General features: G+C 61.3%; 57 protein-coding genes (2 of these 57 running past the window's edge). 22 read left to right on the top strand and 35 right to left on the bottom strand.

The genetic code is table 11. The annotated features are described in order from the left end of the window. Positions 1 to 2,308 carry the 5' portion of a preprotein translocase subunit SecA gene (gene secA, locus AB4M76_RS14195; protein WP_368442604.1) on the bottom strand. Its footprint begins 395 nt before the window's first position, so the window shows 2,308 of its 2,703 coding nt (coding positions 1-2,308); it begins with the start codon at positions 2,306 to 2,308; its stop codon lies beyond the left edge, outside the window. A 173-nt stretch (positions 2,309 to 2,481) separates the two neighbouring features. On the opposite strand from secA, the gene AB4M76_RS14190 reads away from it, so the two are divergent. From AB4M76_RS14190 to AB4M76_RS14170, 5 genes are all read left to right on the top strand, one after another. Continuing rightward, complete coding sequence (locus AB4M76_RS14190; protein WP_368442603.1) at positions 2,482 to 3,330, top strand: peptidylprolyl isomerase; 849 nt, start codon at positions 2,482 to 2,484, stop codon at positions 3,328 to 3,330. A gap of 3 nt (positions 3,331 to 3,333) precedes the next feature. Next, on the top strand, positions 3,334 to 4,566 hold the full coding sequence (argJ, locus tag AB4M76_RS14185) for a bifunctional glutamate N-acetyltransferase/amino-acid acetyltransferase ArgJ (protein ID WP_368442602.1): 1,233 nt from the start codon (positions 3,334 to 3,336) through the stop codon (positions 4,564 to 4,566). Positions 4,567 to 4,569: 3 nt separating this feature from the next. Then, positions 4,570 to 4,968: a (deoxy)nucleoside triphosphate pyrophosphohydrolase gene (locus AB4M76_RS14180; protein ID WP_368442601.1), complete on the top strand. Its 399-nt coding sequence runs from the start codon at positions 4,570 to 4,572 to the stop codon at positions 4,966 to 4,968. Between the two features lie 333 nt (positions 4,969 to 5,301). Then, positions 5,302 to 6,219 carry a diacylglycerol kinase family protein gene (locus AB4M76_RS14175; RefSeq protein WP_368442600.1) on the top strand — a complete coding sequence of 306 codons (918 nt, stop codon included), beginning with the start codon at positions 5,302 to 5,304 and terminating at the stop codon, positions 6,217 to 6,219. Continuing rightward, complete coding sequence (locus tag AB4M76_RS14170; protein ID WP_368442599.1) at positions 6,216 to 7,022, top strand: metallophosphoesterase; 807 nt, start codon at positions 6,216 to 6,218, stop codon at positions 7,020 to 7,022. Before AB4M76_RS14175 ends, AB4M76_RS14170 begins: the two co-directional genes overlap by 4 nt. A gap of 9 nt (positions 7,023 to 7,031) precedes the next feature. On the opposite strand, the gene infB is transcribed toward AB4M76_RS14170, so the two are convergent. The 6 genes from infB to pip all read right to left on the bottom strand — a co-directional run bounded on the left by infB (position 7,032) and on the right by pip (position 14,337). Further along, a complete protein-coding gene (infB, locus tag AB4M76_RS14165) occupies positions 7,032 to 9,497 on the bottom strand; it encodes a translation initiation factor IF-2 (protein WP_368442598.1) in 2,466 nt (821 codons plus the stop codon). A gap of 9 nt (positions 9,498 to 9,506) precedes the next feature. After that, entirely contained in the window at positions 9,507 to 10,127 is a 621-nt protein-coding gene (locus AB4M76_RS14160; protein WP_368442597.1) for an RNA-binding protein, read from the bottom strand. 20 nt (positions 10,128 to 10,147) lie between these two features. Then, positions 10,148 to 11,776, bottom strand: coding sequence for a transcription termination factor NusA (gene nusA / locus AB4M76_RS14155; protein WP_368442595.1), 1,629 nt, complete (start codon positions 11,774 to 11,776; stop codon positions 10,148 to 10,150). Next, complete coding sequence (gene rimP / locus AB4M76_RS14150; RefSeq protein WP_368442594.1) at positions 11,776 to 12,354, bottom strand: ribosome maturation factor RimP; 579 nt, start codon at positions 12,352 to 12,354, stop codon at positions 11,776 to 11,778. The genes nusA and rimP overlap by 1 nt, the downstream gene beginning before the upstream one ends. A 151-nt stretch (positions 12,355 to 12,505) precedes the next feature. Next, complete coding sequence (locus AB4M76_RS14145; RefSeq protein ID WP_368442593.1) at positions 12,506 to 13,369, bottom strand: ABC transporter substrate-binding protein; 864 nt, start codon at positions 13,367 to 13,369, stop codon at positions 12,506 to 12,508. Beyond that, complete coding sequence (gene pip / locus AB4M76_RS14140) at positions 13,366 to 14,337, bottom strand: prolyl aminopeptidase (RefSeq protein ID WP_368442592.1); 972 nt, start codon at positions 14,335 to 14,337, stop codon at positions 13,366 to 13,368. The genes AB4M76_RS14145 and pip overlap by 4 nt, the downstream gene beginning before the upstream one ends. Before the next feature lie 48 nt (positions 14,338 to 14,385). On the opposite strand from pip, the gene ubiG reads away from it, so the two are divergent. Next, positions 14,386 to 15,144, top strand: a complete 759-nt coding sequence (gene ubiG / locus AB4M76_RS14135) for a bifunctional 2-polyprenyl-6-hydroxyphenol methylase/3-demethylubiquinol 3-O-methyltransferase UbiG (RefSeq protein WP_368442591.1) — start codon at positions 14,386 to 14,388, stop codon at positions 15,142 to 15,144. On the opposite strand, the gene AB4M76_RS14130 is transcribed toward ubiG, so the two are convergent. From AB4M76_RS14130 to AB4M76_RS14115, 4 genes are read right to left on the bottom strand one after another with little or no spacing between them, the layout of a single operon-like run. Next, a complete protein-coding gene (locus tag AB4M76_RS14130) occupies positions 15,119 to 15,559 on the bottom strand; it encodes a MarR family winged helix-turn-helix transcriptional regulator (RefSeq protein ID WP_368442590.1) in 441 nt (146 codons plus the stop codon). The genes ubiG and AB4M76_RS14130 overlap by 26 nt on opposite strands. Before the next feature lie 11 nt (positions 15,560 to 15,570). Continuing rightward, positions 15,571 to 16,401: a carbon-nitrogen hydrolase family protein gene (locus AB4M76_RS14125; RefSeq protein WP_368442589.1), complete on the bottom strand. Its 831-nt coding sequence runs from the start codon at positions 16,399 to 16,401 to the stop codon at positions 15,571 to 15,573. Beyond that, entirely contained in the window at positions 16,398 to 16,658 is a 261-nt protein-coding gene (grxC, locus tag AB4M76_RS14120) for a glutaredoxin 3 (protein WP_368442588.1), read from the bottom strand. Before grxC ends, AB4M76_RS14125 begins: the two co-directional genes overlap by 4 nt. Positions 16,659 to 16,695: 37 nt before the next feature. Then, positions 16,696 to 17,427, bottom strand: coding sequence for a ComF family protein (locus AB4M76_RS14115; protein ID WP_368442587.1), 732 nt, complete (start codon positions 17,425 to 17,427; stop codon positions 16,696 to 16,698). 14 nt (positions 17,428 to 17,441) lie between these two features. Between AB4M76_RS14115 and AB4M76_RS14110 the strand changes: the two genes are divergently transcribed. Together AB4M76_RS14110 and hemH are read left to right on the top strand one after the other, a co-directional pair. Beyond that, the gene (locus AB4M76_RS14110) at positions 17,442 to 18,260 is read left to right on the top strand and encodes a methyltransferase domain-containing protein (RefSeq protein WP_368442586.1); all 819 of its coding nucleotides are present in this window, start codon (positions 17,442 to 17,444) and stop codon (positions 18,258 to 18,260) included. Between the two features lie 54 nt (positions 18,261 to 18,314). After that, positions 18,315 to 19,376, top strand: coding sequence for a ferrochelatase (gene hemH / locus AB4M76_RS14105; protein WP_368442585.1), 1,062 nt, complete (start codon positions 18,315 to 18,317; stop codon positions 19,374 to 19,376). A gap of 100 nt (positions 19,377 to 19,476) precedes the next feature. Here the strand turns inward: hemH and AB4M76_RS14100 are convergent, their stop codons facing one another. Both AB4M76_RS14100 and AB4M76_RS14095 read right to left on the bottom strand, forming a co-directional pair. Next, positions 19,477 to 19,659 (bottom strand): hypothetical protein, encoded by a 183-nt coding sequence (locus AB4M76_RS14100; RefSeq protein ID WP_067261136.1) that lies wholly within the window; start codon positions 19,657 to 19,659, stop codon positions 19,477 to 19,479. Positions 19,660 to 19,800: 141 nt separating this feature from the next. Next, positions 19,801 to 20,412 (bottom strand): L,D-transpeptidase, encoded by a 612-nt coding sequence (locus AB4M76_RS14095; RefSeq protein ID WP_368442584.1) that lies wholly within the window; start codon positions 20,410 to 20,412, stop codon positions 19,801 to 19,803. 164 nt (positions 20,413 to 20,576) lie between these two features. On the opposite strand from AB4M76_RS14095, the gene AB4M76_RS14090 reads away from it, so the two are divergent. Next, complete coding sequence (locus tag AB4M76_RS14090; RefSeq protein WP_368442583.1) at positions 20,577 to 21,074, top strand: CAP domain-containing protein; 498 nt, start codon at positions 20,577 to 20,579, stop codon at positions 21,072 to 21,074. A 54-nt stretch (positions 21,075 to 21,128) separates the two neighbouring features. Here the strand turns inward: AB4M76_RS14090 and AB4M76_RS14085 are convergent, their stop codons facing one another. The 6 genes from AB4M76_RS14085 to AB4M76_RS14060 all read right to left on the bottom strand — a co-directional run bounded on the left by AB4M76_RS14085 (position 21,129) and on the right by AB4M76_RS14060 (position 27,680). Beyond that, entirely contained in the window at positions 21,129 to 21,626 is a 498-nt protein-coding gene (locus tag AB4M76_RS14085; protein WP_368442582.1) for a murein L,D-transpeptidase family protein, read from the bottom strand. Between the two features lie 99 nt (positions 21,627 to 21,725). Beyond that, positions 21,726 to 22,949 carry a class I SAM-dependent RNA methyltransferase gene (locus AB4M76_RS14080; RefSeq protein WP_368442580.1) on the bottom strand — a complete coding sequence of 408 codons (1,224 nt, stop codon included), beginning with the start codon at positions 22,947 to 22,949 and terminating at the stop codon, positions 21,726 to 21,728. A 37-nt stretch (positions 22,950 to 22,986) separates the two neighbouring features. After that, positions 22,987 to 24,819 (bottom strand): ABC transporter ATP-binding protein, encoded by a 1,833-nt coding sequence (locus tag AB4M76_RS14075; RefSeq protein ID WP_368442579.1) that lies wholly within the window; start codon positions 24,817 to 24,819, stop codon positions 22,987 to 22,989. 134 nt (positions 24,820 to 24,953) lie between these two features. Next, entirely contained in the window at positions 24,954 to 26,132 is a 1,179-nt protein-coding gene (locus AB4M76_RS14070) for a CCA tRNA nucleotidyltransferase (RefSeq protein ID WP_368442577.1), read from the bottom strand. Beyond that, a complete protein-coding gene (locus AB4M76_RS14065) occupies positions 26,108 to 26,704 on the bottom strand; it encodes a CoA pyrophosphatase (protein ID WP_368442576.1) in 597 nt (198 codons plus the stop codon). The genes AB4M76_RS14070 and AB4M76_RS14065 overlap by 25 nt, the downstream gene beginning before the upstream one ends. A 1-nt stretch (position 26,705) precedes the next feature. Then, complete coding sequence (locus tag AB4M76_RS14060) at positions 26,706 to 27,680, bottom strand: Hsp33 family molecular chaperone HslO (RefSeq protein WP_368442575.1); 975 nt, start codon at positions 27,678 to 27,680, stop codon at positions 26,706 to 26,708. A 77-nt stretch (positions 27,681 to 27,757) separates the two neighbouring features. Between AB4M76_RS14060 and AB4M76_RS14055 the strand changes: the two genes are divergently transcribed. Then, positions 27,758 to 28,195 (top strand): NUDIX domain-containing protein, encoded by a 438-nt coding sequence (locus AB4M76_RS14055; RefSeq protein WP_368442573.1) that lies wholly within the window; start codon positions 27,758 to 27,760, stop codon positions 28,193 to 28,195. Here the strand turns inward: AB4M76_RS14055 and AB4M76_RS14050 are convergent. Then, positions 28,183 to 29,457, bottom strand: coding sequence for a PP2C family protein-serine/threonine phosphatase (locus tag AB4M76_RS14050; RefSeq protein ID WP_368442572.1), 1,275 nt, complete (start codon positions 29,455 to 29,457; stop codon positions 28,183 to 28,185). The two genes, AB4M76_RS14055 and AB4M76_RS14050, sit on opposite strands and share 13 nt — an antisense overlap. Positions 29,458 to 29,580: 123 nt before the next feature. Here AB4M76_RS14050 and AB4M76_RS14045 point away from each other — a divergent pair, with 123 nt between their 5' ends. Then, positions 29,581 to 29,922: an Hpt domain-containing protein gene (locus tag AB4M76_RS14045; RefSeq protein ID WP_368442571.1), complete on the top strand. Its 342-nt coding sequence runs from the start codon at positions 29,581 to 29,583 to the stop codon at positions 29,920 to 29,922. 6 nt (positions 29,923 to 29,928) lie between these two features. On the opposite strand, the gene ilvA is transcribed toward AB4M76_RS14045, so the two are convergent. Then, positions 29,929 to 31,161 carry a threonine ammonia-lyase IlvA gene (gene ilvA, locus AB4M76_RS14040; protein WP_368442570.1) on the bottom strand — a complete coding sequence of 411 codons (1,233 nt, stop codon included), beginning with the start codon at positions 31,159 to 31,161 and terminating at the stop codon, positions 29,929 to 29,931. A 124-nt stretch (positions 31,162 to 31,285) separates the two neighbouring features. Here ilvA and AB4M76_RS14035 point away from each other — a divergent pair, with 124 nt between their 5' ends. Beyond that, on the top strand, positions 31,286 to 32,512 hold the full coding sequence (locus AB4M76_RS14035; protein WP_368442569.1) for an argininosuccinate synthase: 1,227 nt from the start codon (positions 31,286 to 31,288) through the stop codon (positions 32,510 to 32,512). 140 nt (positions 32,513 to 32,652) lie between these two features. Here the strand turns inward: AB4M76_RS14035 and AB4M76_RS14030 are convergent, their stop codons facing one another. After that, positions 32,653 to 33,066, bottom strand: a complete 414-nt coding sequence (locus AB4M76_RS14030; protein ID WP_368442568.1) for a hypothetical protein — start codon at positions 33,064 to 33,066, stop codon at positions 32,653 to 32,655. Between the two features lie 209 nt (positions 33,067 to 33,275). On the opposite strand from AB4M76_RS14030, the gene msrA reads away from it, so the two are divergent. After that, positions 33,276 to 33,941, top strand: coding sequence for a peptide-methionine (S)-S-oxide reductase MsrA (msrA, locus tag AB4M76_RS14025; RefSeq protein ID WP_368442567.1), 666 nt, complete (start codon positions 33,276 to 33,278; stop codon positions 33,939 to 33,941). 14 nt (positions 33,942 to 33,955) lie between these two features. Here msrA and AB4M76_RS14020 read toward each other — a convergent pair whose 3' ends face one another. After that, a complete protein-coding gene (locus AB4M76_RS14020) occupies positions 33,956 to 34,831 on the bottom strand; it encodes a ribokinase (protein ID WP_368442566.1) in 876 nt (291 codons plus the stop codon). Further along, positions 34,831 to 37,089 carry an NADP-dependent malic enzyme gene (locus AB4M76_RS14015; protein WP_368443515.1) on the bottom strand — a complete coding sequence of 753 codons (2,259 nt, stop codon included), beginning with the start codon at positions 37,087 to 37,089 and terminating at the stop codon, positions 34,831 to 34,833. The genes AB4M76_RS14020 and AB4M76_RS14015 overlap by 1 nt, the downstream gene beginning before the upstream one ends. 194 nt (positions 37,090 to 37,283) lie before the next feature. Here AB4M76_RS14015 and mutS point away from each other — a divergent pair, with 194 nt between their 5' ends. After that, positions 37,284 to 39,905, top strand: a complete 2,622-nt coding sequence (gene mutS, locus AB4M76_RS14010) for a DNA mismatch repair protein MutS (protein WP_368443513.1) — start codon at positions 37,284 to 37,286, stop codon at positions 39,903 to 39,905. A 31-nt stretch (positions 39,906 to 39,936) separates the two neighbouring features. On the opposite strand, the gene AB4M76_RS14005 is transcribed toward mutS, so the two are convergent. Further along, positions 39,937 to 40,500 (bottom strand): nucleotide exchange factor GrpE, encoded by a 564-nt coding sequence (locus AB4M76_RS14005; RefSeq protein ID WP_368442565.1) that lies wholly within the window; start codon positions 40,498 to 40,500, stop codon positions 39,937 to 39,939. A 9-nt stretch (positions 40,501 to 40,509) separates the two neighbouring features. Next, on the bottom strand, positions 40,510 to 41,574 hold the full coding sequence (gene hrcA, locus AB4M76_RS14000) for a heat-inducible transcriptional repressor HrcA (RefSeq protein ID WP_368442564.1): 1,065 nt from the start codon (positions 41,572 to 41,574) through the stop codon (positions 40,510 to 40,512). A gap of 110 nt (positions 41,575 to 41,684) precedes the next feature. Between hrcA and rph the strand changes: the two genes are divergently transcribed. The 3 genes from rph to hemW are packed head-to-tail and all read left to right on the top strand — an operon-like array spanning position 41,685 to position 44,153. Further along, positions 41,685 to 42,398, top strand: coding sequence for a ribonuclease PH (gene rph, locus AB4M76_RS13995; protein ID WP_368442563.1), 714 nt, complete (start codon positions 41,685 to 41,687; stop codon positions 42,396 to 42,398). Continuing rightward, entirely contained in the window at positions 42,395 to 43,006 is a 612-nt protein-coding gene (gene rdgB / locus AB4M76_RS13990) for an RdgB/HAM1 family non-canonical purine NTP pyrophosphatase (RefSeq protein WP_368442562.1), read from the top strand. Before rph ends, rdgB begins: the two co-directional genes overlap by 4 nt. Beyond that, the gene (gene hemW, locus AB4M76_RS13985) at positions 42,999 to 44,153 is read left to right on the top strand and encodes a radical SAM family heme chaperone HemW (RefSeq protein WP_368442561.1); all 1,155 of its coding nucleotides are present in this window, start codon (positions 42,999 to 43,001) and stop codon (positions 44,151 to 44,153) included. The genes rdgB and hemW overlap by 8 nt, the downstream gene beginning before the upstream one ends. On the opposite strand, the gene AB4M76_RS13980 is transcribed toward hemW, so the two are convergent. The 7 genes from AB4M76_RS13980 to AB4M76_RS13950 form a co-directional block, all read right to left on the bottom strand. Further along, positions 44,150 to 45,049, bottom strand: a complete 900-nt coding sequence (locus AB4M76_RS13980; RefSeq protein ID WP_368442560.1) for a ParB/RepB/Spo0J family partition protein — start codon at positions 45,047 to 45,049, stop codon at positions 44,150 to 44,152. The genes hemW and AB4M76_RS13980 overlap by 4 nt on opposite strands. Before the next feature lie 9 nt (positions 45,050 to 45,058). Beyond that, the gene (locus AB4M76_RS13975; RefSeq protein ID WP_368442559.1) at positions 45,059 to 45,859 is read right to left on the bottom strand and encodes a ParA family protein; all 801 of its coding nucleotides are present in this window, start codon (positions 45,857 to 45,859) and stop codon (positions 45,059 to 45,061) included. Further along, the gene (gene rsmG, locus AB4M76_RS13970; protein WP_368442558.1) at positions 45,852 to 46,454 is read right to left on the bottom strand and encodes a 16S rRNA (guanine(527)-N(7))-methyltransferase RsmG; all 603 of its coding nucleotides are present in this window, start codon (positions 46,452 to 46,454) and stop codon (positions 45,852 to 45,854) included. The genes AB4M76_RS13975 and rsmG overlap by 8 nt, the downstream gene beginning before the upstream one ends. Then, entirely contained in the window at positions 46,451 to 48,316 is a 1,866-nt protein-coding gene (gene mnmG, locus AB4M76_RS13965; protein WP_368443511.1) for a tRNA uridine-5-carboxymethylaminomethyl(34) synthesis enzyme MnmG, read from the bottom strand. Before mnmG ends, rsmG begins: the two co-directional genes overlap by 4 nt. 4 nt (positions 48,317 to 48,320) lie before the next feature. Next, positions 48,321 to 49,604, bottom strand: a complete 1,284-nt coding sequence (mnmE, locus tag AB4M76_RS13960; protein WP_368442557.1) for a tRNA uridine-5-carboxymethylaminomethyl(34) synthesis GTPase MnmE — start codon at positions 49,602 to 49,604, stop codon at positions 48,321 to 48,323. A gap of 32 nt (positions 49,605 to 49,636) precedes the next feature. Beyond that, positions 49,637 to 50,908 carry a transcription termination factor Rho gene (gene rho / locus AB4M76_RS13955; protein WP_067267859.1) on the bottom strand — a complete coding sequence of 424 codons (1,272 nt, stop codon included), beginning with the start codon at positions 50,906 to 50,908 and terminating at the stop codon, positions 49,637 to 49,639. A 124-nt stretch (positions 50,909 to 51,032) separates the two neighbouring features. Further along, positions 51,033 to 51,482 (bottom strand): CopD family protein, encoded by a 450-nt coding sequence (locus AB4M76_RS13950; protein WP_368442556.1) that lies wholly within the window; start codon positions 51,480 to 51,482, stop codon positions 51,033 to 51,035. Positions 51,483 to 51,888: 406 nt separating this feature from the next. On the opposite strand from AB4M76_RS13950, the gene AB4M76_RS13945 reads away from it, so the two are divergent. From AB4M76_RS13945 to dnaQ, 4 genes are read left to right on the top strand one after another with little or no spacing between them, the layout of a single operon-like run. Continuing rightward, a complete protein-coding gene (locus tag AB4M76_RS13945; RefSeq protein ID WP_368442555.1) occupies positions 51,889 to 52,488 on the top strand; it encodes a nucleoside triphosphate pyrophosphatase in 600 nt (199 codons plus the stop codon). After that, positions 52,485 to 53,318 carry a shikimate dehydrogenase gene (locus tag AB4M76_RS13940; protein WP_368442554.1) on the top strand — a complete coding sequence of 278 codons (834 nt, stop codon included), beginning with the start codon at positions 52,485 to 52,487 and terminating at the stop codon, positions 53,316 to 53,318. The genes AB4M76_RS13945 and AB4M76_RS13940 overlap by 4 nt, the downstream gene beginning before the upstream one ends. Further along, on the top strand, positions 53,315 to 53,908 hold the full coding sequence (gene coaE / locus AB4M76_RS13935; RefSeq protein WP_368443509.1) for a dephospho-CoA kinase: 594 nt from the start codon (positions 53,315 to 53,317) through the stop codon (positions 53,906 to 53,908). Before AB4M76_RS13940 ends, coaE begins: the two co-directional genes overlap by 4 nt. Further along, complete coding sequence (dnaQ, locus tag AB4M76_RS13930; RefSeq protein WP_368442553.1) at positions 53,901 to 54,590, top strand: DNA polymerase III subunit epsilon; 690 nt, start codon at positions 53,901 to 53,903, stop codon at positions 54,588 to 54,590. Before coaE ends, dnaQ begins: the two co-directional genes overlap by 8 nt. Before the next feature lie 3 nt (positions 54,591 to 54,593). Here the strand turns inward: dnaQ and secB are convergent, their stop codons facing one another. Beyond that, complete coding sequence (gene secB, locus AB4M76_RS13925; protein ID WP_368442552.1) at positions 54,594 to 55,076, bottom strand: protein-export chaperone SecB; 483 nt, start codon at positions 55,074 to 55,076, stop codon at positions 54,594 to 54,596. Between the two features lie 65 nt (positions 55,077 to 55,141). After that, positions 55,142 to 55,639, bottom strand: coding sequence for an FxsA family protein (locus AB4M76_RS13920; RefSeq protein ID WP_368442551.1), 498 nt, complete (start codon positions 55,637 to 55,639; stop codon positions 55,142 to 55,144). Between the two features lie 104 nt (positions 55,640 to 55,743). On the opposite strand from AB4M76_RS13920, the gene AB4M76_RS13915 reads away from it, so the two are divergent. Beyond that, positions 55,744 to 55,763 carry the 5' portion of a Tim44/TimA family putative adaptor protein gene (locus AB4M76_RS13915; protein WP_368442550.1) on the top strand. 643 nt of this gene lie beyond the right edge of the window, so 20 of the gene's 663 nt are visible here — the first part of the coding sequence; the start codon lies at positions 55,744 to 55,746; the stop codon falls past the right edge of the window.

Below are 55,763 nucleotides of genomic sequence, written 5' to 3'. Positions count from 1 at the left end.
GCCATTTGGTGTCGATGGCCTGCAACAACAGCTGCTTTTCGATGTTGCGCATGTTCTCTTCGCCGAACTTCTCGGTCTTTTCGGCCATCATCTTATCGGTGGCCTCCATCAGACGTTCGCGGATCACCTCGTCATCCACACCGTCTTCTTCGCACCATGCGATGATCGGCACATCGACGTTGAGCTGTTCGATCACCGCGGCATAGAAGCCTTGGGTGTCCCACTGATCGGCATAGGTCTTGGGCGGCATATAGGTGTCGATCAGGTCGTCGATCACCTGTTCGCGCATATCCGTGACGATCTCGTTAAGGTCTTGCGCTTCCATGATGTCGCGGCGTTGGCCAAAGATCACCTTGCGCTGCTCGTTCATCACATCGTCGAATTTCAAGAGCTGCTTGCGAATGTCAAAGTTGCGGCCTTCGACCTTGGCCTGCGCGCGTTCCAGCGACTTGTTGACCCAAGGGTGCACAATCGCTTCGCCTTCTTTCAGGCCCAGCGTCGTCAGCACTTTTTCCAGCCGTTCAGAGCCGAAAATACGCATCAGGTCGTCTTCCAGCGAGAGGAAGAAGGAGGTCCGGCCCGGGTCACCCTGACGGCCCGAACGGCCGCGCAGTTGGTTGTCGATCCGGCGGCTTTCGTGACGTTCCGAGGCCAGAACGTAAAGACCCCCGGCCTCCAGCACCTTCTGTTTCTCTTCGGCGTGCTGCGCCTCGATTTGCGCGCGAATATTGGCAGGATCAGCGTCGGGGTCGGCGTCCAGCGCGTCGAGCACCTTCATCTCGACGTTGCCGCCGAGCTGAATGTCGGTCCCGCGTCCGGCCATATTGGTGGCGATGGTCACCGCGCCGAGCTTGCCGGCCTCGGCGATGATCTGCGCTTCCTGCTCGTGCTGGCGGGCGTTCAAAACGTTGTGCTCGATGCCCGCAGCGGTCAGCATGGTGCTGAGCTGTTCGGATTTCTCGATCGAGGTGGTGCCGACAAGGCAGGGCTGGCCCTTTGCATGGGCTTCCTTCACCTTTTCGATCATCGCGTCGTATTTCTCGCGCGCGGTGCGGTAGACGGCGTCGTCTTCGTCCACCCGGGCGATTGGCACATTGGTCGGCACTTCGACCACGCCCAGACCGTAGATCGTGGCAAATTCTTCGGCTTCGGTCAGCGCCGTGCCGGTCATACCCGCGAGCTTGTCATAGAGCCGGAAGTAGTTCTGGAAAGTGACGCTGGCGAGGGTCACGTTCTCGGGCTGGATATCAACCCCTTCCTTGGCCTCAATCGCCTGATGCAGACCGTCCGACAGGCGGCGGCCCGGCATCATGCGGCCGGTAAATTCGTCAATCAATGTCACCGCGCCATCGCGTACGATGTAATCCTTGTCGCGCTGGAACAGCTTATGTGCACGCAGACCTTGGTTCACATGGTGCACGATGGTCGTGCTTTCGGGATCGTAAAGGGTCATCCCCTCTTCGATCAGATCCCGGGCGCGCAGCTGCTCTTCGAGGAATTCATTGCCCTCATCGGTGAAGGTGACGTTGCGGGTTTTCTCGTCGAGCTCATAGTGTTCTTCGGTGAGCGAGGGGATCAGCGCGTCGATGATCTGATACATCTCGGAACGGTCCTGCGAGGGGCCGGAGATGATCAGCGGCGTCCGCGCCTCGTCGATCAGGATACTGTCGACCTCGTCCACGATGGCAAAGTTATGCCCGCGTTGCAGCATTTCCGACAGGCTCGACTTCATATTGTCGCGCAGGTAGTCGAAGCCCAGCTCGTTGTTGGTGGCATAGGTGATGTCGCTGGCATAGGCCGCGCGTTTCCGGTCTTCGGGCATGCCGGAATAGGCCACGCCGGTGGTCAGCCCAAGCGCGGCAAAGACCTTGCCCATCCATTCGGCATCGCGTTTGGCGAGGTATTCGTTGACGGTGACGATATGCACGCCCTTATGCGTCAACCCGTTCAGGTAAGCGGCGAAAGTCGCGGTCAGGGTCTTGCCCTCACCGGTTTTCTGCTCGGCAATATTGCCCTGATGCAGGAAAATCCCGCCCAGAAGCTGGGTGTCAAAGGCGCGCAGGCCCAGCGTGCGGCGGGCGGCTTCGCGGCAGTTGGCAAAAGCTTCGGGCAGCAGATCGTCAAGGCTCTCGCCCGCCTCGGCCCGTTTGGCCAATTCCGCGGTGCGCGCCTTGATTTCCTCGTCGCTCAGCTTTTCAAACTCAGGCTCCAGCGCGTTGATCCGAGCCACAAGCGGCCGGGTCGCCTTGATCTTCCGGTCGTTTGGCGTGCCAAAGACCTTTTTGGCGATTGTTCCGATACCCAGCATGTAATCTCCCGCCGAAGTTATGATGTCTTGCGCCGACCCGCTTGCCGAGCGCCATGGCAGCCCATAGATAGTGGATGAGCCCGCGCCTCTCAGCGCCATAAGGCGATGTAAGGGGCGTGCCATACACTGTCAATGTAGCAGCCTTGCTACGAAGGAAGCGATTGGACCCAACCATGCAAAAACCCCTCACTTTTCTGTCGTCTTTGGCGCTTGCCGCCGCTGTGGCGCTGCCTGTCGCCGCGCAAGACGAACCGGGTGTCGACACGGTTGTTGCCACTGTCAACGACACTGAAATCACGCTTGGCCATATGATCGTCGCCCGTGCGACCCTGCCCCAGCAATACCAGCAGCTGCCCGATGAGGTGCTGTTCAAGGGCATTTTGGATCAATTGGTGCAGCAAACCGCATTGGCCGACAGCTTTTCCGGCGAACTGCCGCCGCGCGTGACCCTTTCCATCGAAAATGAGACCCGTTCTTTGACCGCAGGCGAGGCGGTTGAGGGCATTATGGCGCAGGAGGTCAGCGACGAAGACCTGAAAGCCGCCTATGATGCGCAATATGCAGATGCCGAGCCGAGCAAGGAATTCAACGCCGCGCATATCCTTGTAGAGACCGAAGAAGAGGCCAAGGCGATCAAGGAAGAGCTGGATGGCGGCGCTGATTTCGCGGAAGTCGCCCGCGAGAAATCCACCGGCCCCTCTGGCCCCAGCGGCGGCGCGCTTGGTTGGTTTGGCCCCGGCATGATGGTGCCTGAATTCGAAGAAGCTGTCGCAGGCATGGAAGCCGATGACATCTCTGACCCGATCGAAACCCAGTTCGGCTGGCATGTCATCAAGCTGAACGAGACGCGCACCTCAGAAGCGCCCGCCCTGGACGAAGTGCGTGAAGAGCTGGAAACCCAGATCCGCCAGACCAACGTGCAGAAAGCGATCGAGAGCCTGACCGATGAGGCCGATGTCGACCGCAGCGCCGCCGAGGGGATCGACCCCAGCGTGCTGAAAAACACCGATTGGCTGAACTGACCCATGGGTAAAGCACTGGCTGTCTCGCCGCTCGCCCCGGCCCGTTTTCCCGATCTGCCGGTCATCGACGGCGTGACATTTGCCACCATCGCCGCGGGGGTCCGCTATCAGGGCCGCAGCGACGTGATGTTGGCGAAACTGGTGCCGGGCAGTGCCGTGGCGGGCGCGTTCACGCGCTCCGCCACCCGCGCCGCCCCGGTGCTGGACTGCCAGGCAAAAATCGGCGGCGCCTCGGATGAAGGCGCCGCCATTGTGGTGAACTCCGGCAATGCCAACGCCTTTACCGGCCGCGGCGGCACCGATGCGGTCGAGGCGATCACCGCGGCGGCGGCAGAAGTCTGCGGCGTGCCACAGGCGCGGGTCTTCACCTCCTCCACCGGTGTCATTGGCGAGCCCCTGCCCCATGAGCGCATCACTGCCGTGCTGGGCGATCTGCATGACAGCCTGTCCCCCGCGGGCATCGAAGAGGCCGCGCGGGCCATCATGACGACCGACACTTTCCCCAAAGGCGCCTCTGCCACGGTCGAGGTTGAGGTTGAGGGCAAGACCGTTTCTATCGCGGGCATTGCCAAGGGCTCGGGCATGATCGCCCCTGATATGGCCACGATGCTGGTCTATATCTTCACCGACGCGCAGATTGAGCAGGACAAGCTGCAACAGCGGCTGTCGGTCCATACAGAAAGCACTTTCAACTGCATCACGGTCGATAGCGACACTTCGACCTCAGACGCTTTGATCATGGCCGCCACCGGCGCTTCGGGTGTCGATGTCTCTGATAACGACGCCTTCGATGCCGCCTTGCACGATGTGATGCGCGACCTTGCGCATCAGGTGGTGCGCGACGGTGAGGGGGCCAGCAAATTCGTCGAAGTCACCATCACCGGCGCGAGCCATGATGAAGACGCAAAGGCCCATGCCTTTGCCATCGCCAACTCCCCCCTGATCAAAACGGCCATCGCGGGTGAGGACCCGAACTGGGGGCGCGTGGTCATGGCGATCGGAAAATCCGGCGCCGCCGCCGACCGCGACCGCCTGTCGATCCGCTTTGGCGATGTCGAAGTCGCCCGCGATGGCTGGCGCAGCCCCGACTATTCAGAAGAGGCCGCCGCCGCGCATATGAAGGGCGAGAATATCGTCATCGGCGTTGATCTGGGCTTGGGCGACGGCCGTTGCACCGTCTGGACCTGCGATCTGACCCACGGCTATATCGACATCAACGCTGACTACCGGTCCTGAGCTTTGAAAACACTACTTGTTTCCGCTGTCGCGCTGATCGACATTGATGGGCGGGTGCTGCTTGCGCAGCGCCCCGAGGGCAAGCCGATGGCGGGGCTCTGGGAGTTTCCGGGCGGCAAGGTTGAGCCCGGCGAAACCCCCGAAGCCGCTCTGATCCGCGAATTGCACGAAGAGCTGGGGATCGAGACATGGCAATCCTGCCTCGCCCCGCTGACCTTTGCCAGCCACAGCTATGCACATTTCCACCTGCTGATGCCGCTCTTTGCCTGCCGCAAATGGGGGGGAACGCCCATGTCGCGCGAAGGCCAGACCCTGAAATGGGTGCGCCCTAACCAGATGCGGGATTATCCGATGCCCGCCGCCGACGTGCCGCTGATCCCGATATTGCGCGATTGGCTGTAACTTTCGGCGTTGCGCAAATGCACAGACACGCTGAATTGATCAGCATGTCGCTACATTTTTTACCATAACCACATCATTTTGATGCAGGCTTAACGAAACTGCTGAAAGGGTGACGCCATGCTACGGACTATAACCATCGGAAGTTGTATCTACGTTCAGGGAATCTTTGTTCAAACCCTCGCCAGCGGGCTGATCGCTGTGCGGGTCGATGGCAAAATCTTCAAAGGACGCCCGGTCTAACCGGGCCGGGCGATTATTTGCTGCGACAGTGCAGGTTGCGTGAACAAATAACAGCAGCGCCGCGTTTCCCCCTGACCAAGGGCAGGGGATATTATGTCAGTGAAACGCGCTATCGTGATCCTGAACCGGAGTTCCGGCAAACAGAACGGCAATCAGGCCGAAGCCGACATCCGCGACGCTTTCGCCCGGCATGAGATCCCGGCAGAATTTATCTATATCGACAAAAAGACCAGCCCCCAGGCCGCGACCGAACAGGCGCTGGCGCAGCCCCATGACATCATTGCGGTCGCCGGGGGGGACGGGACGATCTCGGGCGTGGCCTCTGTCATGGTCGGGCAGGATCGCGTCTTGGGGGTGATCCCGCAGGGGACATTCAATTATTTCGCCCGGTCGATGGAGATCCCCGATGATCTCGACCGCGCCGTCGATGTGATTGCCGCCGGTCAACAGCGCCCGGTGCATGTGGCGACGATCAACGACCAGACCTTTCTGAACAACGCCAGTATCGGCGCCTATCCCGCCATTCTGAAAACCCGAGAAGGCATCTACCGCCGCTGGGGACGCAGCCGCGTTGCCGCCTATTGGTCTGTCCTCAAGGCGCTGGTGACCTTCCGCACCACCCTGCGGCTGAACATCGCCGTTGATGGGGTTGAGCAGCAGATAGACACGCCGCTGGTGTTTGCCGTCAACAATGCCTTTCAACTCGACCAGATGGGGCTGGACGGGCAAGACTGTATCGCCCGGGGGGATATCGTTCTGCTGGTCGCGCCAAACACCTACCGCTGGGGGCTGCTGTGGCATGCTGTGGCCTTGGCCATCGGGGTGGCACGGCCGCATACGGATTACGAAATGCTCTGCGGCAAGGAGATCATCATCGGGAGCAATCGCAAGAAACGCTCCGTGGCGCGGGATGGCGAGATTTCGGTGATGCGCGGCCCTTACCGCCTGCGCCGCGCGACCGACCCCATGCATATCTTTGTCCCCCAAGATGCCAAAGCAGGTGTGAGATGAGCCGTTTGATTCACCTGTCTGACCTGCATTTCGGCAAGGATCGCCCCGATCTGATCGTGCCGCTGCTCGACGCGGTGAACGGATATGCGCCGGATCTGGTCATCATCTCCGGCGATCTGACCCAACGGGCGCGGGAAAAGGAATATCGGGCGGCACGGGCCTTTATTGACCGCGTCAATGCGCCGGTGCTGAGCGTGCCCGGCAACCATGATATCCCGTTTCACCGGCCCTTTACCCGTTTCCTCGCGCCCTGGCGCTATTACCGCGCTTGGATCGCCCGCGATCTGACGCCGGTCCATCAGGGCGGCGACTATATCGCCGTGGGGATCAACACGGTGGACCGCTTTAAATGGCAGACCGGGCGTCTGGGTGGCCGTCGCCTGCGCCGGGCCTGCGCGGCGCTGTCGGGGGGCGCGAAAGATGCCTTGCGCATTGCGGTCTGTCACCACCCGCTCGACCATCCCAATACGACGAAGAAAAAGCCGATCCCCGGGGCAAAGCGCGCTTTGCGGCGGTTGCTCAACTGCGGCGCCGATTTGATCCTGTCGGGGCATCTGCACATCTGGCACGCCGGCACCTTTGCGCATTTGGCGGCTGAACAGGATGGGCATCATGCCATCCAGCTTCACGCTGGGACCAGCCTGTCCTCGCGCCAACGCGGCGAGCCCAATGATTTCAACCTGATCGATGTCTCACCGGTGCAGCTTGATGTGGCGCGGATCACCTATGACGATAGGCGGGGGGCCTTTGTAAAAGCAGAGGCCCGGCAATTTAACCGGGCCTCTGGGGAATTCATCGTCTAACGCCGAAGTTTAGGCAAGTGTGCGGGTCACTTCTTCGCGCTCAAAGATTTCGATCACATCGTCGGGGCGGATGTCATCGTAATTCTCGAATGCCATGCCGCATTCCTGACCGGACTGCACTTCGGCCACTTCGTCCTTGAAGCGCTTCAGGGTCTTCAGCGTGCCTTCGTGGATCACCACGTTGTCGCGCAGCAGACGCACACCGGCGGAGCGGCGTGCCACCCCTTCGGTGACCAGACAGCCCGCAACCTTGCCGACGCCGGTGACCTTAAAGACTTCCTTGATCGTCGCGTAGCCAATGAAGTTCTCTTTGATCTCATTGCTCAGCAGACCGGAGGCCGCGGCTTTCACATCGTCAACCAGGTCATAGATGACCGAGTAGTAGCGGATTTCCACGCTCTTCTGGTTGGCCGTGTTCCGCGCCGAGGCATTGGCACGCACGTTAAAGCCCATGATCGGCGCGCCGGAGGCTTCGGCAAGCCCGACATCGGTCTCGGTGATCGCGCCCACACCGGAGTGCAGAACCCGAACACGAACCTCGTCGTTGCCGATTTTCTCCATCGCCTGAACGATGGCTTCGGCAGAGCCCTGCACGTCGGCCTTGACCAAGATCGGCAGCTCGCTGACGTCTTCGTTCGCCTTGGCATTGGCCATCAGCTGTTCCAGCGTGGTGGCGGCACCGGCGGCGGCACGTTTGTCCTTGGCGGCATTGGCGCGGTATTCGGCGATCTCGCGGGCCTGCGCTTCGGTTTCGGTCACGTTCAAGACGTCACCGGCCTCTGGCGTGCCGTTGATGCCGAGCACCTCAACCGGCACCGATGGCCCGGCTTCCTTGACGCGTTCACCCTGGTCGTTGATCAGCGCACGGACCTTACCGTATTGCTCACCCACAACGAAGATATCGCCCTGACGCAGGGTGCCGTTCTGAACCAGCACGGTCGCCACGGGGCCACGGCCCACGTCAAGCTGCGCTTCGATCACCGCACCGACAGCGGCCCGGTCCGGGTTCGCTTTCAGTTCAAGGATCTCGGACTGCAGGGCAATCGCTTCGAGCAGATCATCGAGGCCCTGGCCGGTGGTGGCCGAGACTTCGACATCCTGCACATCGCCAGACATCTTTTCGACGATGACTTCGTGCTGCAACAGATCGGTGCGCACTTTGTCGGGGTTGGCGGCAGGTTTGTCGATCTTGTTGATCGCCACGATCATCGGCACTTTGGCCGCTTTCGCATGGGCAATCGCCTCGATCGTCTGCGGCATCACGGCATCGTCCGCCGCAACCACAAGAACCACGATATCCGTCACCTGAGCCCCGCGCGAACGCATCGAGGTAAAGGCCGCGTGGCCTGGCGTGTCGAGGAAGGACAACACGGTGCCATTGTCGGTTTTGACCTGATAGGCGCCGATGTGCTGGGTGATGCCACCGGCTTCGCCGGCAACCACTTTCGCATTCCGGATCGCGTCAAGCAGTGAGGTCTTACCGTGGTCAACATGGCCCATGATCGTGATGACCGGCGGACGCGGTTTCAGGTCTTCGGGCTTATCCTCGACCTCTTTGATCACGTCTTCAACGTCAGCATCGGAGACCCGGACAACCTTATGGCCGAATTCTTCGATGATCAGCTCGGCGGTATCGGCGTCGATCACTTCATTCTGGGTCACCATCATGCCGTTTTGCATCAGCGACTTCACCACCGCGCCGATCTTCTCGGCCATGCGGACCGCAAGTTCAGAGACCACAATCGCGGGCGGCAGCTGCACTTCGCGCACGATCTTTTCACGCTCGACCTGACCGCCCATCGCCTTTTGGCGGGCGCGCTCCTGCTTGCGCTTCATCTGCGCCATGGAGCGCTGACGGCCACCTTCGCCACCGGCGAGCGCTTGGTTCACCGTGAGCTTGCCAGACCGGCGGCTGTCGCCCCCTTTGCTGCGCTTCTTGGTGTCCTCGCGGTCCCGCTCGGTCTTGCGCGGGGTTGCGGCAGGGGCAGGTTTGCTGGGCTGCTCACGCGCCGGGGTCGGCTCCGCCACCGGGGCGGCGGCCGCTTCCTCCGCTTCGCGCTTGCGGCGGGCGTCTTCCTCGGCCTTGGCCTTGAGGCTCTCTTCCCGCTCGCGCTCTTCGCGCTCCTTGGCTTCGATCTCGGCCCGGCGGCGCTCACGCTCTTCGGCGCGGGCCTTTTCCTCGGCTTCACGCTGCGCGGCTTCCTCGGCCTCACGGGCCTTGGCGGCCTGCACAGCCTTCAGACGACGCTCCATCTCGGCGTCAGTAATGCCTGCGGGGCGCTTTTTGGGATCGCCAATCGGCCCGGCGCCCGGCCCGGTTGGTTTCTGGCCACCCGGTTTGGGCACCACAACACGTTTGCGCTTGGTTTCGACCACAACGTTCTTGGTCCGCCCGTGGCTAAAGCTTTGCTTTACATTCCCCGGACGTGCGCCGCCGCGCAGACCCAATGTTTTCTTGCCATCACTATCGCTCATGAAGCTCGTCTATCCTTTCGGATGGCCGCTGCCACCCTCGTTTACGCGCACGCCTTTAAGTCGTCCGGCTTCCTCTACAACACGTTGCGTGAGTCCGCCAGAGGCGAGCGCCCCATGTATCACAGTTTGGCGACCGAATGCCAAACCCAATTCATCGGCTGTCAGCCAACCGATGTAATGGCCATAGTGTGGGGTGCTCAGCTTGGATTTCCCGCGCCCTGACCCATCTACGGCCTGTATCAATACTTCGGCCTCTTCGGTTTGCAACCAACCCTTGACCTTTTCGTAACCGGCAACCGCCTTGCCTGCCTTGCGCTGGAGCGAGATCAGCTCCACCACCCGGCGCGCCAACTGCTGTTCGACTTCGTCGACCAGCCCCTCTGGCAGCGTGACCGGCTGTTTCGCCGACCGGGAGAAGGCCTTTTTCTTCACCGCCAGTTCCAGCGCAGCGCGGTCTGCCGCGACATAGATGCCCCGGCCCGGCAGTTTACCCAGAATATCCGGGTAAACGTGATTGTCCGGGCCGACCACAAAGCGGATCAACCCGTGTTTCGGCTGCACCTCGCCCGTGGCAATGCACTTGCGTTCTGGACCAGTCTGCTGGTCATTCGAAGCGCCACCGCGTCCCATGTGCACCCCCGAGGCCCGGCTTAGGCCTCGGCCTCCTCGGCGGTCTCGCCGTCTGTTTCCACGTCGTCTTCGTCCGCATCGGCTTCCAGCTCGGTCGGATCGACCCAGCCCAGCATGACGCGGGCGGTCATGATCATTTCCTGCGCGTCCTCAAGGCTGACGTCGAAAGGCTCAAGCGCGCCATCGTCTTTCACACGCTCGCCATTTACGGTTGTCCAGCCGCCGGCCAGTTCCCAATCGGCGCAGGTGGCAAAGTCTTCCAGCGTTTTCACGTCGTCCTTGGCCAGCGCCTCTATCATTTGGGGGGTCAGTCCCTCAAATTCAACCAGGCTATCTTCAACACCGAGCGCGCGGGCATTGTCGAGCGCGGCTTTGTTCTGCGCTTCGAGCACATCGCGGGCCCGGGCCTGCAATTCGCCAGCGGTGTCTTCGTCGACACCGTCGATGACCAGCAGTTCGTCGACTTCGACATAGGCCACTTCTTCGAGGTTGGTGAAACCTTCGGAAACCAGCAGTTGGGCAAAGAATTCGTCGAGATCGAGGTTGTCCATGAACAGCTTGGTGCGCAGTTCAAACTCGGCCTGACGGCGCTGGCTTTCCTGCTCTTCGGTCATGATGTCAATATCGAGACCGGTCAGCTGCGACGCCAGGCGCACGTTCTGACCGCGGCGGCCAATGGCCAAGGACAGTTGCTCTTCGGGCACGACCACTTCGATCTTGCCGGCTTCCTCGTCCAGAACCACTTTCGACACTTCCGCAGGCTGAAGCGCGTTCACGAGGAAGGTGGGCTGGTCTTCGTTCCACGGAATAATGTCGATCTTCTCGCCCTGAAGCTCGTTCACAACGGCTTGCACGCGGCTGCCGCGCATACCAACGCAGGCGCCGACGGGGTCGATGGAGCCGTCATGCGAGATCACGGCGATCTTGGCGCGCGAACCGGGGTCACGGGCGACCGCTTTGATATCGATGATACCGTCGTAGATTTCCGGCACTTCCATCTTGAACAGCTCGGCCATGAACTCAGGCGCGGTGCGGCTGAGGAAAATCTGCGGCCCGCGCTGCTCGCGGCGCACGTCCTTGATGTAAACGCGGATACGGTCGTTCGGGCGATAGCTCTCGCGGCCGATCTTCTCGTTGCGGCGCAGGATCGCTTCGCCCGCGCCCACATCGACGATGACATTGCCGTATTCTTCGCGCTTGACCAGACCGTTGATGATCGTGCCGGCGCGGTCCTTGAATTCTTCGTACTGACGATCACGCTCAGCTTCGCGGACCTTTTGCAAGATCACCTGTTTGGCCGATTGCGCCGCGATCCGGCCCATCTCGACCGGGGGGACTTCCTCGACATATTGGTCGCCCACCTTGGGGTCCGCCATATATTGCTTGGCCTGTTCCACGGTGAACTCGGCCTGATAGTTCTCAAGCTCGTCATCCTCGACCACGGTGCGGACGCGGGTGAAGGTCGCCTTGCCGGTTTTGCGGTCGATGTCGACCCGGATGTCCATCTCGGCGCCGTAGCGGGACTTGGCGGCGCGGGCGAGGGACTCTTCCATCGCTTCGACGACCAGACCGGGGTCGATCATCTTTTCGCGCGCCACCGCTTCGGCGGTTTGCAACAGCTCAAGCTGGTTTGCAGATGTAATGGCCATTAGGTGTCTCCCTCAGCAGACTCTTCAGTCTCGATATCATCAAAATCGGTTTCGTCGATCGCGCCAGACGCTTTGCGCTGGCGCAGCATTTCCTTGATCAACTCGTCGGTCAGCACCAGTTTGGCATCGCTGAGCCAATCAAACTGCAAGCCGATGGTGCCTTCTTCGACATTGATCAGCACTTCGCCACCTTCGACGCCTGCCAGCTCGCCTTTGAAGCGGCGGCGGCCGTCGATCAGTTCGGTGGTTTCGATCTTGGCCTCATAGCCCTCGAATGCGTCGAAATCCTTAAGCCGCGTCAGCGGCCGGTCGATGCCGGGGCTCGACACTTCGAGCGAATACTCGTCCAGGATCGGGTCTTCGACATCCAAGACCGCGCCGATGGCCTGCGAAATCTTGGCGCATTCATCCACTTCGATCCCGCCATCGGGCCGGTCGGCCATGACCTGGAGGGTCGTGGATTTGCCCGACATCAGGCGGACGCGCACCAGTTCGAAGCCCATATCCTCGATCACCGGGCTGATGATCTCGGCCAGGCGGCGGTCGATGGCGGCTTTGGCAATCAGGTCATTCGACATGAGACTTCCAATTTAATCTGGCAGTTTCGTTCAGGCATAAAAAAACGGGCGCGCGGCCCGTGTTCAAGATCGGTGGAACCTTCGGTTTGGACCCGAAAGCGCCGCTGTTGAGAGGGGATATAGGCCGAATGGGGTGAAACTGCAACCCCTCTCAGCCGAACCACCAGCGCTCGGGCGCGCGCAGGTTGTCCATCGGCGCCTGGCGACCGGGGTTTGGCGGCTGGCGCAGGGCGTTCGACAGCACGGTGATCCCGCCCTGCGCATCGCTGTGCAGGACCACATCCGCGCGTTCCCGAAACCGCGGGCGGGCGGGCAAATCCGCTGCGTCGACAAGCTGTTCCATCAGCGCCTGTGCCCGCACCTCTCGGGCCGGGATGGAGACCAGTTCGACCATGTCGAACCAGCCCGCCGTGCCGTCCTTATAATGGGTCTCCACCCGCTCGGCCAAGACCTGACGACCGGCGGAAAAGCGCCGCAGACGGTAAAGCCCGGTGCCGATCCCCTCTTCCGGGGCATGGGCCGGGCGGATCACGAAACGCGGTTCGGACAGCAGCAGCGGCAGACCGGGATTCGCCTGGGCCAGCGTGATCTGGACGTGCAATGCGCCATGGGCCGCAACTTCGGCCTCGGGCAGCAGACTTTGCAGGCTCGCCACCACATCGCGGGCGGTCAGCGGGCTGCCGTCGTGGAACCGCACCTCGGGCCGCAGATCAAACCGCCAGAGCCGGGCGCCCTCGCTGGCTTGCCAATTGGTCGCCAACTCGCCCTTCAGGATCCCGTTGCCCGCCACTTCGGTCAGCGTATCGAACACCACCCCCTGCCGCGCGACCTGCATGAACAGCCCGTCGCCCCGGGTCCAGCTGTCCTCTCGCGTCGCCCCCGAGAGCGCCAGCCGCAGCCGCCCGCCCCGGCGCGGCGGCTCCGCAGCACGCGCCCCCGTCGCGGCAAGCAAAGCCGCCGCGGCACCGGTGGTGAACAGCGCCCGGCGATCCAGAAGTGAACTGCGCCCGCTCATCCCTGCCCGATCCGATCCATCGTCCGCACCAATTCGACACTGATCCCCGGCTCCGACAGCGCATGGCCCGCATTGCGGATCATCCGCAGATCGGCTTTCGGCCAGCGTTGGGCCAGCGCATAGGCCCCCGCAGGCGGGCAGATCATGTCATAGCGCCCCTGCACGATGACGCCGGGGATATGGGCGATGCGCCCCATATGTTCGAGGATCTGACCGTCGAACTCCAGAAAGCCATTGTTGGTGAAATAATGGTTCTCCAACCGCGAAAACGCCCGCGCATAGGATGACGGGCCGCCATGCGACACGCCGTCGGAATGCACCGAGGCCAGCGCGTTTTCCCATGCAGCCCAGGCGCGCCCGTATTCCTGCTCAACCGCCAGATCGCCGGAAAACAGCCGGCGATGATAGGCGGCGATCAGGTCGTCGCGCTCACTTTCGGGGATCAGGTTCACGAACCGCGCCCAAAGCTCGGGCCAGAACCGCCCGGCCCCGCCGCCATAGAACCAATCCAGCTCGGCCTTGGTCATCAGAAAGACACCGCGCAGGATCAGATGGCGCACCGCCTCGGGATGCGCCTGGGCGTAGATCAGCGCCAGCGTGGCACCCCATGAGCCGCCAAAGACCATCCATTGACCAATGCCCAGCGTGCTGCGAATCAGCTCGATATCGGCAACCAGATGCCATGTGGTGTTGTCGGTGACCATCGCATGGGGCTTGGACCGCCCGCAGCCGCGCTGGTCAAACAGCACCACGCGGTATTTCTTTGGGTCGAAATAGCGCCGCATGGCCGGGCTACAGCCGCCGCCGGGGCCGCCATGGAGCACGACAACGGGGATACCATCCGGGTTGCCACATTGCTCGACATAGACCTGATGCCCCTGCCCGACAGAAAGCATCCGCTGGTCAAAAGGCTGAACCGGCGGATAAAGATGCGATGCACCGCGTTTTTGGTCGGGATACTTGTCCATTACCGCCCTATATAGTCACTGAACCCAAAAAAGCACAGGGAGATCGGAATGCAAGCGGATCAATCAACCATCGACCCCGCCGAGATCGCAAAATTCGAAGCGATGGCCGCCGAATGGTGGGATCTGAACGGCAAGTTCAAGCCGCTGCACATGCTGAACCCCTGCCGGTTGGACTATATCACCAGCCAGATCGCGGGGGAGTTCGACCGCGACCTGAAGACCGAAGCACCCTTTAAGGGGCTGCGCATTCTCGATATCGGCTGTGGTGGCGGGCTGCTGTCCGAGCCGATGGCGCGGCTGGGGGCCGATGTGGTGGGGGCCGATGCGGCGGCGGGTAACATTCCCGTGGCGCAAATCCATGCCCAGCAATCGGGGTTGCAGATCGACTACCGCCACACCACCGCCGAGGATCTGGCCGAGGCTGGAGAGACATTCGATGTGGTGCTGAACATGGAGGTGGTCGAACATGTCGCCTCCCCCATCGACTATCTGACCGCCTGTCGCCGCCTGCTGAAACCCGGCGGGCTGCACATCTGCTCGACGCTGAACCGCAATCCCAAATCCTTTATGATGGCCATCGTCGGGGCGGAACATGTGATGCGCTGGCTGCCCAAGGGCACCCATGACTGGAATAAGTTCATCACCCCGGATGAGCTTTATGACCTGCTGAACCGCGCCGGGCTGGAGCCGGTGGACCGCAAGGGCTTTGTCTTTAACCCCATCGCATGGTCTTGGCGCCTGTCGGATCGGGATCTGAGCGTGAACTACGTGACCGCCAGCATCAATCCTGGCTCAACTGACGTCTGAGCGCGCGCAGGATCGGCAGTGTGGCACGGACCTGCTCTTCGCCAAGCTCGCCCACCACGTTGGAGATCATCGGCGTGATCGCATTCACCGCCGCATCCCGCGCCTGCCGTCCGGCGGGGCTGATCGCGACCATCTTGCGCCGCGCATCGTCCCAATCGGGGCGGATGTGGATGTAACCGGCCCATTCCAGCTTGCTCAGCGTATTGGTCATCGCGCCCCGGGTCACGTTGAAGGTCTCGGCCAGCTGCGCGGGGGAGCGTTCGCCGCCGTGCCACGACAGGGAGTTCAGTACCGAGAAATGCGAAATCTCCATCCCGCGCGGCAGCACCCGCGTCAGCCGGCTGCGCACCGATTGATCGGCGGCCAGCAATTCACCGAACAGCATGATCGCAAGTGTGTTTTTATCGTCGGTCATCTTCGGTCCGGTCAGGGCGCGGCAAAGGGGCGGCGGTTGGCAAGGCTGGGCACTTTGGCGCGGGCCTTGGCGCATTCTTCCATGTCCATGTCACAAAAGTAAACGCCGGGGGCCGTGCCAGCATCCAGCACCACCTCGCCCCATGGGGCCACCACCAACGCATGGCCATAGGTGTCGCGGGTCTTATGTTCGGCGCTGGCATGGGTGCCGGTCTGCGCCGGGGCCAGCACATAGCAGCCATTTTCAATCGCCCGCGCCCGCAGCAGACTGTGCCAATGCGCCGCCCCCGTCACGGGAGAGAAGGCGGCAGGCACCGTCAGGATCTGCGCGCCCGCTTCGGCAAGCGCTTGATAAAGCGCGGGAAAGCGCATGTCATAGCAGACCGTCATGCCAATCTTGGCAAAGGGCGTTTCGGCCAGCACCGCCTTGTCGCCGGGGCGATAACCTGCGGATTCGCGGTAGGTCTCGGTCGCGCTGATGTCCACGTCGAACATGTGGATTTTGTCGTAACGCGCCACGATCTCGCCCTGCGGTGAAATCAGGAAGGACCGGTTCGCAAAACGCCCGTCGTCCTCCCGCGTCTTGAGCGCGAGCGAGCCGATCAGCAGCCAGATGCCCGCCATCGCCGCCTCTTCGCGCAGGGCGGCAAGCGTGGCGTCATCTTCCTCATGGGCCAGCACCGCTTGCTGGTGGGACCGGCTGGTGCTGACGCAATTCGTCACCTCCGGCGTCAGGACAAATTCCGCCCCGCCCGCCACCGCCTCGCGCAGCAGGGCGCGCGTCTCGATCAGATTGGCGGCAGGATCGTCCGAAGCATTAAGCTGCAGCAGCGCGATCTTCATCTGTCTTGCAAAAGCGCGTCGAGCTTGCCGGCACGGTCCAGCGCGTAAAGCTCATCACAGCCGCCCACATGCACGTCACCGATGAAAATCTGCGGCACGGTCCGGGCACCGCCCGCGCGCTGGATCATTTCTTTCTTGCGCTCCGGCTCGGACAGAACATCGACCTCATCAAAGGCCGCGCCCTTTTGGGTCAGCAGACGTTTGGCGGAATGACAGAAACCGCAAAGCGGGGAGGTATAGATTTCGACAGCTTGCATAGGATCACCTTTTGAACAGTTAACGTTGCACAGTGATCTAGGTCTCTTTGGCCACGCGCGCCAGTGTTAGCACGTAAACCGGCCCCGATCCCGCGTCCAGACAGACCTGCGCGCTGGCCGATAATGTGGCGCCGGATGTCAGCACGTCATCGACCAAAACCACCGGCCGCCCGATCAAACGATGCCGCCGGCGCGGGTGAACGCGGATCGCATGCTGCAGGGCGGCAAACCGCTCGGCCCGCCCCAGACCGTCAAGCGCGGGGGTGCGGCGCATCCGCTGCAAGAGATCGGCGCACCAGGGCTGGCCGGTCTGCGCGGCCAGGGCTTTCGCCAGCAAGGCCGATTGGTTGTAGCGCCGTTTGAGCAGACGCAGCCAATGCAACGGCACCGGGGCGATCAGAGCATCCGGCGGCAGAATGTCCCGCGCGGCTTGCGCCAGCCAAAGCGCGGCGGGGCGCGCGATCTCCTGCCGGTCGCCATGTTTCAGCGCCAGAACCAGCTTGCGTCCCGTATCGCGATAAAGCAGCGCTGCCCGCCCCTGCTGCCAGGGGCGCGGGGTGGCGAGGCAGGCATCACAATGGGGGGCGAGATGATCCCCATGGCCGGGCAAGGGCACGCCGCAGGCATCGCAAACGGTGCCGCCGATAAAGGCCGTATCGCGCCAGCAGGCGCCACAGAGGCCAAAATCAGCGTCGACGAGCCCGCCGCAGGCAAGACAGCGGGCCGGATAGATAACCGATACCGCTGTTTGAAGTCCCGGCGGCAGCATTCTATTGTTCCTCTATGACAGCACAGCCCCCCCTGACCGATCCCACGGCCCTCGCCCAGCATCGCGCCCGCGCGACGGAGCGGGGCATGTTCCTGCAAGAAACCGCGCTTGACGAGGTCAAGGATCGGCTGGAAGTCGTTAACAAATCGTTCACGGCGCCGGCGATCGTGACCGGCTTTCCACAGGTTTGGGCCGGGCTGCTGAGCCCCGCCAAACTGGTGGCGGATGGCGAAACGCTGGATTTTACCCCGCAGGCCCATGATCTGGTCGTCCACGCGATGGGGCTGCATTGGGCGAATGACCCGATTGGCCAGTTGATCCAATGCCGCCGCGCCCTGCGCCCCGACGGGCTGTTACAGGCGGTGGCCTTTGGCGGGCAGACCTTGCATGAGCTGCGCGCCTGTCTGGGGCAGGCCGAAGCCGAGATCACCGGGGGCATGTCGCCCCGGATCGCCCCGATGGCCGAATTGCGCGATCTTGGCGGGCTGTTGCAACGCGCGGGGCTTGCTCTGCCGGTGGCTGACAGCCTGCCGCTCAGGGTGGAATATGCGGATGCATGGGCGCTGATGCGCGACCTGCGCGCCATGGGCGAGACCAACGCGCTTGAAGGCCGCCTGCGACGCCCTACCGCCCGCAGCGTGCTCAACCGCGCCGCAGAGCTCTACAGCGCCCATTTCACCGCCCCCTCGGGCCGGATCACGGCAACCTTTGATCTGATCTTCCTCACCGGCTGGGCACCGGACGACAGCCAACCCAAGCCGCTGCGCCCCGGCTCGGCCCAACAACGGCTGGCAGATGCGTTGAATAGTCGCGAAGAGCCCCTGCCCGATTGACCCGGAGGGCAGAGCCGCTATTTCAGCGCGAACCCCATGTGCAAGGAACACCCGATGCAGGCCAATCAGAATGACCTCGTTCAGCCCGACAACGCCCCTGCGGATCACCCCGCCGTGCCGCGCCCCAAAGTGGGGGTCCTGCTGGCCAACCTCGGCACGCCGGACAGCTACGACTATTGGTCGATGCGGCGCTATTTGAACGAGTTCCTCTCGGACCGTCGGGTGATCGATTACAGCCCGTGGAAATGGCAGCCCCTGCTGCAATTGGTGATCCTGACCAAACGGCCCTTTACCAGCGGAGCGGCCTATAAATCGATCTGGAACGAAGCCGAAAACGAAAGCCCGCTGGCAACCATCACCAAGGCCCAGACCGCCAAGATCAAGGCGGCGATGCAGGCGCGCTATGGGGCGGATGTGATGGTCGATTACGCCATGCGCTACGGCAACCCTTCGACCAAATCCAAGGTCGAAGCCATGGTCGCGGCGGGCTGTCAGAAAATCTTGTTCTTCCCGCTCTATCCGCAATACGCAGGGGCGACGACCGCCACCGCGAATGACGCCTTCTTTGCCGCGCTGGCGAAAGAGAAATGGCAACCGGCGGCGCGCACGGTGCCGGCCTATTTCGACCGGCCGGACTATATCGAAGCGCTGGCCCAATCGATTGAGCGCGCCTATGCCGCCAAGGACAAAAAGCCCGATCTGCTGATCTGCTCCTACCACGGGTTGCCGCAGCGCTATCTGATGGAGGGTGACCCCTATCATTGCCAATGCCAGAAAACGACGCGGCTGCTGAAGGAACGGCTGGGCTGGCAGGACAGCGAGATCATGACGACCTTTCAGTCGCAGTTCGGATCCGAGGAATGGTTGCAGCCCTATACCGTGGAAGAGGTCGCGCGGCAGGCCAAGGCGGGCAAGAAAAACATCGCGGTCTGCGCGCCTGCCTTCTCGGCCGATTGCATTGAGACGCTGGAAGAGATCAACGAAGAGATCAAGGAAAGCTTTGAAGAGGCCGGCGGTGAGGTGTTTACCTATATTCCCTGCCTGAACGATGATGACGCGCATATCGACACGCTATCGGCCATCATCACTGAGAACCTCGCGGGCTGGCTCGACTGAGCCGGTCTTGGGCTGCTGCGGCGGCCCGTCCTAAACCGACCCCCAGAACGCAAAAAAGGCGGTGCAAGCACCGCCTTTTCCGTTTGATCGTCGGATCCGATTAGTCGGAAGCAACAGCTGCGGCAACCAGCGCCAGCAGGATCAGGGGAACCAGGATGCCCGAGGACGACCCTGTGGTTTCTTCCACGATGACCGGTGCCTCAACGATCGGCTCGGCCAGCGAACCAGCGAAAGCAGTCGAAGCAGCAGCGGACAGAGCAGCGGCGAGAACGAGTTTCTTCATAACATAACCTCCAGAATAGGCGTGCAGTATCATATACATACACGCACCCAAGACTTACCTCGTGAAACTGTTCTAAACAGGGTCGGCGAAAGTTTGCAAACCCGGAATTAGCTGTTGCCTAAAGGAATCAGGGGCATGTCGTCATATTAGCAACACTTGGGTACCCACCTTCGACAAGGCAAAAAGTTCCGCGATATGTTCATTGTAGAGCCCGATGCAACCATTGGAAGACTTGCGGCCAATTTTCCGTGTATCGTGGGTGCCGTGGATCCGGTAATAGGTCCAGCTGAGGTAGAGCGCATGGGTGCCCAGCGGGTTGTCCGGACCGGGGCCGACATAGGGCGGCCAGTCGGGATTGCGCTTGAGCATCGAGGGTGTCGGACGCCAGCTTGGGCCTTCGACCTTCTTGATCACCCGGGTCCGGCCGCGGCGGGTCAGGTCTTCGGTCAGCGGGACGGAAGAGGGGTAGAGCTTATAGACGCTTTGATCCTCGGACCAATAATGCACCGCCCGACTGTCGATATCCACAAGGATCGCGCCATTGCGGGTATTGCTGAAATAGGGGCGCCAATCCAACATCCGAAAGCTTGAGAGATTGCGCTTGGCCCGGCCGGCCACATCCCCCTCAACCTGGGTCGTCGCGGCAGAGTTCAGCGACGTCGTATCCTGCGCCAAAGCCGGGGTCGCAAGCATGGCCGCAGTGCCAGCAAGAAAGCCACGGCGGCTCTTTAACGAAAATCGATGAGCGGACATGGGTTCTCCAGATTTATGATTATGCTAACTTTCTCTATATGGCTCGAATGTCGCAGTTTCAAATCAAACCGGCCTGCGCTGGCAGAGTCACGCCGATGTGCGTTTGAACTGCAACGCCCGCCGATGTAAGTCAGAAAAAATTTTAAACAGCGTGGAGCGCTCTCATGATCCGTATCCTGTCCATCCTATTGGCGCTCACGGTGGCGCTATCCGCCTGTACGCCGGTCTCGGCCCCCGGCGCGAAATCCGGCGATATCTACCGTCTCAGCCGCTCGGATGCGGGCAAGATCCAGTTTCGGATGTTGGATTCAGTCAATGCGCTGCGCAGCGCGGCAGGGGTGACACCGCTTCAGCTCGATTCCAAACTCAACGCCGCCGCCGCGACACATGCGCGGGACATGTCGGTGCAGAACCGCCCCTGGCACTTTGGCTCGGATGGCTCCTCGCCGATCGACCGGATCCAGCGTGTCGGCTATACCGGCGGTCTGGTGGGCGAGGTGATCTCTGAAACCTATGAGACCGAGCTTGAAACACTGGCCGCCTGGATGGAGCAGCCCGACACGCGCCGCATCCTGATGGCCCCCGATGCCCGTCAGATGGGCTTTTCCTGGCATCAGGAAAACGGCGGCAAAATCTGGTGGACGCTGGTGGTCGGCAACTAAGCACGCGTCACGATTTCTGACCGGCCCTTCGCAGGGCCGGTGCCAGGTGCGACCCTATGGGGTGATCAGGATCGGCGTCCCGTCACGGACCATCGCATAGATGTCTTCGATCTCGTCATTGTCGCAGGCGATACAGCCCCAGGTCCAATCGCCCTTGTCCTTTTTGCGTGGATGTTTCTGCCCGTGGATGAAAATATCGCCGCCCGGGCTTTTGCCAAGCGCGCGGGCATATTCGACATCCTGCGCATTGGGGTAATCGATCCCGACCGACAGATGGAACTTGCTGTTCGGGTTGCGCCGGTCGATGCGATACAGCCCTTCGGGCGTGCGCCCATCGCCTTCGATCCTTTTGTGACCGACGGGGGCAAAGCCCAGCTTGATGCGGTAATTCTCCAGCACTTGGTTGTGATGCAAGAGCATCATCCGGCGCTGGCCTTTGTTCACCACCACATAGGTCACTTCCGGCCCGCTGTAGCGCTTGAACTTGCTGCTGCTACAGGCCCCGAGCGCCACCAATGCGGTGGCCCCAAGTATCATATTCCTGCGTTTCATCTCTGTGCCCTCTGCCCAGCCTTTGCGGCCCTTTTTACAGGCGGTAGCACAACTGGGCGTTCATTTCATCCAAAAAGAGGGGATGCGCGGCTTTCTCTCTCAGCTTTCCGGCCCGGTCAGACAGGCGACCAATTCCACATGCGAGGACCAGCGGAATTGATCGACCACCTGCACCCAATCGAGCCGATAGCCACTGGCCACAAGGTTTTGCACATCGCGGGCAAAGCTGACCGGGTTGCAAGAAACATAGGCCAGACGCGGCACCTGCGCGCGGATGATCTCGGCCACCTGCGCCTCGGCCCCGGCGCGGGGCGGGTCGAGCACGACGGCATCGACCTTGGCCAATTCATCCGGCAACAGCGGGCGGCGGAACAGATCGCGGGTCTCGGTCGTGACCGGCCGCGCGCCTTTGGCCTGCCGCCAGCCCGCTTCCAGCGCCGCCATCATCTCGGCGTCGCCCTCAACCGCATGAACCCGCGCCTTTTGCGCCAGAGGCAGCGCAAAAGTGCCACAGCCCGCGAACAGATCGACAATCATCTCGGCCGCGCCCACCGCCTCTGCCACCCCGGCGCGCAGGGATTCCTCGCCATGGCGCGTGGCCTGAAGAAAGGCGCCCGGCGGCGGTGTCACCGGCACCGTGCCAAAGCGCTGCGCCGGCGGCGCGCGCATGGCGATCACCTCGCCGTCCCATGTCAGCCGCGCCAGCGCCAGCCGCTCACAGGCCTGCGCCAATTGCTGCCGCAGCGGCCCGTCGAGCGGTTTGCCATTGGCGACAGAGACATCGAGCCCCTCTTCGGAAAGTGTCACGGTCACCGCCAATTCGGCCTTGCGGCTGGTGCCGATCATGGCCAGTTCTTCGGCCACTTTCAGGCCGGGCAGCAAGGCGGGATCGACCAATTGACAGCCCGGCACTTCGATCAGCACGTCAGAGGCGCGCCCATGGAACCCGGCCATCGCCCCCTTCTTGGTGCGCCGCGCGGCAAAGGTGGCCCGTCTGCGCGACTGCGCGGGCGAGGTCTGGATCGGGCGGAACGGCGCCTCGATCCCATGCGCGGCCAAAGCCTTGCGGACGACATCGACTTTCCACTCCGCCACGAAGCCATCCGCCGCATGCTGCAACTGGCAGCCGCCGCAGGATTTGAAATGCCGACAGGGCGGCGCAACGCGCTGATCTGACGGGGTGATGATACGGATGTCGCGCAGCTGCTGGCCGTCGACCTCTCCGCTCACGGTCTCGCCGGGGAGGGTCATCGGTGCAAACAGCGGCCCTTCGGCAATGCCGTCGCCATGGTGGCCCAAACGCAGGATTTCATGTTCTGTCATAGCCTGCCCATAGCGCGGCGAGGGCCACAGCGAAAGCCTATTCCGCCGCCCTCACATCCTGAAACCCGCCCGACTGCCGATGCCAATAGCGCGCATAGAGCCCGTTCTGCTCCAGCAGGTCGGCATGGCTGCCGACCTCCGCAATGCGGCCTGCATCCAGGACCATAATGCGGTCCATCTCGGTCAGGGTCGACAAGCGGTGCGCGATGGCGAGTACCGTCTTGCCCTCCATCACACGGTCCAGGGTCTGCTGGATCGCCGCTTCCACCTCGCTGTCCAGCGCGCTTGTCGCCTCATCCAGCACCAGAATGGGCGCGTCTTTCAGAATGGCACGGGCCAGGGCGATGCGCTGGCGTTGTCCGCCCGACAGTTTCACCCCCCGCTCGCCCAAATGCGCGTCATAGCCACGGCGACCCTTGTGATCCTCAAGGTCTTGGATGAACTCATGGGCCTCGGCCCGTTCGGCGGCGGCGATGACCTCGGCCTCCGTGGCATCGGGGCGGCCATACAGGATATTGTCCCGCGCCGAGCGGTTGAACATGGCCGTTTCCTGGGTGACCATGCCGATATTGCGCCGCAGGCTCTCTTGGGTGACCTTCGACGTGTCCATACCGTCAATGACGATCCGGCCCTGTTCCGGTTCATAGAGCCGCAGCAAAAGCGCCACCAGCGTCGATTTCCCGGCCCCCGACGCGCCAACGATCCCCAGTTTCTCCCCCGGCTTGATGGTGAGCGATATCTGATCGATCCCCCCGGTCTGGCGGCCATAGGCAAAGCCGAGATTGCACAGTTCGATCTGCCCCGCATCGACAACCAGTTCCTGCGCCTCTGGCCCATCTTCCAGCCGCACGCGCGGCGTCAGGGTCCGCATGCCGTCCTCGACTTCACCCACATTGGAATAGATCGCCATCAGCGTGAAGGACACCCAGCCGGTCATCTGCGCAATTCGGATCGCAATGGCGCCGGCGGCGACGATATCCCCCTCGCTCGCCATGCCGCGCTGCCACAGGAGGATCGTGCCGCCCAAGAGCACCACCGGCAGCAATCCGGCAAGGCTCATCAAAGCCAGCCGGAACCCGGCGGCAAGATAGCCAAACTCAAGCGCCCGGCTGCGGAAACTCTGCATGGCGCTCAGCGCGGCGCGGTCTTCGTGATCGGCATGGGCAAAGAGCTTGACCGTCTTGATATTGGTGATCGTATCGACCACCTGCCCCGACACCATCGCCCGCGCCCCGGCGCGGCCCGCTGCCCGCTGGCGCACCCGCGGCAGGAACCATTTGATCAGCGCCAGATACATCACCAGCCAGATCGAAAACCCAAGCGCCACGCGCCAGTCGATCGCCAAGAGCAACACCACAGAGCCCACCAAAGAGGCCAGCGCGAAGGCGACCACATTGATGACCTCCGCCGCCACATCCGTCACCGCCCGCGCCGCCTGCATCTGCTTTTGCGCGATGCGCCCGGCGAAATCATCGTCAAAGAAATTGACGTTCTGCCCCAGCGTCCAGCGGTGCAGGCGCGACAGCACCAGCGGGTTGATATTGGGCTGCACCATGATCGCGTTCGACGCCGAGGACAGCGCAAAGAGCACTGGCCGCGCGATCAGGAAAAACGCCACCGCGCCCAGCACGAGGATGAGGCTACTGCCTTCGAAAAACCGCTCCGGCCCTGCGCTCACCGTGGCATCGATGACCTTCCCCAAAATCCACGCGGTGCCCGCCTCCATCGCGCCGGCGGCAGCCGAGAGGAAGGCCGCGAGCCAGAGCACCGGCCACGCCCCCGACAGGCACCAGCGCATGAAAGCGCCCAGCGTCTGCGGCGGCGGGCCCTCAGCGGGGTGGAAAGGGTTGATCCAGTTTGAAATGCGCACGTCTTGTCATCCGATCTTAGAAACCCGCCCCTAAGGGCCAAAAGGCTGGATATAGCCCGCTCCGGCGCAAAAGCGCGTTTCGGTCGGTGCCCTCAGGCCAATGGCCCTGAGTTGGCGTCATATTTTGATCCGCCTTAGCAGCGGGTCAACAATTCATCCCGCGTGAGGCTGAAATCAGAGGCGATCCAGAGCTGTTCCAGCCGCGCAAGCTCTCGGCCCAATTTCGGGCCTTTGTACTCTGGCATCAAGTCCTTGGCCTTGACCGGGAAACGCGCTTCGGCGGCGGCGTCAATCGTCTCTAACACGCTGGGTTCGGGCATCTGCTCCGCCAAACACCCCCGCAAAAGCGCCGCAGCCCGCGCCACCCTCGGCCCGTGACGATAGGCCAATTCTGCCAGCGGCGGCCCCGTGAAACCATGTTCCTTGATCAGCGCGAGAGTCTTGGCCTCGGCCTTGCTCAAACGCAGCCGCTCAGCCAGCCCCTCCCCGCCCAGCGCGGCAAGGCGGCAAAGCCAATCGGGTGCGAGCCCCAGCGCCTCTTCGAAATGCACCAGCATCGACATCCAACGGTCATCACTGCCCGGCAAAAGCACCGGGAGCGCCCCCGTCTGCCGCATCAACGCCAAGGCCGGCGCAGGGTCGGGCGCGCGCAGGAGCTTCTTGAACTCCTGCCCGACCCGTTCGGCGGAAAGCGTCTCTAACCCGTCGAGATTTGATGCAATCGCACCCAGCGCTTCGGGGTCCGGCCCGTCATCCGGGTCGCCATACCAGGCCAGAAAGCGGAAATACCGCAGGGTGCGGAGGTAGTCTTCGCGGATACGCCGGCCTGCGTCCTCGATAAAGCGCAACCGCCGCGCCTGCAAATCCTGCAAGCCGCCCAAGGGGTCGACGACATGCCCGCCGGGCGTGGCGTAGAGCGCATTCATCGTGAAATCGCGGCGCCGGGCGTCTTCGGCAATATCCGTTGAAAAAGCAACGACAGCGCGGCGCCCATCGGTTTCGACATCGCGGCGAAAGCTGGTGATCTCAAAGGGTTTTCCACCTGAGACCAAGGTCACCGTGCCATGATCGATCCCCGTCGGCACCGCCTTGACCCCCGCCGCTTTGGCCAGCGCCATGACCGTCGCAGGCTCTGCATCGGTCGATAGATCGACATCGCTGTCCGGCAGACCCAGCAACGCATCGCGCACGCAGCCGCCGACAAAATAGATACGGTGCCCGCCCTCCTGCACCACGCGGCAAACCCGCTGTGCGTCTGCGTCCTGCAACCAGCGCGTGCTGGCCGGAATCATCTGTTCATTCGGGTTGCCCATGCGTGCAACATACGCGCGGTGGCGCCCCAAATGTAATAGGGGCCATAGGGAACAGTGTAATAATACCGCCGCTGGCCCCGCCAACGTCGGGAGTGCACGATGTAATTGCCGGGGACCAGCACATGGTCGAGGGGCACGCGAAACACCTCTTCGACCTCGCCGGGTTCGGGGACCACCTCAAAAGCGCGGGTCACATGGCCGATCACCGGGGTCACGCTGAAACCGGTTACCGTCTCATGCGGGGGCAAGATGCCCAAGACATCGACAATCTCACTCGGCAGGCCGATCTCTTCGCGCGCTTCGCGCAGGGCAGCGGCGACGACATCCGCATCGCCGCCATCCTGTTTGCCACCGGGAAAGGCGATCTGCCCCGGGTGATGCTTTAACGCCGAAGAGCGTTTGGTCAGGATCAATTCCAGCCGATCGCCGGTATCCACCACCGGTGCCAGCACGCCCGCAGGCCGCAGAGCGCGGCCCATGGGCAATGTGACATCCGGGTTCAGATCATAGTCAGAGGATTCCACCCCCGTCTGCGCAAGGGCTGCGCGGAAGGACTGGAACCGGTCGCTCACCTTAGACCTTGGCCTCGAAACCCACGCTTTCGGGGTCGAGATCGTAATGCGCGCCGCAGAACTGGCAATCAGCGGTCACCCGGCCTTCGTCCGTGGTCATCTTCTCGATGTCGCGGGCCGAGTAGATCGACAGGCTCTGGCGCACGCGGTCTTCGGAACAGGTGCAGCCAAAACGCACGGCCTGGGCGTCATAGACCCGCGGTTGTTCCTCGTGAAACAATCGCAGCAACAGGTCTGTCGGCGGCACGCTGGGGCCGATCAGTTCGAGGTCTTCGACCGTGCCCAGCAGTATATTGATGCGGTTCCAGTTCTCGGCGTCGTCACCTTCAACCAAATCAGCGGCTTTCAGCACATCGCCCGAGCCTTCCCCGGACGCGGCCAAGGGGGAGGCTTTGGGCATATGCTGCAACATGATCCCGCCGGCGCGCCAATGCTCGGGCTCTCCGGGGCCGGAGGATTTGCCAAAGCTCAGCGAGAAGCGGGTCGGCAATTGTTCGGACTGCGCGAAATAGGACTCGGCACAGGCCGAAAGCGACCCACCGGCCAAAGGCGTGATGCCCTGATAGGGGGTCATGCCCTGGCCCTGATCGATCATAATCGCGAAATAGCCTTCGCCCACCTGCTCAAACGGCGCGGCATCGGTCAGACGATCCGCATCATAGCTGGCATAGGCGCGAATACGGGCGGGCTCGCCCTCTTTCTCGGGGCCATAGTAATCAGTGGCAATCATCCGCACCGCGCCCTTGGACTGCACCTGTAGCGACAGTTTCCAGCGCAGCTTGATCGTCTGACCGATCAGCGCGGTCAGCAAAGCCATCTCGGCCACCAAGGCTTCGACCTGCGGCGGGTAATCATGCTGTTTCAAAATACCTTCCAACACGCCATCAAGCCGCGCCACGCGGCCGCGCATGTCGACATTGTCTAACTGGAAGGGCAGAACGGTATCGTCCCACGCGATTGTAGTTCCTTGGGTCATCGGGTTTCCTTATCGGGGGCCGCTTGGCATACCGCGTCTATATAGGGGCAGCAACCCATGGAAAAAGGGGGCAGCGCATGATCCGGCGCATGGGCCGACCACCAAGACCTGACAAGACCTACCGACCCCGGCCCGGGGTCTATGCGATCCTGCCGCTCCGGAACCGGTTTCTTATGACGCTGGAAATGGCGGATCAATCCGAAGTGCAACTGCCCGGCGGCGGGATCGATCCGGGCGAATCCCCCCTTCAGGCGCTGCACCGCGAGGTGATGGAGGAGATCGGTTGGCGCATCGCCCGGCCGCGCCGACTGGGGGCCTTTCAGCGCTTCACCTATATGCAGGATTACGATCTCTGGGCGCAGAAAATCTGCCATATCTATGTCGCCCATCCGACGCGGCAGATTGCAGCGCCGAGCGAGCCCCATCACGCCACGCTTGTGCTCTCCGCCTCCGAAGCTCTGGCGACATTGGCCAATGACGGCGATCGCATGTTTCTGCAACGCTACCTTGGCTGAGGGCCAAGATACTCAAACAAGATGCCCGAGACATCATCGGGAAACTCGCGGCTGCCGGCAAATTCGGAGAGTTTCCAGACCAGGGCGCTCAACAGGGCCGGACCGCTAAAGCGGCGCAGATCAGCCAGCATCTCTGCCAATCCGGCCTCGCCCAACATATCACCCGCCGCATCGGGGCATTCGGTGACCCCATCGGACAGGATGAGCAACCGATCCCCGGCCGACATCTGCAAATCGAACTGATCGAATTTGATGCCCGACAGCAGACCGACAGGAAAGCCGCCGGTCCCGATCTGCTCAACCGTCCCATCGTTTCGCAACAGCGCCGGATGCGGGTGACCGGCCTGCGCGAGGGTCACGGCACCGCTGTCGAGATTTACAATCGCCAGCATCAGCGTGAAATAATGCTCGGTATCCATTTCATCGAGCACCAGATCGTTCAATTCCTCAATCACCTCCCCCGGTGGCCGCGCCGCATAGGAGCCGTCCGGCTGCAGGGCGAGCGCGACATTCTGGTCCGGCGAGGCCGCCGAGAGATAGCCCGCAAGCCGCGCGGTCATCAGCGCCGAACTGATCCCATGGCCGGAGACGTCAAGGCCAAACAGACCCAATTGACCGGGGCACACCGGGAAATACCCGACCAGATCGCCCCCCACATGCCCCGCCGAGCGCAGCATCATCGAAAGGTTGCCCCCCTCCAACGCGCGGTAGCGCTCCCGCATCAGCGATTGCTGAAGCTTCTTTGCCTCGATCAGATCCTTCTCGATCACCGCCTGGGTGCGCTGCAATTCGCCAAGGGTTTCCGAAATCAGGTGATTCTTCTGCGTCAGCTCGCGCTGCATGTTCAGAACCCGCTGGCCTGCGGTGATCCGCGCGCGCAATTCGGAATTATTGACCGGCTTGGTCAGTAAATCATCCGCCCCGGCATCAAGCCCCCGCGCCACTTCCGTCTTGTCGCTTTTGGCCGTAAGCAGGATAAAATAGCCATATTGATCCGTGGACAGCTCCCGAAAAGCGCGGCAAAACTCCAACCCTGACATGCCGGGCATCATCCAGTCGCTCAACACGATCTCCGGCATCCGGTCGCGGCAGAGCGCTAATGCGGCATCCCCTGTGCTTGCTTCCATCACCTCATAGCCCCAGCGCGCCAGTGATTTGGACAGGATGCGCCGCTGCAATCGGCTGTCATCGACGACCAAGACCAGCGCCGCCTCCGCAGGGGCGGCGTGGGGTAAGGTGGGGCAAGGCAGTTCCAGTTTCATGCGCATATATCCTGACAGTCCCCCCGCCTTACCGCGCTTTCACTTAACAGCTGGTGAACCCTGCCCCGCGAACCCTTTCTTAACTTCCCAGCCCCAAAATACCCCCGGAACGGAGGGTGCAGAATGATTGATTGGGCGCGCGTGCTGGTCTTGCGCGAAGAGGTCGGGGCCAAGGATTTTGCCGAGGTCGTCGATCTCTTCCTCGACGAGGTGCAAGAGGCGCTCCTGCGGCTGCAGGGGCCCATGACCGCCGACCAGTTCGAGGCGGAATTGCACTTTCTAAAAGGAAGCGCATTGAACCTCGGCTTCGCCGCTTTCGCGGATCTATGTGAGGCCGAGGAGAGGCAGGCATCTGCCGGGCAAAATCCGGCGGGCTGCATCCCCGCATTGCGCAGCTGCTATGCCCGGTCGCGCGCGGTTTTCCTCAAGGAGCTGCCTCAAAAGCTCGCGCCGACAGCAGCCTGACCCCGCTCAAAGCACGAATTGCGCCAGAATCTCATCATTGGTGATGTCGGTGTAGCTAAAACCCGATCCGGCCAGCTGATGCAAAAACGGCTCAAAGTTCTGAGGCTTCCGTGTCTCGATCCCAATCAGAACCGAGCCGAAGTTGCGCGCTGACTTCTTGAGATACTCAAAGCGGCAAATATCATCCTCCGGCCCCAGCATCATAAGAAATTCCTTCAACGCACCCGGGCGCTGCGGCATCCGCAGGATGAAGTATTTCTTGACGCCAGAATAGCGCTGCGCCCGTTCCTTGACCTCCGGCAGCCGTTCGAAATCGAAGTTCCCGCCAGAGGCCACGCAGACCACCGTCTTGCCTGCGATCTGCTCCGCAACTTCGCTTAGCGCATCTATCGACAGCGCACCCGCCGGCTCCAATACGATCCCTTCGACATTCAGCATCTCGTTGATGGTGACGCAGATCCGGTCCTCGGCCAGATGCACCACATCCGCCGGATCGACCCCGCGCAGCCGGGCAAAGGTCCGCGCCCCGATCTTGGCAACGGCAGCCCCATCGACGAAGTTATCGACCGGCGAGACATCCACCGGCGCCCCCGCCTCCAAGGCCCGCGCAAAGCTCGGCGCCCCCGCGGGCTCGACGAACGTATAGTGACAGGCATCGCCAAAATAGCTGACCACCCCGGAGGACAGCCCGCCGCCGCCCACCGGCAGGATGACATGATCCGGCACACGCCCCAATTGCGCTTCGATTTCCACCGCGACAGAGGCCTGCCCCTCGATCACATCCTCATCGTCAAAGGGCGCCAGAAAATGCGCACCTTCGGCGGCACAGAACGTCTGCGCGGCCTTCAAGGTTGCATCGAAATAGTCACCAACAAGGCGGATCTCGACATTCTCGCCGCCAAAGATACGTGTCTTCTGCACCTTTTGCTGCGGCGTTGTCACCGGCATGAAAATCACACCCCGCACCCCGAAATGACTACAAGCAAAAGCCACCCCCTGCGCATGGTTCCCCGCCGAGGCACAGACGAAAACATCCTGCCCCGGGATCACCTTGCGCATCGCATTGAACGCGCCGCGCAGCTTGTAAGACCGCACCGGGCTCAGATCCTCGCGCTTCAGCCAGATATCCGCGCCAAAACGCTCCGACAGATGCTCATTGCGCAAGAGCGGCGTGGCTGGGAACAACACCCGCAACGCCTCCGTCGCGGCCTCTGCCTTGCGTGAAAAATCCTCCGCCATATGCGCTCTCCTTGCTCTGCTTTGTCGATAGGCGCGCAGGCGGCGCAGGTCAACGCAGGCTTCAATCTTGCCCGCGCCCGCGAAAACCGCTACCTCGCAGGGCGAACTTGAAAGGAAACCCGTCATGTCCGCGCCCAAGAAAGTCGTGCTTGCCTATTCCGGCGGCCTCGATACCTCGATCATCCTGAAATGGCTGCAAACCGAATATGGCTGCGAGGTGGTCACCTTCACCGCCGATCTCGGCCAAGGCGAAGAGCTGGAACCGGCCCGCAAGAAAGCCGAGATGATGGGCATCGCGCCTGAAAACATCTACATCGAAGACGTGCGCGAGGAATTCGTCCGCGACTTCGTCTTCCCGATGTTCCGCGCCAATGCGGTCTATGAGGGTCTCTACCTCCTCGGCACCTCCATCGCCCGCCCGCTGATCTCCAAACGGTTGGTGGAAATCGCCGAAGAAACCGGCGCCGATGCCGTGGCCCATGGCGCCACCGGCAAGGGCAACGACCAGGTCCGCTTCGAGCTGGCCGCCTATGCGCTCAACCCTGACATCAAGGTCATCGCCCCCTGGCGCGAATGGGACCTGTCGAGCCGCACCAAGCTGCTGGCCTTTGCCGAGCAAAACCAGATCCCGATCGCCAAGGACAAACGTGGCGAGGCGCCCTTCTCCGTCGACGCCAACCTGCTGCACACCTCATCTGAGGGTAAAGTCCTCGAAGACCCTGCCGCCGACGCGCCGGACTATGTCTACCAGCGCACGGTGAACCCCGAAGACGCGCCGGACACGCCCGAATATGTCGAAATCGGCTTCGAGCGCGGCGATGCCGTCAGCATCAATGGCGGAGCCATGTCGCCGGCGGCGATCCTGACCAAGCTCAACGAGCTTGGCGGCAAACACGGCTGCGGCCGCCTCGACCTCGTCGAAGGCCGTTTCGTCGGCATGAAATCCCGCGGCATCTATGAGACCCCGGGCGGCACCCTGCTGCTTGAGGCCCACCGCGGCATCGAATCCATCACCCTCGACCGCGGTGCCATGCACCTCAAGGACGAGCTGATGCCGAAATACGCCGAGCTGATCTACAACGGCTTCTGGTACAGCCCCGAACGGACCATGCTGCAAGCCGCGATCGATGCCAGCCAGACCCATGTTACCGGCACCGTGCGCCTGAAACTCTACAAAGGCCACGTCCGCACCGTCGGCCGCTGGTCCGATCACAGCCTCTACTCCGAAGCCCATGTGACCTTCGAAGACGACGCCGGCGCCTATGACCAGAAAGACGCCGCAGGCTTCATCCAGTTGAACGCCCTGCGCCTCAAACTGCTCGCCGCCCGCGACAAACGCAGCAAAGGCTGAAGCGCGGGCCCAACCCCTCCTTCATCCTTTCTCAAATACCCGCAGGGGTCCGGGGGCAGCGCCCCCGGCGGCCTGCCCCAGCCACAACGCAAAAGGCCCGGACGCTCCCGCCCGGGCCTTTCTAGTTCAACCGAGCCAGATCACTCGGCGGTGACAACTTGCATCACCAGTTCCCCATCCGGCTTGATCGGCCCATCTTCCTTGGCGCCGAGGGTGTATTCGAACACCCCCGTCTTCATGCCGCCCTCTTCGGAATGCACCATCAGCATCAGCATATCGCCGGATGCGACCTCTTCTTGCAGGATTGCGGCCACATCCGTGTTTTCACCTGCCCTCAGTGGCGCATAGGCGACGACCGGGCCGGGCTTCATATCCGCATCGGTGCGGTGCACCACCAGCCAACCATTCTCTCCGGCCATGACCTTATCTGCCGTCACGATACCGTTTGATACGTCTTGATCTGCGGCCTCAACCATCGGCATCGCATGGGCGGCGGCAAAGGCGGCACCGGTTGTCAGGGCCAGTGCGAGCGTCGCGTGTGTCAGTACTCTCATTTTGGTTTTCCTTCTGTTGAACCCGACACAGCCACGAAGACGCCCGGTCCAAAGTTTCACCACCCGGACAATAATTTTCGGTTAACTGAGAATGAGCGGCACAGTTCCCCCTGCGCCGGTCACGAGCGCTTCACCACAGCGTGACTTTCCCCGCCCGCGCCTTGCGCTACCCTCGACCCAGCGGCAGCCTAGCGCAAAGGAGAACCGTCATGTTCCGAAAACCGATCCTAAAGCCCACAATCTTCAGCCTCGCCATCGCGCTTGGGCTCATGGTCCAAAGCCAAAGCGTTGAGGCTGGTGAGACCGAGACGCTGACCGTGGCAGGCGGCTGTTTCTGGTGTGTAGAGGCTGATTTTGAATCAGTAAAAGGCGTCACAGAAGCCGTTTCGGGCTTTGCCGGGGGCCGCACCGAAAACCCGACCTACAAAGAGGTCACCGGCGGCAATACCGGCCATTATGAGGTGGTTCAGATCGAATTTGACCCCTCCGTGGTCAGCCGCGAGACTTTGCTTGATCTGTTCTTCCGCTCGATCGACCCGACAGACGCAGGCGGGCAGTTCTGCGACCGGGGTGACAGCTACCGCACCGCGATTTTCCCAAACAGCCCGGCGCAAGAGGCCGCCGCCGAGCAGGCCAAGGCCGAGGCGCAGGCCGCATTAGGCACGCAGGTCGTAACCCCGATCCTCGGCGATGCACCCTTTTATACGGCGGATGACTACCATCAGGACTATTACAAAAGCAGCGACCGGCTTGCCTTCAGCAGCGTCGGTCTTGGGGTCAAGAAATCAGTAGCCTACAAACGCTACCGCGAAGGCTGTGGTCGGGATGCGCGGGTGCAAGAGCTTTGGGGCGATGCGGCCCCCTTTGTCAAATAAGGGTCGGGCTGGCGCTAATCGCCGAAGTTGTGATCTCGGACATCTTTGAGGTCGGGGATCACATCGGCGGTGCCATGACGCGTCACCATCAGCGCGCCCGCCCGCATCGCAAGATCAATTGCCTGCGGCATCGTCATCCCGCGATCCACCGCCGCAACGAGGTAGCCGGTGAAAGTATCGCCAGCCCCGGTCGTATCCACCGCGTCAACCGGGTAGGCCGGGTAGGATTCGACCCGATGCAGCTTGTTAGAGACCCATTCACAGCCCCCCGCCCCGAGGGTCACGACGATATCTTCCACCGGTAATTGCCGCAGTTCCCCGCCGGTGGCGGCCCGCAGCTGCGCTGCTTCGACCTCATTGAGCACCAGCAGATCGATATGGTCGATAATCGCCATAATGGCGGCGGCATCAAAGGGTGCCGCGGCATAGGCCAGCCGCAGCCCGAGCGTTTTCCCGGTTCGCGCAGCGAACCTTTGGCCGTTGGTCTCATTCTGCATCAAGAGCCAGTCGCCCGAGGATGCCTCGCTCAGCGCCGCCCCGATCATCTCTTCGGTGATCTCATGGTTGGTGCCGGGAAAGATGACGATGTTATTCTCTCCCGCCAGATCAACGGCGATATTGGCATGGCCGGTCACGCCCTGCATCAAGGTGATATGCGCGGTCTCGACGCCATATTCCAACAGCCGCTCCAACGCCCAGCCACCGTCGGCGCCAAGCGCGCCAATATGCATCACCCGGGTCCCGGCCCGCGCCGCGGCCACGGACATATTGGCCCCCTTGCCGCCCAGACCCTGCCGGAAATCCCGCGCGGCGATGGTCTCTCCCGGCCCCGGCAGATGGGGCAACAGATAGAAGTTATCCGCGTTGATAGAGCCGAGATTCCAGATCATTAGCCCACCTTACAAGCCGCAAGAATGGCCATGTTGAGAATGTCATTGGCTGTCGAGGTCGAGGAACAGATCTGAATCGAATGATCGAGACCGGTCAGGATCGGCCCGATCACCGTCGCCCCCGCCATCTCTTGCATGAGCTTGACCGAAATGCTCGCCGAATGCCGCGCAGGCACCACGAGAATATTGGCCGGGCCCGCGAGCCGCGAGAACGGGTAGTTCGCCTGACTGGCCGCATTCAGCGCCACATCGACGGTCATCTCGCCTTCATACTCGAAATCCACCCCGCGCTGGTCGAGCACTTCGGGCGCGAGATGCATCTTTTCCGCCCGCTCAGAGATGGGATAGCCGAAGGTCGAGAAGCTGACGAAAGCCACCCGCGGCTCCAGCCCCAGATGCCGCGCCACCCGCGCACCGCTTTCCGCGATATTCGCCAGATCATTCTCGTCGGGCCATTCATGCACCAGCGTGTCGGCGATAAAGACGATCCGCCCCTTGTGCAGCAGCGCCGTGATCCCCGCCGCCCCGGCTTCGGCCGTGGCGTCAAAGACATGGTTCAACCGCTCCAACACATGGGCCGATTTGCGCGTGGCCCCGGTGACCAACCCATCGCCATGGCCATGTGCCAGCATCAGCGCCGCGAAAACATGGCGATCGCGGGAGGCAAGACGGTGGATGTCTTTGCGATCAAAACCTTTGCGCTGCAAACGGCCATAGAGGAAGTCTTTGTAGGTGCTCAGATGCGGCGTATTGGCGGCGTTCACCACTTCCAACTCGCGCACCGCATCTTCCATGCCGGCTTCCACCAGCTTGGCGCGCACATCGTCTTCGCGCCCTACCACCAGCGCCTTGCCCAGTCCGGCGCGCTGGTACATCACCGCCGCGCGCAGCACCTTGGGGTCATCGCCCTCGGCAAAGATCATCCGCGCCTGATTGGCGCGGGCCCGCGCATTGATGCCGCGCAGGATGCTGGCGGTCGGGTCCATCCGCGATTTCAGACCGACCTCATAGGCGTCCATGTCGATGATCGGCCGCCGCGCCGCGCCAGTGTCCATACCCGCTTTCGCCACCGCGGGCGGGATACGGTGGATCAGGCGCGGATCAAAGGGCGTCGGGATGATGTAGTCGCGGCCAAAGCTCAGCGTCTTGCCATAGGCCAGCGCCACCTCATCCGGCACATCCTCCCGCGCCAATTGCGCCAGGGCATGGGCACAAGCGATCTTCATCTCATCGTTGATGGCGCGGGCGTGAATATCCAGCGCCCCCCGAAAGAGATAGGGAAAGCCCAGCACGTTGTTGACCTGATTGGGGTAATCCGAACGGCCCGTCGCCACAATGGCATCTTCGCGAACCTCATGCGCCTCTTCCGGCGTGATTTCCGGGTCGGGGTTTGCCATGGCAAAGATCACCGGATCATCGGCCATGCTGGCCACCATCGCCGGCGTCACCGCCCCTTTGGCAGAGACGCCAAGGAAAACATCCGCCCCCTTCATCGCCTCTTCGAGCGTGCGCAGCTCGGTATTGGCGGCATGGGCCGATTTCCACTGGTTCATACCCTCGCTGCGGCCCTGATAGATCACACCCTTGGTGTCGCACATGATGCAGTTGTCATGTTTGGCGCCCATCGATTTGAGCAGTTCCAGACAGGCGATGCCCGCAGCCCCCGCACCGTTCAGAACAATGCGCACGTCTTCGATCTGCTTGCCCGAGAGATGCAGCGCATTGATCAGGCCGGCGGCACAGATCACCGCCGTGCCGTGCTGGTCATCGTGGAAGACGGGGATGTCCATCTCCTCTTTCAGACGCTGTTCGATGATGAAACATTCCGGCGCCTTGATGTCTTCAAGGTTGATCCCGCCAAAGGTCGGCCCCATCAGTTTACAGGCGCTGATAAAGGCTTCGGTGTCTTCGGTATCAAGCTCGATGTCGATGGAGTTCACATCGGCGAAACGCTTGAACAGAACCGCCTTGCCTTCCATCACCGGTTTCGAGGCCAGCGCGCCCAGATTGCCGAGCCCCAGCACCGCCGTCCCATTGGACACAACGGCGACCAGATTGCCCTTGTTGGTGTAGTCATAGACCGTCTCAGGGCTCTGCGCGATCGCCTCACAGGGCACCGCGACACCGGGGGAATAGGCGAGGCTCAGATCCCGCTGGGTGGTCATCGGCACCGTGGCGCTGATCTCGAATTTGCCGGGGGTTGGCTCAAGGTGAAAGGCAAGCGCCTCTTCGGAGGTGATACGGTTCTTTCTCGTCACGACATGGCCCTTCTCTTGCTTTGGAATCTTCTTAGCCACGAACGCGCGCCTGCACAACGCAAGCGCCGCGTCAGAGCAGATTTGCCCGACAAAGACCGCCCATCGCCGCCGCACCCCCTTTCCCTGCTTCGGGGGGTTTTGTAGGGTCCGCGCGGCAACAGGGGGCATCCGTGCAGACAGAAAAAGTAACGCCGATGATGGCGCAATATCTTGAGCTTAAGGCGGACCACGCGGATGCGTTGCTGTTCTACCGCATGGGCGATTTCTACGAGATGTTTTTTGACGATGCCATCGCCGCGGCGGAGGCGCTGGACATCGCGCTGACCAAACGCGGCAAGCATCAGGGCAAGGATATCGCCATGTGCGGCGTGCCGGTCCATGCCGCCGAAGGCTATCTGCTGACGCTGCTCCGCAAGGGGTTTCGCGTCGCCGTTTGCGAACAGATGGAAAGCCCCGCCGAAGCCAAGAAACGCGGCTATAAAGCGGTCGTGAAACGCGATGTGGTGCGGCTGGTCACCCCCGGCACCCTGACCGAAGAGTCGCTGCTCGAAGCGCGTCGGCACAATTACCTCGCGGCCTTTGCAGAGGTGCGCGATGCCTGCGCGATGGCCTGGGTCGATATCTCCACGGGCGCGTTCCACGTGATGCCGCTGGCACAGGTGCGCTTGGGGCCGGAACTGGCGCGGCTATCGCCTTCGGAGCTGATTGTATCTGAGGCGAAAGAGACTGAATTGCACGATATTGTCTCTGATTTCGGCATTGCGGTGACCGGGCTGGCGCGCTCGGCCTTTGACAGCACCAGTGCCGAAAAACGGGTTTGCGAATTGTTCGATATTGCCACGCTGGAGGCCTTCGGCAGCTTCACCCGGGCCGAGGTTTCGGCGATGGGAGCGGTAATAGAATACCTCACTATTACCCAACGCGGCAACCTGCCCCTCCTGCGCCCGCCGCAGAAAGAGGCCGAAGCCCGCACCGTCCAGATCGACGCCGCCACCCGGCGCAATCTGGAACTGACCCATTCGCTCAACGGGGGGCGCGCGGGTTCGCTCCTGTCGGTCATGGACAATACCGCCACCGCCGCCGGCGCGCGCCTGCTGGAGCGGCGGATCTCGAGCCCCTCGCGCGTCGTCGATGTTGTCACCGCCCGCGCCGATGCGGTGAGCTTTGCCTATGACAATGCCCGCATCGCGCAGGATATGCGCGACCGGCTCCGCAATGTGCCGGACCTCGACCGCGCGCTCTCGCGGCTCTCGCTCGACCGCGGCGGCCCGCGCGACCTTGCCGCGATCCGCAACGGGTTGATTGAGGCCGAAGCCCTGCATCAGTCCCTGACACAGCATGAGCTTCCCGATCTCCTGCGCGAGGCCGCCGAAGGGCTGCAAGGGCATGGCGACCTGATTGACCTGCTCGATCACGCGCTGGTGGCCGAACCGCCGCTCATGGTGCGCGACGGGGGGTTCATTGCACCCGGACATCACGCGGACCTCGACGCCGCGCGGGAGCTGCGCGACGAAGGGCGCAGCGTGATCGCCGGGATGCAGCAGCAATTCGTCACGGATACGGGGATTTCGTCGCTCAAGATCAAGCATAACAATGTCTTGGGCTATTTCGTCGAATGCACTGCCACCCATGCGGAAAAAATGCTCTCTCCGCCCCTGTCAGAGACGTTCATTCACCGCCAGACCACCGCCAATCAGGTGCGTTTCACGACCGTTGAACTGTCCGAGCTGGAGACGAAAATCCTCAACGCCGGCAACCATGCACAGGAGATAGAAAGGCAGCTTTATGACCATCTGCGCAACGCGGTCCTGGAACATGCGGCCGAGATCGGACAGGCGTCCTCTGCCCTCGCCGAAATTGACCTCGCTGCCGGTCTGGCCGACCTTGCCCGCAGCGGGAACTGGACCCGCCCCCGGGTGGACATGAGCCGCGCCTTCGAGATCGAAGGCGGGCGGCATCCGGTCGTGGAACGCGCCTTGGCGCAGCAATCGGGCGAGCCCTTCATTGCCAATGATTGCGACCTCAGCGCCGAGGGCGAGGCGGCGAATATCTGGCTGCTCACCGGCCCCAACATGGCGGGTAAATCGACCTTCCTGCGGCAGAACGCGCTGATCACCCTGATGGCGCAGATGGGCAGTTTCGTGCCGGCAGCCTCGGCCCATATCGGCATTGTCAGCCAGCTCTTCAGCCGCGTCGGCGCGTCTGATGATCTGGCGCGGGGCCGCTCGACCTTCATGGTCGAAATGGTCGAAACCGCTGCGATCCTGAACCAAGCCGACGACCGTGCCTTGGTGATCCTTGACGAGATCGGGCGCGGCACGGCGACCTATGACGGCCTGTCCATCGCCTGGGCCACCCTGGAACATCTGCATGACGTGAACCGCGCGCGGGCGCTTTTTGCGACCCATTACCACGAGATGACCGCGCTCGCGGGCAAGCTGCCGGGCGTCGACAATGCGACCGTCGCGGTGAAGGAATGGGAAGGCGATGTGGTCTTCCTGCACGAGGTGCGCAAGGGGGCCGCGGATCGGTCTTACGGTGTGCAGGTCGCGCAGCTGGCCGGGCTCCCCGCCCCCGTCATCGCCCGCGCCCGTGTGGTGCTGGAAGCCCTGGAAAAGGGCGAACGCGAAGGCGGGGCAACGCAAAAGACCCTGATCGACGATCTGCCGCTCTTCGCTGTCAGCCCTGCCCCGCAGCCGCAGCCCGCGAAAACCTCTGCCGTGGAAGAGAAGCTGAAAGAGGTCATCCCCGATGAGCTCTCCCCCCGGGAAGCGTTGGAACTGATCTACAAACTGAAAGAGGCGGCCAAAACCTGACCGCCTCTCCCCAAATCGAACCGTAAAGCGCTTAGCTTGCCGGGGTCGAAGACACCCCAACCTGCGCCGGGCGCAGCAGACGGTCGTGCAGCATAAAGCCTTCGGCAGAGACCTGGATGATCTCGCCGGCCACGGTGCCGGGCACCGGCGCTTCGAACATCGCTTCGTGATGCTTGGGATCAAACTTGTCGCCCACCTCGGGCGCGATCAATTCGATGCCATGCTTTTTGAAGACGTTGAGCAGCTCGCGCATTGTCAGTTCCACACCTTCCAAGAGCGGGCCAAAAGCCTCTTTCTGCTCTTCGGTCGTGGTTTCCAGCGCGCGTTTCATGTTGTCATAGACCGGCAGCATGTCGCGGGCGAGCTTGGAGCCGCCGTAGTTTTCGGCCTCGCGCCGGTCCTTGTCAGACCGCTTGCGCGCATTCTCCGCATCGGCCAGCGCGCGCATGAAACGGTCGCGGTATTTGTCACGCTCGGCGCGCAGTTCTTCGACCGCCAGCGCCTTCTCGTCAATCTCTGCCATTTCCTCGGCGTATTCTTCAGCTTCGGCGCTGTCGATCTCGTCCAAAAAATCGTTCTCTCTCGGCTCTGCCATGTTCCACCTCTAGTTCCGGTCGGAAATCAGCTTTCCCACCAGTTGTGCCGTGTAGTTCACGATCGGCACGATACGTCCATAATTTAAGCGGGTCGGGCCAATGACACCCACGGCTCCGATCACTTTACGATCAGCGTTCATATAAGGGGAAACCACCAGAGAGGAACCCGAAAGTGAGAAAAGTTTGTTTTCCGAGCCGATAAAAATGCGCACACCCTCGCCATCCTCGGCCAGTTCAAGGAATTCGGCAATGTCCCGCTTGCGCTCAAGGTCGTCAAACAGGCTGCGGATGCGTTCGAGGTCTTCGGCTTCGCTTTCGGTGTTAAGCAGATTCGACCGTCCGCGCACGATGAGCCGTTCGGAATGCTCATTCTCGCCGTCCCAGAGCACCGCGCCGCTCTCGACCAATTGCTGCGCCAACACGTCGATCTCCTGTCGGCGTTTGGCGATCTCCTCCTTGATGCTGCGCTGCAACTCGCTAATCGTCTTGCCTTCGACAAAGGCATTCAGGAAATTCGCCGCTTCCCGCATGGAGCTTGGTGTCTGGCCGGGCGGCGGTGTGAACAGCCGGTTCTCGACATGACCATCGCTGAACACCAGTACCACCAAGGCCCGCTCCGGCGAAAGCGAGACAAATTCGATATGTTTGATCGGCGCCTCATGCTTTGGCGTCAGCACCAGAGACGCGCCATGGGTCACGCCAGAGAGGGCCGAGCCGATACGGTCCAGCAGGCCGCCGACATCGGCGGAATTATTCCCCAGGGTCGCGTCGATCTTCTCGCGGTCCAACTCTGTCGGATCGCCAATCTCTATCATCCCATCGACAAACATGCGCAGCCCCATCTGCGTCGGGATACGCCCGGCAGAAACATGCGGGCTGTCGAGCAGGCCCATGTACTCCAGATCCTGCATCACGTTTCGGATCGTCGCCGCCGAGACCTTCTCGCTAAAGTCGCGCGTCAGCGTGCGGGACCCGACCGGGTCGCCGCTTTCCAGATAACCTTCGACCACCCGGCGAAAGACTTCGCGGGATCGGTCATTCATATCTTGCAACAATTCAGGCGTGTTTTTCATCGGTGCTCGCTCTCCTCTCTAATAAAGGTACCGGAGCGGCAAACGTCAATCGGGGTTGCATCAAAGCCTTATGGGGCGGTATCCCCGGGCAACATTAAAAAGGATATGTCATGCGTCCCTCTGGCCGGAAACTCGATGAAATGCGCGCCGTCTCGATCGAGACAGGTTTCACCAAACATGCCGAAGGGTCGGCCCTGATCAAGATGGGCGACACCCATGTACTCTGCACCGCAACCATCGAAGACCGCGTGCCGCCGTTCATCAAAGGCTCCGGTCTGGGGTGGGTCACCGCGGAATACGGCATGCTGCCCCGGGCCACCAACACGCGGATGCGCCGCGAAGCGGCCTCGGGCAAGCAAGGCGGCCGCACGGTCGAAATCCAGCGCCTAATCGGCCGCGCCCTGCGCGCCGGTGTCGACCGTTCTGCTCTGGGGGAGCGTCAGATCACCGTCGATTGTGACGTGCTCCAAGCCGATGGCGGCACCCGCTGCGCCTCGATCACCGGCGGTTGGATCGCGCTGCGGCTCGCCGTGAACAAGCTGATGAAAGCGGGCGATGTCATCTCTGATCCGCTGGTTGACCCGGTCGCGGCGGTAAGCTGTGGCATCTACGCGGGCCAGCCGGTGCTTGATCTGGACTATCCCGAGGATTCCGAGGCTGGCGTCGATGGCAATTTCATCATGACCGGTTCCGGCAAGCTCATTGAAATCCAGATGAGCGCCGAAGGCTCTACCTATAGCCGCGACCAGATGAACCGGCTGATGGATCTGGCCGAAAAAGGCGTGGGCGAGCTGGCCACCATCCAGAAATCGGTTACCGCATGACCCGCAAGTTCACCGAAAAGCGCATCCTGATCGCCACCCATAACGCGGGCAAGCTGGAAGAAATGCGCCAACTCTTCGCGCCCCATGGGGTCGAGGTGGTTGGCGCCGCAGAGATGGACCTGCCCGAGCCGGAAGAGACCGAGACGACCTTCGTCGGCAATGCGCGGATCAAGGCCCATGCCGCGGCCAAGGCGACCGACATGCCAGCCCTGGCCGATGATTCCGGTATCGAAGTCGAAGCCTTGGACAACGCCCCCGGTGTCTATACCGCAGATTGGGCCGAAACAGAGAATGGCCGCGATTTTGTGATGGCCATGACCAAGACCCGAAACTTGCTGGAAGAAAAGAACGCCCCCCACCCTCGCCGCGCCCGCTTTTGCGCGACGCTGGTGCTTGCCTGGCCCGATGGGCATGACGAAGTCTTTGCAGGCAAGGTCAACGGCACGCTGGTCTGGCCCATCCGCGGCAAACTGGGGCACGGCTATGACCCGATGTTCCAGCCTGACGGGCATGACATCACCTTTGCCGAAATGGATGCCGAGCAGAAAAACAGCATCAGCCACCGCGCCGATGCCTTTGCTAAACTGATTGCGGGTTGCTTTGGCTGAAGATTGGCAACAGGGCGGCTTCGGCCTCTATATCCATTGGCCGTTTTGCGAGGCGAAATGCCCCTATTGCGACTTTAACTCGCATGTCACGCGCAGGATCGACCAGAGCGCATGGCGCGATGCCTATCTGACCGAATTGCAACGCGCGGCCGGTGAAACCCCCGGCCGCGTGCTCAACGCGGTCTTCTTCGGCGGCGGCACCCCCAGCCTGATGGACCCCGATGTCGTTGCCGATATTATCGCCGCGATCCGCCGCCATTGGCCCACCGCGAACGATCTGGAGATCACGCTCGAAGCCAATCCGGGGTCTGTCGAAGCGGGCCGCTTTGCCGCCTATCGGCAAGCCAGCGTATCCCGTGTCTCCATGGGCATTCAAGCGCTGAACGATACTGACCTGAAACGTCTGGGCCGGCTCCATAGCGCGCAAGAGGCGATGACGGCTTTTGAGACCGCCAGAAACGCCTTTGACCGGGTGAGCTTTGACCTGATCTATGGGCGGCAGGATCAGACAGTGGCAGAATGGGAAAGCGAGCTGAAACAGGCTCTTTCCTTCGCCATAGACCATATCTCGCTCTACCAGCTGACCATCGAACAAGGTACCGCCTTCGGCGACCGCTACGCCCGCGGCAAACTACGCGGGCTGCCAGACGAAGACCTCGGCGCTGATATGTTCGCGGTCACGCAAGATATCTGTAACGAGATGGGCATGCCGGCCTATGAGGTGTCGAACCATGCCCGGGATGGGGCGCAGTCCCGGCACAATCTGATCTACTGGCGCTATGGCGATTACATCGGCATCGGCCCCGGCGCCCATGGTCGGCTGACGCTACAAGGGCAGAAACTGGCGACCGTCGCCTATAGCAACCCGCAACGCTGGCTCGACGGGGTGGCCAAAGGCGGGGCCGAAAAGCCCCGAGTTGCAATCGGCCGCAGCGAACAAGCGACGGAATTTCTGCTCATGGGCCTGCGTCTGAAAGAAGGCATCGACCTCAAACGCTACGCCGCCATTGCCGGGCAAGAGATCGATGCAGATGCCGTGAGGCACCTCGAAGAGATCGGCATGGCGACGCAGGTAAACGATAGATTAATCGTTACAGATCAAGGCGTTATCGTTCTCAACGCCGTGATCGAAACGCTATTGCCTTAAGTGCTCCCGAGCAGGCGGCAGAGTTCATCCAACTCATCTAGCGTCTTGTAATGCAGGGTCACCTTCCCTGCTTCCTGATCCGACTTATGATCGATAACGACCTTCATTTTCAGGTTGGCCGAGAGATCCCCCTCAAGTGCCTGGGTATCCGCATCTTTCTCTGAGCGACGCGAGGGACTCTCTTTATTTAACATATTATCCCGTTCGCCAGCTTGGTCTTTCTTAACCAAAGCCTCGGTCGCACGAACCGAAAGCCCGCCTTTGACAACCTGCTGCGCCAATCTCATCGGATCCTTGGCAGGAATCAAAGCGCGCGCATGGCCGGCGCTCAATTCATTCTGCCGCACCATCTCCTGAACCGGCTCCGGCAAGTTCAACAGGCGCAGCAAATTCGCGATATGACTGCGGCTCTTGCCAAGCGCCTCGGCCATCTTCTCCTGCGTATGGCCGAACTTATCCATCAACTGACGATAGCCCGCCGCCTCTTCGACCGAGTTCAGATCCGCGCGCTGGATGTTCTCGATGATCGCGACTTCAAGAACTTCGACATCGGTGAACTCACGCACGATCACCGGCAAGCTATGCACCTTCGCGATCTGTGACGCCCGCCAGCGCCGTTCACCCGCAACGATTTCAAACATGCCCCCGTCCATCGCGCGAACGATCAACGGCTGGATGACGCCTTTCTCACGAATCGAGGCCGCAAGATCATCGAGGTTTTCCTGCTCAAATCGCTTGCGCGGCTGATCGGGGTTGGGTTTGATCCGTTCAATCGGAACGAATTGCTCAGCCGCCGCGGCCCCTTTGGACGCGACCGTCTCGGTCTCTGCCACATCCGCCATCAGTGCCGACAATCCCCGACCGAGGCCCCGTTTCCGCTCATTTCTATCTGCCATTTTGCCACCTTATTCGCCATTGTTCTTTATCAGTTCCGCCGCCAATTCGCGGTAGGCTTGCGCCCCCTTCGAGGTTGGATCATAGCTCAAAACCGGGACCGCAAAACTCGGCGCCTCACTCACCCGCACGTTGCGGGGAATCACTGTTTGGAACACCAGTTCCCCCAGGTTGCTCCGCGCATCACTCTCCACCTGTTGCGACAGGTTGTTACGCTTGTCATACATCGTCAGAAGCACACCTTCGATCCGCAAATCCTTATTCCCGGATTGCCTGACCTCACGTATTGTCAACATCAGCTGCGAAAGACCTTCTAGGGCAAAGAATTCACTCTGCAAAGGCACTAGTACGGACTGCGCCGCGATCATCGCATTCACGGTCAGAAGGTTGAGCGATGGCGGGCAATCGATCAGAATGTAATCGAGGTCAAAGGAATCCATCTGCGTTTGCCGAAGCGCGTCATGCAGCAGAAAGCTGCGCTTCTCATTGGAGAAAAGCTCAATATCGGCTGAACTCAGATCCACCGTCGCCGGAACGATATAGAGCCCATCGGTGCTGGTGGTCAGGACAACATCCTCAAGCGAGACGTCGTCCAAAAGAAGCTCATATGTCGTATTCTGTCGGTCGTCGACCTCAATACCCAGCCCAGTTGATGCGTTCCCCTGGGGGTCCAGATCGACGACAAGAACCCGCCTGCCCTGTTCAGCCAGCCCCGCGGCCAGATTGATGGTGGTGGTCGTTTTCCCTACACCACCCTTCTGGTTGGCAATCGCAATAATTTTTGGCGCCTTCGGCCGTGATAAGTCAGGCACGGACAATATCCTTGATCATCAAAACAGCAGCTTCTGGGTTCGTCTTGCTGGGTACCGCTTGTAGAGCGAAATCCCAGTTCTTCCGCGCTTCTTCCTCTTCAGCGCGCCAACTGCCACCCTTAGGAAAAAGAGCTAGGCCCGTCGGATTGAGATGGCGGACGGAAAATTCCATCAGCTGCGTAAGACTGCTCAATGCCCGGGCGGAGAGAACATCCGCATTCTGGGGCTCTAACTGCTCGATGCGTTCATTGAACACTTCTGCCTCGATATCCAACTCCCGAGCGACGGTGCGCAGAAAGGCGCATTTCCGCTGGTCACTTTCCACGAGGGAGACGCGGAAGCTCCTCTCTTCCATATTGAGGATGGCAACAACCATGCCTGGAAATCCGCCTCCGCTGCCGATGTCCAACCAATGCCCCTTGGCATCTGAAAGCTGAAAGACCTGCACTGAATCCAAGATATGGCGTTCCCAAAGCGTTTCGATGCTGGATTTTGAAACCAGATTGATCTTTGGATTCCACTTGCGTATGAGCGCAGCGTAACCTTCCAATCGATCTTGTGTTTCACGTGAAACATTCGGCAACTGCATGGTCATGCACTTTTCTTTCCCCGGCGCAACCGGGCCAGAATAAGTGTCAGTGCTGCCGGGGTCATACCCTCTACGCGCGCAGCCCTCGCGATGGACTCCGGCTGGGCCGCCTTCAGCTTAAGTTTCAGCTCATTCGAAAGACCGGACAGGTCATCATAACCAAAATCCCGAGGAATCCGGATCGCTTCATCGTTCTGAAGCGCTGCAATTTCATTCTTCTGCCGCTCGATATAGGTCGCATAGAGCGCGTCTCGCTCGATCTGATCCCGTATCTCTCGCGGGAACTCGTCTAGCTCAGGGCGAAGGGCAATAAGCTGGTCGAACTTGACGTCTGGGAAAGAGAGCACCTGAAACGCGCTCCGCTTCGATCCGTCCTGGTTCACCTCAATCCCCGCGCTTCGGAGCTGAGACGGCGTGTAGGTCATTTCGGACAGTCTCTTTCGAGCGTCGGACAGTTTTTCAGCCTTTTCTTCGAAAGCGACCCGACGGGTTTTCGAACAGCAGCCCAGTTCTATCGCAATCGGCGTCAGGCGCTGATCCGCGTTATCTGCCCGAAGCGATAGCCGGAACTCCGCCCGGGACGTGAACATCCGATAGGGTTCCGTTACACCGCGCGTCGTGAGGTCATCGATCATTACGCCGATATAGCTGTTAGAACGCTCGAACAGGACCGGCTCATCCCCCCGGCTGCTTAAGGCGGCGTTCAGGCCTGCGACGAGACCCTGGGCACCAGCTTCTTCATAGCCCGTAGTTCCATTGATCTGGCCGGCCAGATAGAGGCCGTCGACATTTCTAACCGCCAATGTCGCGTCTAATGCGCGAGGATCGACATAGTCATATTCGATGGCGTAGCCGGGTTGAAGAATTACGGCATTCTCCAGGCCGACGATCGTGCGAACGTAATCCTCTTGGACCGATTCCGGTAAGGAGGTAGAAATACCGTTCGGATATACGGTGAAGTCATCAGCCCCCTCGGGTTCAAGAAAGATCTGATGCGACTCTTTCTCAGCGAACCGCACCACCTTATCTTCAATCGAAGGACAGTAGCGCGGCCCCACCCCGTCGATATGCCCGCCATACATCGCAGATCGTTCGAGGTTTTCGCGAATAATCGCGTGGGTTCTCGCGTTGGTATGGGTGATCCCGCAGGTCACTTGCTTGGCAGAGGTACCCTTGGAGAGGAAGGAGAACATGACCGGCGCGTCGTCCCCCGGCTGGGCATCCAGAATATCCCAATTTATCGTGCGCCCGTCCAACCTCGGCGGCGTTCCGGTTTTCAACCGCCCCATGGGCAGATTGAATGAATCTATCCGCTCGGCCAATTGTACGGAGGCCTTATCGCCCATTCGCCCGCCGGAGCGAGAAATGTCCCCGATATGAATGACGCCACGAAGGAAAGTGCCCGTCGTAAGGACCACGCCGCTCGTGGAGACTTCGCTCCCGTCAGACAATTGGACGCCGCGCACGGCCTCGCCCTCCATTCGGAAATCTACGACTTCAGCTTCGATGACGGTCAGGTTTTCAGTATTCTCGATCTCCGCGAGCATGGTTTGCTGATAGATTTTCCGATCAGCCTGGGCCCGCGGTCCCTGAACCGCCGGGCCTTTACGACGGTTGAGGAGCCGGAACTGGATCCCGGCTTTGTCGGCGACACGCCCCATGAGACCGTCCATGGCATCAATCTCGCGCACCAGATGGCCTTTTCCCAGACCGCCGATCGCGGGGTTGCAGGACATCACGCCGATACCGCTGCGGGACATTGTAATCAGGGCCGTGTTCGCGCCAAGACGCGCCGAAGCATGCGCCGCCTCGGTTCCCGCGTGGCCGCCGCCAATTACGATGACATCAAAATGTTTCACGTGAAACACTCCATTATTTTCCAACGCAAAAACTACTGAAAATCTCATCCAGCAGGTTTTCAACGCCAATCAGCCCGACCAATGACTCCAAACTACGTATCGCATATCGAAGTTCTTCCGCAGCGAGATCATAGGCATCCGGACCTTGACGCAGGATAACATCAACTTCAGCCAAGGACGAGGCGGCTTTTTGCAGAGCGACACGATGCCGCTCATGGGTCGCGAGACCGATGGTAGAACTGCGCTTCGATAAGGTATCTTGAACCTTGGTAATCAGGGCGTCGATACCCAGACCAGTTCGCCCGGAAACACCATCTGCATTTCCGGTCATATCTACTTTCGGGCGTACTGCTATATCCCCGGGCTGCATGGCAACGCCGAGATCTTCTTCAGGTTCCATCAAGAACACCCGCAAGTCCGCCAACGCGGCGCGTTCCCGGGCGCGGCCTATCCCGATGGCCTCGATCTGATCTTCGCTTTCCCGCAGGCCAGCCGTATCCAATAGGGTGACCGGGAGGCCGCCCAGGTCCATTCGGACTTCGATGACATCTCGGGTCGTCCCCGCGATTTCCGACGTAATCGCTGCGTCACGCCCCGCAAGCGCATTCAGCAGTGTGGATTTCCCGGCGTTCGGCGCGCCAATAATCGCAACTTCAAACCCATGGCGCACGCGTTCGGCGACTAGGGTGCCTGCGATCTCCGCTTTCAAATCCGAGCCAACATCGCTTAGCAGGGTGGCAACTTCTGGCGTCACATCCACCGGCACTTCCTCGTCAGCAAAATCGATCGTTGCTTCGAGAAGCGCGGCGGCGCGGATCAGATGGGCGCGCCAGGTTTCGACCCGCCTGCCAAGATGCCCGGACAGCACCCGAACCGCTTGCTTTCGCTGCGCCTCGGTTTCGGCTTCGATCAAATCCGCGAGCCCTTCGACCTGAGCGAGATCAAGCTTTCCGTTCTCCAGGGCGCGGCGGGTAAACTCGCCAGCGTCGGCGAGACGGGTTTCATCAAAAGTCGAGAGCAACGACAGCATTGCACGGACCACGGCGATAGAGCCATGCAGATGCAATTCGATGACGTCTTCACCCGTGAAGGAGTTCGGACCGACGAAACTCAGCACCAAGGCTTGGTCAATCACCTCACCATCCGCGCCATGCAGGTTGCGCAACACCGTATCGCGCCCTTCGGGGCGCTTACCGATAATCTCCTGCGCAATCGCAAAGGCGCGCGGGCCCGAGATGCGGATGACCGCCACCCCTGCCCGGCCCGGCGCGGAAGCTTGGGCGAATATCGTGTCCATACGTCAATAACCTATTGTTATTTATAAATAACTCAGGTGTTCATGGAGTCGAAGAAGTCAGAATTCGACTTTGTCTGTTTGAGTTTGCCGAGCAGGAACTCAATGGCATCTGTGGTGCCCATCGGGTTGAGAATCCGGCGCAGAACGAAGGTTTTCTGAAGGTCGACCTTATCGACCAGCAGGTCTTCTTTCCGCGTGCCAGATTTCAGGATGTCGATGGCGGGGAAGACGCGCTTGTCGGCGATCTTGCGGTCGAGCACGATCTCGGAGTTGCCGGTGCCCTTGAACTCTTCGAAGATCACCTCGTCCATGCGGCTGCCGGTGTCGATCAGCGCGGTGGCGATAATGGTGAGCGAGCCGCCTTCTTCGATGTTGCGCGCGGCGCCGAAGAACCGCTTGGGGCGCTGCAAGGCGTTGGCGTCGACGCCGCCGGTCAGAACTTTGCCGGAGGAGGGCACGACCGTGTTGAAAGCACGGCCGAGACGGGTGATCGAATCGAGCAGAATCACCACGTCGCGTTTATGTTCAACGAGGCGTTTGGCTTTTTCGATGACCATTTCAGAGACCGCCACGTGACGGGTCGCCGGTTCGTCAAAGGTGGAAGAGACGACCTCCCCCTTCACCGAACGCTGCATGTCGGTGACTTCCTCGGGCCGTTCGTCGATCAACAGCACGATCAAATAGCACTCAGGATGGTTCTTCTCGATGCTATTGGCGATGTTTTGCAGCAACACGGTCTTACCGGTGCGCGGCGGGGCGACGATCAGCGACCGCTGGCCTTTACCGATGGGCGAAACCAGATCGATGATCCGCGCGGAGCGGTCCTTGATCGTGGGGTCATCGACCTCCATCGTCAGGCGCTCATCCGGGTAAAGCGGCGTCAGGTTTTCAAAAGCGACCTTATGGCGCGCCTTTTCTGGCGCTTCAAAGTTGATCTTGGTGACTTCGGTCAGCGCAAAGTAACGCTCCGTGTCATCAGGGGCCTTGATCAGCCCTTCGATCGTGTCCCCGGTGCGCAGCGACCATTTGCGGATCATGTCGGGCGAGACATAGATGTCATCCGGACCCGGCAGATAGTTCGCTTCGGGCGAGCGCAGGAAACCGAATCCGTCCTGCAACACTTCGAGCACACCGTCGCCGGAAATCTCCCAACCGTCATCCGCACGTTCGCGGAGAATCTGGAACATCATCTCGCCCTTGCGCATGGTCGAGGCGTTTTCGATTTCCAGCTCTTCGGCCATGGCGAGCAGGTTTTTCGGCGTCTGCGCCTTCAGATCAGCGAGGTTCAGCGTTTCGGTTGTCATGGAGCATCCTGTTCAGCCGCAGCAGAATGCGGGCTGGTCGATAGTTTGAATGTGGCAGGCAGATACCGCCCCGGACGGGACAGTGGCGCAGATATAGGCGGCGGGACCGCGTGAGTCAATCGGCTCAGAATTTCACCACGACGGAGAAGACGATCACGATCATCAAAAGCGTCGGCACCTCGTTCAACAGGCGAAATTGACGCCCGGTGACGCGGCTCTCGCCCTGCTTGACGGTTTCGACCTGTTTTTTCAGCCAAACATGGAAAATCGTCATCGCGATCACACTGGCACCTTTGGTCCAGGGCCAGATCATCGTCCAGTCCACCAGCCCGGGCGTGAGGACGAGGGCGAGGCCAAAGAGCCAGGTCGCCATCATCGCGGGCCGCATGATGACCTGAGCGAGCTTGTATTCCATCATCGAGAAGGTGTCGTGCATCGGCCCGCTGGCGCCGGCCTGCTCCACATGATGCACGAAAAGACGCGGCAGATAGAAAAGCGCAGCCATCCAGCTGATGACGGAGACGATATGGAGCGCTTTGATCCACGGATAGGCATAGCTGAGTAGGTCAAACATGGGGAAGGCTCCGGTGTGCGTGCTTCTTTCTTAATAAATAAGAAAAGAGAAAAGATGTAGTTGATTGTAGGGACCCGGATTCCTGTGGATTATTGTTTTATACCGTCGGTTATCAACAGGTGAACAAACTTCACGACCCCCTGTGGATAAAACGGCTTCGATTCGCGAATGTTTATTTTTCTCAACATCTTGCTGGCGTATTTTCCGGGGGACAAAATGTATCGATGCGGGGATAACCAGTGAAGTGTCGTGGTTATACGCACAAGCGGCTTATCCCTATCCATGGGGGTGGGAATCGGCGACAAAAACCGCGACTCGGGGCGAGATTTGCGCACTTGTGCTGTCAACGTTTATCTCGCAGAACAAACCCTCAGGATTTGCGCCAGTTCACCACAGGGTTATCCACATGCCGCAAAAATTCGTCCTCGCCTCCGGCTCGGAGATCCGTGCGCAGCTCCTGGCGCAGGCCGCGATTGCGCATGAGGTGATCCCGCCGCGGATCGACGAAGAGATGATCACCGCCGCGCTACGGGCCGAAGCGGCCAAGCCGCGCGACATCGCCGACACTTTGGCCGAAATGAAGGCGCGCAAGGTGAGCGAAAAACTCCCCGGCGCCTTGGTTTTGGGCTGTGATCAGGTCTTGGAGCATCGCGGTGAGATGTTGCACAAGCCGCGCGACCGGTATGAGGCCATTGCGCAGCTGCATCGCTTGCGCGGGGATCGCCATGCGCTGCTCTCTGCGGCCGTGCTTTATGAAGATGGGAAACCGCTCTGGCGGCACGTCGGCCAGGTGCGCCTGAGGATGCGGGAGGCAAGTGACGCTTATATCCAGGATTACGTCGACCGGAACTGGGAGAGCATCCGCCACGCGGTCGGCTGCTATAAGCTGGAAGAAGAAGGCGTGCGCCTGTTCAGCCAGATCGAGGGGGATTACTTTCACGTCCTCGGTATGCCATTTCTAGAACTGCTGAACTATCTGACGCTGCGCGGAGACCTGCCGACATGAGCCTGTCAAAAATCCCCCTTGCCGGTGTGATCGGCTCGCCCATCGCCCATTCCAAATCCCCGCAGTTGCACCGCCATTGGTTGGAGACCTACGGCATCGCCGGTCACTATGTCCCGCTCGACGTTGAGCCGGGCGATCTGAAAGAGGTGCTGCGAACGCTGCCCAAGATGGGTTTCGTGGGTGTGAACCTGACCATCCCGCATAAAGAAGCGGTGATGGCGTTTGCAGATCTGATCACCGACCGCGCCACGCTGATCGGGGCGGCCAATACGCTGATCTTTCGGGCGGATGGCAAGATCCATGCGGATAACACCGACGGCTATGGGTTTATTGAAAACCTCAAGGCGGGCGCGCCGGAATGGGACCCGAAAGCCGGGCCAGCGGCGGTGCTCGGGGCCGGGGGCGCGGCGCGCGCGGTGGTTTCGGCCTTGATCGAGGCCGGCGTGCCCGAGATTTGCCTGTCAAACCGCACCCGCATCCGGGCCGAGCAGTTGCAGCGCGATTTCGGCAACCGGGTCAAGGTTGTCGACTGGGTGCAGGCGGGCAATATGCTGGGATATGCGCAGCTTGTGGTGAACACCACCTCGCTCGGCATGATCGGCAAAGGCGCGCTGCGCGTCCCGCTCGACGGGCTGCGCCCCGGCACGGTGGTGACCGATCTGGTCTATGCGCCGCTACGCACCCATCTGCTGGAAACGGCTGAAGAAATGGGCTGTGTCACTGTCGACGGCCTGGGCATGTTGTTGCATCAGGCGGTGCCCGCTTTTGAGCGTTGGTTCGGCCAGCGGCCAGAGGTGGACCGCGCAACCCGCACGGCGGTGCTGCGCTGATGTTTCATTTGGGGCTGACCGGGTCGATTGGCATGGGCAAATCGACCACGGCAAAGATGTTCGCCGAAGAAGGCTGCGCCGTCTGGGATGCCGACGCGGCGGTGCATCGGCTTTATGCGGCGGATGGCGCGGCGGTGGCGCCAATGCGGGCGGCTTTTCCTTCGGCGATAGAGGGCGGCGCCGTTTCCCGCGGCGCGCTGAAAGAGATCATCGCCGCCGATCCCACTGCCCTGCCCCGGATTGAGGCAATCGTGCACCCGCTGGTGGCCCAAGACCGCGCGACATTCCTTGCCAACGCCGAGAGTGACATTGCCGTGCTCGATATTCCGCTGCTGTTCGAAACCGGCGGCGACGCTGCGATGGACGCTGTCGCCTGTGTCACGATCCCAGATGCCGTCCAGCGCGACCGCGTGCTCGCCCGCGGCACCATGACCGAAGCGCAATTCGACGCCATCCGCGCCAAGCAAATGCCCGCCAAAGAGAAGTGCGCCCGTTCAGACTATGTGATAGAGACCGACACGCTCGACCATGCCCGCGCGCAGGTGCGGGCGGTGATCCGTGACATCAGGGAAAAACTGCGCCATGCGTGAAATCGTGCTCGATACCGAAACCACCGGCTTTGACCCCGAAAGCGGCGACCGTATCGTCGAGATCGGCGCGGTCGAGCTGATGAACCATATGGCCACGGGCGAGACCTATCACCAATATATCAACCCCGAACGCTCGATGCCCGAAGAGGCGTTTCAGGTGCATGGGCTGGGCGATGATTTCCTGCGCGACAAGCCGAAGTTCGCCCAGATCGGCAAGTCCTTCCTCGACTTTATCGGCACGTCAAAGCTGATCATCCATAACGCCGCTTTCGATATCAAATTTCTGAATGCCGAACTGCGTTGGATGGGCCTGCCGCAGATCCCCTGGGAGCAGGCGCTGGATACATTGGAGATCGCGCGCAAACGGTTCCCCGGCTCGCCGGCTTCGCTGGATGCGCTCTGCCGTCGCTTTGGCATCGACAATACCTCGCGGACCCTGCACGGCGCCTTGCTCGACAGTGAAATCCTGGCCGAAGTCTATCTGGAATTGATCGGCGGGCGGCAGCCCGACTTTGCGCTGTCATCGGCCCCCGAACGCAAGACGGGCGAGCCGGACACGCGCTGGACCCCGAAACCACGGCCCAATCCCCTGCCCCCGCGTCTGACAGAGGCCGAAGCCGCCGCCCATGCCGAATTTGTCGGTAAACTGGGCGACGACGCGCTGTGGAAACAGCTTGGCTGACGCTTAGGCGTCGGCTTTGGGCTGGTTCTCGGCCTGACGGCGGGCGACTTCATTGCGGTACAGCGACAGGAAGTCGATGTTTTCGAGGTTCAGCGGCGGGAAACCCCCGTCGCGGGTCACGTCGCTGACAATGCGACGCAGGAAGGGGAAGATCATGCGCGGGCATTCGATCAGCAGATAGGGGTGCATCTGCTCGTCCGGCACATTCTCGACCTGAAAAATACCGACATAGTCGATTTCCAGCAGGAACAGCGTGGCATCGCCCTCTTTCGCCTTGGAGGTGATGTTCAGCTTGATCGCCGTTTCATACTGGTTGTCGCCGCCACGCTTTTTCGCGTCGAGGTTGACCTGAACCTGCACGTCGGGCTGCACATCGGCGGGCGCACCCTTTTGCGCCATGATGTTTTCAAACGACATATCGCGGATGAACTGGCCCAGCACGCGCATCGAAGGCTGCTGCGCTTGGGGTGTTTCGTTTTCTGCCATGGTCTCTGTCCTGTTGTGGTTACTCTTTTAAATCCAGCCGGACTTATCAGTTTGCTCCGGGCCGCTCAATCCTTTGTCCAGCCCGAGGGGCCTTTGGTTTGCCGCGGCTGTTCCGGGATTTCGTGAAAATCGCCGTCGATCACATCGCCGCGCGGCTGGTGCCGGCCCCCTGGTCCGGGGCGCGGCCCGGGGCCACCCGGCGTGCCAAAGCTCTGCACCTTTACCCGGTCTCGAATCGCGCGATAGGCTGCTGCCCGGAAACGCGGGATCAGAAAGGCAAAGCCGACCGCATCGGTGAAAAAGCCGGGCGTGAGCAATAATGCGCCGGAAAAAAGGATCATCGCCCCATGCACCAAGGGCTCTGTCGGGTCGCGCAGGTCAGAAAAGGAGCTGCGCAGCTGCCCCATCGCAATCGCGCCCTGAGAGCGCACCAACCATGTGCCCAGAATGGCGGTTAACACCACCACGGCAAGGGTCCAGCCAAGGCCGATGGCCCCGCCAACTTGGATGAAAAGCGTGATCTCGATCAGAGGCACGGCGATAAATGCGATCAATAGCCACATGCGGCAGGGTCCTTTCGCTGGGGGCAGAGTGGACTTGCCCGGGTCGAACACCTACATAAGAGCTTAACCTGCATGTTTCCATGCCACCCCTGAATGAGGTTTCGATGAATTCTCCCCTGATACA

It is taken from the genome of Sulfitobacter sp. PS-8MA (assembly GCF_040933935.1).
Classification (GTDB): domain Bacteria; phylum Pseudomonadota; class Alphaproteobacteria; order Rhodobacterales; family Rhodobacteraceae; genus Sulfitobacter.
Note: the sequence above shows the minus strand (reverse complement) of the source record. Positions and strands in the feature narration are given on the sequence as shown.

Coding starts and splice junctions, on each gene's coding strand:
- rho (WP_067267859.1), bottom strand. CDS start 50,908: ATGACAACCGAAACGCTGAACCTCGCTGATCTGAAGGCGCAGACGCCG.
- AB4M76_RS14045 (WP_368442571.1), top strand. CDS start 29,581: ATGATTGATTGGGCGCGCGTGCTGGTCTTGCGCGAAGAGGTCGGGGCC.
- mutS (WP_368443513.1), top strand. CDS start 37,284: ATGATGGCGCAATATCTTGAGCTTAAGGCGGACCACGCGGATGCGTTG.
- AB4M76_RS14095 (WP_368442584.1), bottom strand. CDS start 20,412: ATGTCCGCTCATCGATTTTCGTTAAAGAGCCGCCGTGGCTTTCTTGCT.
- AB4M76_RS14020 (WP_368442566.1), bottom strand. CDS start 34,831: ATGATCTGGAATCTCGGCTCTATCAACGCGGATAACTTCTATCTGTTG.
- AB4M76_RS14115 (WP_368442587.1), bottom strand. CDS start 17,427: ATGCTGCCGCCGGGACTTCAAACAGCGGTATCGGTTATCTATCCGGCC.
- grxC (WP_368442588.1), bottom strand. CDS start 16,658: ATGCAAGCTGTCGAAATCTATACCTCCCCGCTTTGCGGTTTCTGTCAT.
- AB4M76_RS14110 (WP_368442586.1), top strand. CDS start 17,442: ATGACAGCACAGCCCCCCCTGACCGATCCCACGGCCCTCGCCCAGCAT.
- AB4M76_RS14050 (WP_368442572.1), bottom strand. CDS start 29,457: ATGAAACTGGAACTGCCTTGCCCCACCTTACCCCACGCCGCCCCTGCG.
- AB4M76_RS14190 (WP_368442603.1), top strand. CDS start 2,482: ATGCAAAAACCCCTCACTTTTCTGTCGTCTTTGGCGCTTGCCGCCGCT.
- AB4M76_RS14070 (WP_368442577.1), bottom strand. CDS start 26,132: ATGGGCAACCCGAATGAACAGATGATTCCGGCCAGCACGCGCTGGTTG.
- AB4M76_RS14175 (WP_368442600.1), top strand. CDS start 5,302: ATGTCAGTGAAACGCGCTATCGTGATCCTGAACCGGAGTTCCGGCAAA.
- argJ (WP_368442602.1), top strand. CDS start 3,334: ATGGGTAAAGCACTGGCTGTCTCGCCGCTCGCCCCGGCCCGTTTTCCC.
- ilvA (WP_368442570.1), bottom strand. CDS start 31,161: ATGGCGGAGGATTTTTCACGCAAGGCAGAGGCCGCGACGGAGGCGTTG.
- hrcA (WP_368442564.1), bottom strand. CDS start 41,574: ATGAAAAACACGCCTGAATTGTTGCAAGATATGAATGACCGATCCCGC.
- AB4M76_RS13950 (WP_368442556.1), bottom strand. CDS start 51,482: ATGTTTGACCTACTCAGCTATGCCTATCCGTGGATCAAAGCGCTCCAT.
- msrA (WP_368442567.1), top strand. CDS start 33,276: ATGTTCCGAAAACCGATCCTAAAGCCCACAATCTTCAGCCTCGCCATC.
- AB4M76_RS13980 (WP_368442560.1), bottom strand. CDS start 45,049: ATGGCAGATAGAAATGAGCGGAAACGGGGCCTCGGTCGGGGATTGTCG.
- AB4M76_RS14060 (WP_368442575.1), bottom strand. CDS start 27,680: ATGACCCAAGGAACTACAATCGCGTGGGACGATACCGTTCTGCCCTTC.
- AB4M76_RS14085 (WP_368442582.1), bottom strand. CDS start 21,626: ATGAAACGCAGGAATATGATACTTGGGGCCACCGCATTGGTGGCGCTC.
- AB4M76_RS14145 (WP_368442593.1), bottom strand. CDS start 13,369: ATGAGCGGGCGCAGTTCACTTCTGGATCGCCGGGCGCTGTTCACCACC.
- nusA (WP_368442595.1), bottom strand. CDS start 11,776: ATGGCCATTACATCTGCAAACCAGCTTGAGCTGTTGCAAACCGCCGAA.
- AB4M76_RS14005 (WP_368442565.1), bottom strand. CDS start 40,500: ATGGCAGAGCCGAGAGAGAACGATTTTTTGGACGAGATCGACAGCGCC.
- AB4M76_RS14170 (WP_368442599.1), top strand. CDS start 6,216: ATGAGCCGTTTGATTCACCTGTCTGACCTGCATTTCGGCAAGGATCGC.
- AB4M76_RS14125 (WP_368442589.1), bottom strand. CDS start 16,401: ATGAAGATCGCGCTGCTGCAGCTTAATGCTTCGGACGATCCTGCCGCC.
- mnmE (WP_368442557.1), bottom strand. CDS start 49,604: ATGGACACGATATTCGCCCAAGCTTCCGCGCCGGGCCGGGCAGGGGTG.
- AB4M76_RS14160 (WP_368442597.1), bottom strand. CDS start 10,127: ATGGGACGCGGTGGCGCTTCGAATGACCAGCAGACTGGTCCAGAACGC.
- pip (WP_368442592.1), bottom strand. CDS start 14,337: ATGGACAAGTATCCCGACCAAAAACGCGGTGCATCGCATCTTTATCCG.
- dnaQ (WP_368442553.1), top strand. CDS start 53,901: ATGCGTGAAATCGTGCTCGATACCGAAACCACCGGCTTTGACCCCGAA.
- AB4M76_RS14080 (WP_368442580.1), bottom strand. CDS start 22,949: ATGACAGAACATGAAATCCTGCGTTTGGGCCACCATGGCGACGGCATT.
- rsmG (WP_368442558.1), bottom strand. CDS start 46,454: ATGACCATGCAGTTGCCGAATGTTTCACGTGAAACACAAGATCGATTG.
- rimP (WP_368442594.1), bottom strand. CDS start 12,354: ATGTCGAATGACCTGATTGCCAAAGCCGCCATCGACCGCCGCCTGGCC.
- AB4M76_RS13940 (WP_368442554.1), top strand. CDS start 52,485: ATGAGCCTGTCAAAAATCCCCCTTGCCGGTGTGATCGGCTCGCCCATC.
- AB4M76_RS14090 (WP_368442583.1), top strand. CDS start 20,577: ATGATCCGTATCCTGTCCATCCTATTGGCGCTCACGGTGGCGCTATCC.
- AB4M76_RS14035 (WP_368442569.1), top strand. CDS start 31,286: ATGTCCGCGCCCAAGAAAGTCGTGCTTGCCTATTCCGGCGGCCTCGAT.
- hemH (WP_368442585.1), top strand. CDS start 18,315: ATGCAGGCCAATCAGAATGACCTCGTTCAGCCCGACAACGCCCCTGCG.
- ubiG (WP_368442591.1), top strand. CDS start 14,386: ATGCAAGCGGATCAATCAACCATCGACCCCGCCGAGATCGCAAAATTC.
- AB4M76_RS13945 (WP_368442555.1), top strand. CDS start 51,889: ATGCCGCAAAAATTCGTCCTCGCCTCCGGCTCGGAGATCCGTGCGCAG.
- rph (WP_368442563.1), top strand. CDS start 41,685: ATGCGTCCCTCTGGCCGGAAACTCGATGAAATGCGCGCCGTCTCGATC.
- AB4M76_RS14130 (WP_368442590.1), bottom strand. CDS start 15,559: ATGACCGACGATAAAAACACACTTGCGATCATGCTGTTCGGTGAATTG.
- infB (WP_368442598.1), bottom strand. CDS start 9,497: ATGAGCGATAGTGATGGCAAGAAAACATTGGGTCTGCGCGGCGGCGCA.
- AB4M76_RS14030 (WP_368442568.1), bottom strand. CDS start 33,066: ATGAGAGTACTGACACACGCGACGCTCGCACTGGCCCTGACAACCGGT.
- rdgB (WP_368442562.1), top strand. CDS start 42,395: ATGACCCGCAAGTTCACCGAAAAGCGCATCCTGATCGCCACCCATAAC.
- AB4M76_RS14055 (WP_368442573.1), top strand. CDS start 27,758: ATGATCCGGCGCATGGGCCGACCACCAAGACCTGACAAGACCTACCGA.
- AB4M76_RS14100 (WP_067261136.1), bottom strand. CDS start 19,659: ATGAAGAAACTCGTTCTCGCCGCTGCTCTGTCCGCTGCTGCTTCGACT.
- AB4M76_RS13920 (WP_368442551.1), bottom strand. CDS start 55,639: ATGTGGCTATTGATCGCATTTATCGCCGTGCCTCTGATCGAGATCACG.
- secB (WP_368442552.1), bottom strand. CDS start 55,076: ATGGCAGAAAACGAAACACCCCAAGCGCAGCAGCCTTCGATGCGCGTG.